The following is a 56,231-nucleotide window of genomic DNA, read 5'->3' on the forward strand; positions in this document are numbered from 1 at the left end:
ACCATCCGACCAGACCGGCCAACAGCAACACGATGGCCACGGTGGCCAGTGTCTTCAACCAGGCAGAGCGGATGTGGCGGGGCATTGCGGTCTCGTCGTGGGTTGCGGCGGTTCACGCAGGTGAACCGAGGGTTATAGCAGAGTTGCCGACGCCGGCACCGTGGGGTGCACGGCGCCGGCACGACGAGGCTCAGGTTGCGGTGGAGAAGCGGTAACCGGCACCGCGCACGGTCTGCACCATGTTCTCGGCGTTGAACGGTTCCAGCGTCTTGCGCAGTCGTCGGATATGCACGTCGATGGTGCGTTCTTCCACATACACGCTGCCGCCCCACACGTGGTCCAGCAGCTGCGCACGGGTGTACACGCGCTCAGGATGGGTCATGAAGAAGTGCAGCAGGCGGTATTCGGTCGGGCCGATCGGCACCGGCTGGTCGTTGGCGAACACGCGATGGGCGGCGCCGTCGATGCGGATCGAGCCCACGGCCACGCTGCCGTCCTCGTCATCGTCGCGGGCGCGGCGCATGACCGCGCGGATGCGAGCCAGCAATTCGCGCGCCGAGAACGGCTTGACCACGTAGTCGTCCACACCGGCTTCGAGGCCGCCGACACGGTCGTTCTCTTCGCCGCGCGCGGTCAGCATGATGATCGGCACTTCGCGGGTCAGGGTTTCCTTGCGCCAGCGCCGTGCCAGGTCCAGGCCGCTGGTGCCGGGCAGCATCCAGTCCAGCAGGATCAGGTCGGGGACGCGGTCGGCGATGGCGGTCTGGGCCTCGCGGGCGTCACCGGCGTGGACAGGTTCGTAATCGCCCTTGCGAAGGGCGAAGGCGACCATTTCGCGGATCGCGGGCTCGTCATCGACGATCAGGATGCGTTTCTGCACGAGGGCACCGTAGGGCTCAGTTACTGGAGTGGTGCCAGTAGACTACGGTTTGATGACATGTTTGTGACTACCTGGCCGGCATCTGGCATTCCTGCCATCTGCCGGTCATGCCGTACTCAGCGGCGGTCCAGGTCCGGGTCCTGTACACCCTGCCGGCGCAGCTCGAGCACGGTGGGCGTGATCGACTCGATCCGCGCATCCACCCGGGCCCGACCGACGTAGTCCAGGGCGGGGTTGCGCTTGAGTGCCTGCAGCTGCATCAGGGCCTGTTCCGGGCGCCCGCCCAGGAACGCCGCCTCGGCATAGGCCTCGCTGGCGCGGACACTGTCACCGGCCAGTTCACTGGCGCGGGCGTAGCGCTGCTGGAAGACCGGATCGTTACCGCTTTGCGACAGCAGCGGACGCAGCATCGCCTGCGCGCGCTGACCTGCGGCCTGGCCACCCTGCTCGTTCAGGATTTCGGCATAGGTCAAGGCCACCGGCCGGCTGTTGGGGTGCTCATGCAGCAGCTGCTCGAAGCGTGCATTGGCCTGGGTGGATTGGCCGGTGCGCGATTCCGCCTCGGCCAGGGCCAGGGCGACCCACAGGCTGTCCGGGTGGGTCTTCAGCAGGTCGGTCAACGTCTGTCGGGCCTCGCTGGCACCGCTGCGGCCACCGCGCATCGTGGCCAGTGCCTGGCCGTAACGCTGGGCATCGTCCAGGCCATCCTTCTGCCGCCGCGCAAGATCGGCGTACTCGCGTTGCAGTTCGGCCGGGCTGTCGGCGCTGAGTACGCGCAGGCGTTCACGGGCCCAGTTGAAATCGCCACTGGCGCCGCGGCTGAGCTGTCCGATCGGAACCCGCAGCACGCTGCTGGGCAGCAGCGGGTTGATGCCACGCAGCAGCGGATCGCCCAGGGTCGGGTCGGCCGGATCCACCCGTTCCCTGCGCTCGCCGCTGGGCGTGCGCGTGGTCAGCAGCACCGTGTCCTTCTTCATCTGTTCGGCGCGGGCCTTGGCCTCGCTGATGCGGGTGGTGTTGACCGGGTGGGTGCGCAGGAAGTCCGGAACGCTGTAACCGCCGTCGTTGCCGCGCATCGCCGAGGACATGCGCTCGAAGAAGCCGGCCATCGCATCCACGTCGTAGCCGCTGCGTGACAGCGTGCGGATGCCCAGCCGGTCGGCCTCGGATTCATTGGAGCGGGTGTAGTCGATCTGCCGTTGCTGCATCAGGCCCATGCCCGAGCTGATCGCAGCCATGGTGGCGTTGCCCGAGGAGGAGCTGTTGCTGGCCTGGGCGGCAACCACCGCCGCCAGCATGCCCAGCAGGATCGGAATCTGGTCGCGCTGGGCACGCTCCACCCCGCGCAGCACGTGCTGCTGGGTGACGTGGGCGATTTCGTGCGACAGCACCGCCGCCACCTCATCCTCGCGTTCGGCCGTCAGCACCAGGCCGGCATTGACGCCGATGTAACCGCCGAGGGTGGCGAAGGCATTGATCTGGCGGTCCTTCATCACGAAGAACGTGTAGGGCTGACGCGGCTGGTCGCTGTTGGAACCGAGGCGGGTGCCCATGGTCTGCAGCCAGTCGTTGACCAGCGGATCGTCCAGCAGGTAGCCGTAGTTGCGCAGCTCGCGCAGCATCATCGCGCCGTACTCGGCCTGGCGGGCCGGGGTCAGCAGTTCGCCCGCCGAGGAACCGATGTCCGGCAGCTTCTCCTGGGCCTGCGCCAGCGGGGCAGCCAGGGCCAGGGTGAGGGCAGCGGTGAGCAGCAGGGGTCGCAAGCGGTCGATCCTCGGGCAGAGTCTGCCCAGCGTGGCAGGGCAGGGGGCAACCATTCGTTAATCAATCCACAGTGTTGCGGGCGTGGCGTGGAAATTCCAGCGCACCGGTACCATATATGGACCGTCGATCCATCGTGGAGTTTCCCGTGACAGCCCAGTCCGCCGGCGCTACCCCCGCCATCACCATCTATTCCACCGCCGTCTGCCCTTACTGCGTGGCCGCCAAGAACTTCCTCAAGAGCAAGGGCCAGCAATGGACCGAGGTCCGCATCGACCTGGATCCGGTCGAGCGCGAGAAGATGATGGCCAAGACCCGCCGTACCAGCGTCCCGCAGATCTTCGTGGGCGACGTCCATGTCGGCGGCTACGACGACATGATGGCCCTGCACCGTGAAGGCAAGCTCGAGCCGCTGCTGGCCGGGCAGGGCAAGGCATGAGCGCGGCCGACGACGGCAGCAAGGACCGGATCGCCGAGTTCACCGATTTCCGCAAGCGCATGAATGAACGCATCCTGGGCGAGCCGAACCAGGTGGTGCGCCGCTTCTTCGCGCTGGACACGCAGACCTACCAGGCCGGTGCGCTGGACGTGAAGACCAAGGAGCTGCTGGGCCTGGTGGCCTCGATGGTGCTGCGCTGCGACGACTGCATCAGCTACCACGTGGCCCAGTGCAAGGACGCCGGGGTGACCCGTGAGGAATTCTTCGAAACCTTCTCGGTGGGCCTGGTGGTCGGCGGCTCGATCGTGATCCCGCACCTGCGCCGCGCCGTGGACTTCCTCGACCAGCTGGAAGGTGGCGCCGCCGCCCCGGAAGCGCACGAGCACTGAGGTAGCGCCGGGCCATGCCCGGCGGGCACCTGTACGAAAGGCCGCCGGGCACGGCCCGGCGCTACCGATGACGTACATCGGGGCCTTCCCCGCGATCCAACAGCCCAGGAGCCCCCTTGTTGTTCAAGGGGGCGCGCCAAAGGCGTGGGGATAAGGTGGGATGCGCGGGCAATTCTGCCTGAGCCGGGACTGGGACCATGGTCTATTTGGGACCTCGGCCCCGGCTCAGGCATAATTGCGGGTGAAACTTCCTTTGCGCCGGCGTTTCCGGGCACGTCCGGACGGCGTTTTTCCCCCTGTTCGGAACATCGATCAATGACGCAGAAAATTACGGTCATCCGCGGCGACGGCATTGGCCCGGAAATCATGGACGCCACCCTGTTCGTGCTCGACCAGCTCAAGACTGGCCTGGAGTACGAAGACGCCGACGCCGGCCTGGTGGCCCTGGAGAAGCACGGCGATCTGATGCCGGCGGTGACCCTGGAATCGATCGCGCGCAACAAGGTCGCGCTGAAGAGCCCGCTGACCACGCCGGTCGGTGGTGGCTTCACCTCGATCAACGTCAGCCTGCGCCGTCACTTCGACCTGTACGCCAACGTGCGTCCGGCCCACACCTTCCCGAATACCAAGTCGCGTTTCGACAACGTCGACCTGATCACTGTTCGTGAGAACACCGAAGGTGCGTACCTGGCCGAAGGCCAGGAAGTGTCGGCCGACGGCGAGACCGCTTTCTCCGGCACCCGCATCACCCGCAAGGGCTCCGAGCGCATCGTGCGTTACGCCTTCGAGCTGGCCCGCAGCACCGGCCGCAAGAAGGTCACCGCCGTGCACAAGGCCAACATCATCAAGTCGACCTCGGGCCTGTTCCTGGCCGTGGCACGCGAAGTGGCGGCCAAGTACCCGGACATCGAGTTCCAGGAAATGATCGTCGACAACTGCTGCATGCAGCTGGTGATGCGTCCGGAACAGTTCGACATCATCGTCACCACCAACCTGTTCGGCGACATCATTTCCGACCTGTGTGCCGGTCTGGTCGGCGGCCTGGGCCTGGCCCCGGGTGCCAACATCGGTGAGAACGCGGCGATCTTCGAAGCCGTGCACGGCACCGCGCCGGACATCGCCGGCCAGGGCAAGGCCAATCCGTGCGCGCTGCTGCTGGCAGCGGCACAGATGCTGGACCATGTCGGTCAGCCGGAAAACGCCGAGCGCCTGCGCAAGGCCATCGTGGCCACGCTGGAAGCCAAGGATTCGCTGACCGGCGACCTCGGCGGCACCGGCAACACGATGGGCTTCGCCAAGGCGATCGCCAGCCGCCTGTAAGCGACGGCTCGACCTCGGTCGGATCCACAGCGGGGCGCCTTCGGGCGCCCCGCTGCGTTTCACCACCTCCACAAAAACTGATCTGTGCACGTTTCGCACAGATCGTGTGCTCGGATGCGGCTGGTTCGTGCGTTCAACGCTCCTCATCCTGTGCCGACTTTCCCTCGCACAGGAGCTTGACCATGAACCTCGCTGCTTTCGGCCTGGCCAGCCTGATCGGCATGGCCGCCACCACCCCGGCGGCCGCCGCCGGGTCGTCCCATCCCACCATCCGACATATGGCCGGCGCCCCGGCTGCCACCTCGCTCGACGCAGCGAAGACGGCCGTGCTGGTGATCGACTTCCAGAACGAGTATTTCGATGCCAGCGCCTCAGCCGGTTTCGCCGGTGGTCGCATGGTCATTCCCGATGGCGTGGCGGCCCTGCGGCAGACGCGGCGCGTGGTCGACTTCGCTGATGCCAACGGCATCCGCGTGATCCATGTGCAGCACGTGCTGCCGGCTGGCGCGCCGCTGTTCGCCGAGGGCAGCGTCAACGCGGCGTTCCACCGTGACATGCGGCCGCGCAAGGGCGAGACCGTGGTGCAGAAGGACAACGTCAGCGTGTTCGCCGGTGCCTCGGCAGCGGTGCTGGACAAGGCGCTGAAGGACGCCGGTATCGACACCCTGATCGTCACCGGCCTGCAGACCCATGCCTGCGTTGCCGGTGCTGCACGTGATGCCGCTGCGGCGCCGCGCGGCTATCGGGTGATCGTGGCCTCCGATGCCTCTGCCAGCCGTGATCTGGATCTGGCCAATGGCGGGAGCATCGGCCATCGCGCATTGCATGAAGCGTCGCTGGCGCAGATCGAGGATGCCTTTGGCGATGTCATGAGCACCTCGGCGATCCTGGCCCTGCCGGTGCGCAAGGCCGGCGGCGACGCTTGATAAGCTGGCGGGGTCCGCAGCCAGCGGGCCCCGCCGACTGGAGTCACCTCCCGATGGATCATTTCGCCGCCCTGCGAGCTTTGCGCGCGATCGTCGATGCAGGCAGTTTCACTGCCGCCGCCGAGCGGCTGGATACTACTCATTCGGCGATGTCGCGGCAGTTGCGTCAACTTGAAGAGCACCTGCAGGTGCGGCTGCTGGATCGCAACAGCCGGCGGTTGTCGCTGACCGAGGCCGGGCGCGACTACTACCGCGAGGCGGTGGCGCTGCTTGACCGGCTGGAGGCTGCCGATGACCGCGCGCGGGCCGGCCAGGCCCAGCCCAGCGGGCGCGTGCGGGTCAGCGTGCCGCAGGTGGTCGCCAGCCAGGAATTGCCGCATTGGCTGCCTGGCTTCCTGGCGCGCTATCCGCAGGTGGCGCTGGAACTGTCGGCCGACGATCAGCTGGTCGATGTGGTCGGCGGTGGCTTCGATCTGGCCCTGCGCATCGCACCATCCTTGCCAGACAGCCAACTGGTCGCCCGTGAACTGGCGCGATGCCCGCGCATCCTGGTTGCGGCTCCGGCCTACCTCGCCCGGCATGGGCTGCCTCGACAGGTGGCCGATCTGCAGAACCACACGTTGTTGGCATTCAACCCGGTTGCTGCGATCACGCCGTGGCAGCTGCACGGGCCGCGCGCTGCCATCGTCAGCGTGGAAGCCGGTCAACGACTACGCGTGGACGCCACGCCGGCACTGTATGCGGCCGTGCTGGCCGGCATGGGCATCAGTCTGTTCACCGCGCTCACCGTGCAGGAAGACCTGCGCGCTGGCCGGTTGATCCGCGTGCTGCCCAGCTGGCACGGTGGCACGCGCTGCTATTTCGCGCTGTATCCGCATGCGCGTGCGCTGGCGCCGAAGGTGCGCGCGCTGGTCGATCATCTTGCCGCGCATTACGCTGCAGCGTCGGGTGCGGCAGGGTAGTCGCACGGCAGCGGTGAGGAGTGGGGATGGAGTCGGTGTATCTGCTGGTCGCGCTGGGTGCGATCGTCGCGGGGTTCGTACAGGGCCTGTCGGGTTTCGCGTTCGGCATGGTCGCGATGTCGTTCTGGGCGTGGGGGCTGGATCCCCGGCTTGCGGCGACGCTGTCGGTGTTCGGCGCGCTGGTCGGCCAGTTGCTGGCGGTGTTCACCGTGCGCCGTGGCTTCAACCTGCGCCTGCTGCTGCCGTTCGTGCTCGGCGGGTTGGCGGGCATTCCGCTGGGCGTGCTGGTGCTGCCACAGCTGGACATGGTCTGGTTCAAGGCGCTGCTGGGAGGATTCCTCGCGCTGTGGTGCCCGGTGATGCTGATGGCGCGTTCGTTGCCACCGGTCACCGTGGGTGGTCGGGTTGGCGACGCATTGGCCGGCATGGCTGGCGGCGTGCTCAGTGGCATCGGCGGCTTCGCCGGGCCGGTGCCGACGCTGTGGAGCACGCTGCGTGGCTTCGGCAAGGACGAGCAGCGCGCGGTCATCCAGAACTTCAACCTGGCGATGCTGGCGGTGACCATGGCCACCTATGTCGGTACCGGCATGGTCACCCGGCAGATGCTGCCGTACTTCGCCATCGTCGCGCCGGCGATGCTGGTGCCAACGCTGCTGGGGGCGAGGCTGTATGTCGGTATCAGTGAAGCGCGTTTCCGGCAGATCGTGCTGGGGCTGTTGACGGCCTCCGGCGTTGCCATGCTGGCCTCGTCGTTGCCGTTGCTGCTGTCCCGTGGGGCGGCGGGATGAGGCCTCAGGCGGGCCGCAGCATGCGGAAGCGTTGCTCGGCAGTGATCCGGAAATAGTCGGCCGGTCCGCCGCCGCGCAGGATGGTGTCGCTTGCTGCAGTGTCGTAGATGCCGTCGACGAGCAACCGCGTATCGATATGCACGGCGACCACTTCTCCCAGTACCAGCCAGCCATTGGTGTCGTTACCGGCCGCATCACGCAGGCGCACGATCTGCGTGCAGCGGCACTCCATGCTTACCGGGCTCTGCGCCACGCGCGGCGGTGCAACCTGCTCCGATGGCAGTGGTGTCAGCCCCGCCAATGCGAACTCGTCCACTTCGGGCGCGACTGCGCGGCAGCTTTCGTTCATTGCCTGGGCCAGATCGAATGTGGCGAGGTTCCAGACAAACTCGCCGGTGGCTTCGATGTTGCGCAGCGAATCCTTGCGCCCCTGGCTGCTGAAACCAATGATCGGCGGCGTGTAGTTGAAGGCGTTGAAGAAGCTGTAGGGCGCCAGGTTCACATTGCTGTCGGCGTCACGACTGGAGATCCAGCCAATGGGGCGCGGGCCGATGATGGCGTTGAACGGATCATGTGGCAGGCGATGGCCGTCGGCCGGGCGATAGCTGTGGAAGCGGGGAGGGAGGGTGTCTGCCATGGGTGTGTTTCCGGGGGAGTCGAGCGTGCTCGACGCTACAAAAAAGGCCGCGATCCCGACGGATCGCGGCCTTGTCGTTTACGGCATGACCAGGATCAGCGTTGCTGGATCTTCGACAGCAGGCGCAGGAACTCCACATACAGCCAGACCAGGGTCACCATCAGGCCGAATGCGCCATACCATTCCATGTACTTCGGTGCGCGCTGGGCTGCGCCGGTTTCGATGAAATCGAAGTCCAGCACAAGGTTCAGCGCAGCAACCACCACCACGAACAGGCTGAAGGCGATGCCCCAGCCGCTTGAGGAATGGATCAGCGGCACCTGGATGTTGAAGAACGACAACACGAACGAAGCCAGGTACAGCAGGGCGATGCCGCCTGTGGCAGCGACCACGCCGAGCTTGAAGTTCTCGGTGGCCTTGATCACGCCGCTGCGGTAGGCAATCAGCAATGCGAACAGGGTGCCGAAGGTCAGCAGCACAGCCTGGAAAACGATACCCGGGAAGCGCAGTTCGAACAGCGCGGAAATCGCACCCAGGAACAGGCCTTCGATCAGCGCATACATCGGCGCGGTGACCGGCGACCACTCCTTCTTGAAGATGGTGATCAGGGCCAGCACCAGGCCGCCGATCGCGCCGCCCATGGCGTACAGCTTGGCGCCGGCCATCACCTGGCCATAGTCGTCCACGCTCTGGTTCCAGGCGAAGGCGGCGGTCAGCACGGTCAACAGCAGCAGGAGGCCGGTCTTGTTGACGGTGCCGTTGATGGTCATGGCCTGGTCGGGGCTGGTCACCACCGAGCCACTGGCCAGATCGAGGAAGGTCGACTCGGAAAGAGCCGGGTTGCCGCTGCGCATGCGAGGTCTCCGTGCGAAAAGGGGGGGCGATTCGGCCATCCGGCCGATGGCTGCGAGCATAGCCGATGGCCGCGTAAGCTGTGGTCATGGCGGGGTGGGGCAGGGATTGCGCGTTGACAGTTCGCACGACGCTTGGCCACAATGGTCAGCTCCCCGGGTCCACGCCCGAGGGGATTGCAACACCGGGGTATAGCGCAGTCTGGTAGCGCGCCTGCTTTGGGAGCAGGATGTCGGGGGTTCGAATCCCTCTACCCCGACCAGTCCACGTCACGTCGGATTGGACGCCGTTCCGGTTCGGGCGCCCGTAGCTCAACTGGATAGAGCACCGGCCTTCTAAGCCGGCGGTTACAGGTTCGATTCCTGTCGGGCGCGCCATTGGTGCGGCACCGGAACGTAGCTGGCGGATGTGAAGAAGTGCTTGCAAAACCCTGGCGACTCCACCAGAATGTCGGACTCGCTTCGGCGGACCGGAACTTCGGTGACAGTCCTCGGGCAACGTATCAAGCGTCAACGTCGGCAGTATCGACGGTGAAGCGAAAGTTTCAGTGGTGGCTGTAGCTCAGTTGGTTAGAGTACCGGATTGTGATTCCGGTGGTCGGGGGTTCGAATCCCCTCAGCCACCCCACTGATTCAACCGCGTCGGCAGCGCCGAAACGGTATTGCAATAAACAGAGTGCACGCTACAATGTGCGTCTGAGTTTCAAGGGCTGTTAGCTCAGTTGGTAGAGCAGTTGACTCTTAATCAATAGGTCCAAGGTTCGAATCCTTGACAGCCCACCAAGACAGAAGCCATCGGGTCCGCCCGGTGGCTTTTTTCTTCAGATGTAACCCTTCGCGATGGATCGCCGGTTGCAGTGCTTGTTTCAACCAGGTTGAAGAAAGTACTTGCAACGCCCTCGCGGATCGGGTCATAATTTGCCCCCCGATTTCGGGCTGTTAGCTCAGTTGGTAGAGCAGTTGACTCTTAATCAATAGGTCCAAGGTTCGAATCCTTGACAGCCCACCAGACGAAAGCCACTTGGTCCGCCAAGTGGCTTTTTTCTTTATGTTTCCGCTGGCGTGGAGCCGGCTGGAGGATAGCCCCCTTGAGTCAAGGGGGCGCGGCGAAGCCGGGGGATGTGGGTGTTGGTGAGAGGGGCCCGCGCGATGCGCAGCAGCGCGTGGGGCGGCAGCGCGAATGCGCAGCCGCGTCCCCAAGGTTCGAATCCTTGACAGCCCACCAGACGAAAGCCACTTGGTCCGCCAAGTGGCTTTTTTCTTGCCTTCGACAGCATTGGTAGGTCCGCGCCCTGCGTGGATGAAGGCTGTACGAAGCGCGCAATCCACGCATGGCGTGGATCTACTGAAGCACGGCTGAAAACAGCGTCAAATGCGTCATCGGCATGTTCAATGCTGTGAGCTGCTTCTCACCGGTTGCCATCGGCATCGCTCCCAATGGGTGTTCCGCGCCGAAGGCGCATGCATGAGGAATGCTTTGATGGCTATTAACAGGACTGTGGGTCTGATGCTGTCCGGCTTGGCGGTGATCGTGCTGTCAGGTTGCAGGGCGGACGACGCCGCCACTGCCGGGGCAGCGCAGGATCACGCGCAGACGGTGGAGCGCGCTGCGGATGTCGAGCATGTGCCCGCGCAACCGGTCGACACGGCGATGGCAATGCGTCCGGCCCAGGCAATGGGGGAGGGGGGACCTGCGGAGACGGTTGAAATGAAGCGCTCTGAAGACGGCGCGACGCTTGAGGCCCGCCAGCGCGATGCTGCGGTGGGCAGCGACGGTGCGGCGTCGGGGCAGGTACAGCCCGCGCATTGATCCGGTGGCCCGGCTCGGCACCCGCCGCCCGGGCCGCTTTCTCCATCAAATGGCGTATTCAGTTTTGTGGAAGCCTTCCGCTTTCCGCCCCCGCCTGCAACAATGAACGCCTGAGCCGGCCACGCGAAAGTGGCGGAATTGGTAGACGCCCTGGATTTAGGTTCCAGTGCCGCAAGGCGTGGGGGTTCGAGTCCCCCCTTTCGCACCAGGCCGGCCCGTCCCACGCCCAGTCGGGCATTCCGCGTCAACCCCTGCGCCCCGCCATGCTGGCGGCGCCGCCCGAATTGGGCGAAACTAAAGGGCTGCGGCAAGCAGGCGCGTCATCGACGTCGTGTCCTTACAACCGTTTCATCCATCATCGAGCCGGGGGCCAGGGCGCCACCGGTGGCAGGAGTCAACATGCAAGCTTCGATCGAAACCATCGGCAACCTGGAACGCCGCCTGAGCTTCTCGCTGCCGGAAGACCGTCTGCAGAGCCACATCAACGGCCGCCTGGGCGAAATCGCCCGCACCACCCGCATCAAGGGTTTCCGTCCGGGCAAAGTGCCGGCCAAGGTGATCGAGCAGCGCTTCGGCGCGCAGGTCCGTGGCGAGGCGCTGGACGGCCTGCTGCGCGAAACCTTCGACGCCGCCGTGCGCGAGCACGACCTGCGCATCGTCGGCAGCCCGCGCATCGACAAGGGTGACGAGGGCGAGTTCTCCTTCGTGGCCACCGTCGAAGTGGTGCCGGACTTCGGTGACATCGACGTCAGCAAGCTGACCGTCGTGCGCCACACCGCCGAGATCACCGATGCCGACATCGACCAGATGATCGAGAACCTGCAGACCCAGCGTCGCAGCTGGTCGCCGGTCACCCGTGCCGCGCAGGACGGCGACCTGGTCGCACTGGAAACCTGGTCGCAGGCCGGTGACGAGCGCCTGCCGGCGGAAGGCACCGAGAAGGGCAGCATCGTGCTCGGTCAGGGCATGATGTTCGAGACCATCGAGCAGGGCCTGGTCGGCATGACCAAGGACGAAGAGAAGACCCTGGACGTCGAGTTCCCGGCTGACTGGCGCGTGCCGGCGCTGGCGGGCAAGACCGTGCAGGTCACCGTCAAGGTCACCGACATCTCCGAGCCGGTCGTGCCGGCGGTCGATGAAGCCTTCATCAAGAGCTTCGGCGTGAAGGGCGGCGACGTCGAGCAGTTCCGCAGCGACATCCGTGCGAACCTCGAGCGCGAGCTGAAGGGCGCGCTGATGAACCGCCTGCGTCGTGAAGTCGGCGAGCAGCTGATCGCGGCCTACGCTTCGGTGGAAATGCCGCCGCGCCTGGTCGAGAACGAAGCCCGCGCCATGCTGGCCCAGCAGGTCGAGCAGATCCGCCGCAGCGGCCGCAACCCGGGCGAGATCCCGGCCGACGCCCACGAAGGCTTCAAGGACGCTGCTGCCAAGCGCGTGCTGGTCGGCCTGGTGGTCGGCGAAGTGGCCCGCAGCAATGACCTGCGCCTGGAGCCGAAGCGTCTGAATGAAACGATGCGTCTGATCGCCTCGACCTACGAAGAGCCGGAGCAGGTCATTGAGATGTACCGCAACGACCCCCAGCTGATGTCTGGCCTGCAGAACCGCGTGATGGAAGAGCAGGTGATCGACTGGATCGCCGAGCGCGCCCAGCACACTGAAGAAAAGCTGTCGTTCCAGGACGCGATCCGCCAGTAATCCCTGGCGGATTGCCGGATACCCCGCGCCAGCCCTGGCGCGGGGTTGTTTCCCCCCAAGATAGGTACCTCACGAAATGGACAACCGAACCAAAGCCCTGAACATGGTTCCCATGGTGGTCGAGCAGACCAGCCGCGGCGAGCGTGCCTACGACATCTATTCGCGCCTGTTGAAGGAGCGCCTGATCTTCCTGGTTGGCCCGATCGACGATCACATGGCCAACGTGGTGGTGGCGCAGCTGCTGTTCCTGGAAGCGGAAAACCCGGAAAAGGACATCAGCATCTACATCAACTCGCCGGGTGGCGTGGTCACCGCCGGTATGGCGATCTACGACACCATGCAGTACATCAAGCCGGACGTGAGCACCATCTGCGTCGGCCAGGCCGCCTCGATGGGCGCGCTGCTGCTGGCTTCCGGTGCGGCGGGCAAGCGCTATGCGCTGCCGAACTCGCGGGTGATGATCCACCAGCCGCTGGGCGGCTTCCAGGGCCAGGCCACCGACATCGACATCCACGCTCGCGAGATCCTGACCCTGCGTGCGCGCCTGAACGAAGTGCTGGCCAAGCACACCGGGCAGTCGCTGGAGACCATCGCGCGTGATACCGAGCGCGACAACTTCAAGAGCGCGGTCGATGCGGTCGCCTACGGCCTGGTCGACCAGGTCCTGGAGCGTCGTCCGGAAGAGTCGATCCAGGCCGGCTGACCGGCACTCACGGGGCCATGGCAGGCCCCGTTCCTGCAGGGTCGGGTGGACTGATGTCCCTCCGGCCCTGTGTTATTCTCGAATCGAACCCCCGTTCAGCGGGTGGCGTAACTGGGTAAGCGAAGCATGAGCGAAGACCGCCAAGGTCGTTCCACGGACACCGGCAAGATCCTCTACTGCTCTTTCTGCGGCAAGAGCCAGCATGAAGTGCGCAAGCTGATTGCCGGTCCGAGCGTGTTCATCTGTGATGAGTGCGTGGAGCTGTGCAACGACATCATCCGTGAAGAGCTTGAGGAAAAGGCGCAGTCGGCACGCAGTTCGCTGCCCAAGCCGCGCGAGATCCTCGAGGTGCTCGACCAGTACGTGATCGGCCAGAACCGCGCGAAGCGGACGTTGGCCGTGGCCGTGTACAACCACTACAAGCGCATCGAGAGCCGCCAGAAGAACGACGAAGTCGAGCTGGCGAAGTCGAACATCCTGCTGGTCGGTCCGACCGGTTCGGGCAAGACCCTGCTGGCCGAGACCCTGGCCCGCCTGCTCAACGTGCCGTTCACCATGGCCGACGCCACCACGCTGACCGAAGCCGGTTACGTGGGCGAGGACGTGGAGAACATCATCCAGAAGCTGCTGCAGAAGTGCGACTACGACGTCGAGAAGGCACAGCAGGGCATCGTCTACATCGATGAAATCGACAAGATCTCGCGCAAGAGCGAGAACCCGTCGATCACCCGCGATGTGTCCGGCGAAGGCGTGCAGCAGGCCCTGTTGAAGCTGATCGAAGGCACCGTGGCCAGCGTTCCGCCGCAGGGTGGCCGCAAGCACCCGCAGCAGGAATTCCTGCAGGTGGACACCAAGAACATCCTGTTCATCTGCGGCGGCGCGTTCGCTGGTCTGGACAAGGTGATCCAGCAGCGTTCCAACGACTCCGGCGGCATTGGCTTCGGTGCCAAGGTGAAGAGCAGCGAGCGCAAGCAGGAAGTGGGCAAGGTGCTGGCCGAAGTCGAGCCGGAAGACCTGATCAAGTTCGGCCTGATTCCCGAGTTCGTGGGCCGCTTGCCGGTGGTCGCGACCCTGGAGGAGCTGGACGAGCCGGCCCTGATCCGCATCCTGACCGAGCCGAAGAACGCCATCACCAAGCAGTTCAAGAAACTGTTCGAGATGGAAAACGTCGAACTGGAGTTCCGTCCGGACGCGTTGTCGGCCATCGCCAAGAAGGCGCTCAAGCGCAAGACCGGTGCCCGTGGCCTGCGTACCATCGTCGAATCGGTCCTGCTGGACACCATGTACGACCTGCCGTCGCAGGAAAACGTCAGCAAGGTTGTCGTGGATGAATCGGTGATCGAGCACAAGTCCGAGCCGTACCTGATCTACCAGACCCCGCCGGCCCCTGAACAGAAGGCCGCTGGCGCTGAATGATTCTTTCAACTTGTTGAATAGAAAGAATTTTCTCGGAACGTCTTGCATCTGAAAGCCGATGGCCCCATAACGGGGCCATCGGCTTTTTTTGTCTCCGGAAGATGCCCTCCCGGAGACGGTTTTCCCCTTCCCTGGAGCCCCCATGGCCCGTTCCCCAAGTGAGACCCTCGACCTGCCGGTCCTGCCGCTGCGCGACGTAGTGGTATTCCCGCACATGGTCATCCCGCTGTTCGTCGGCCGCGACAAGTCCATGCATGCGCTGGAACAGGCAATGGAAGCGGACAAGCGCATCCTGCTGCTGGCGCAGAAGTCGGCCGAGACCGATGACCCGCAGGCCGCCGACCTCTACCAGGTCGGCACCCTGGCGCAGGTGCTGCAGCTGCTGAAGCTGCCCGACGGCACCATCAAGGTGCTGGTCGAAGGCCTGTCACGCGTGCAGGTGACCAGCGTCAGCGAGCGCGATGGATCGCTGCACGGCCAGGCCGTCGAAATCGACGCCACCGATGCACGCGAGCCGCGCGAGATCGAGGCCATCGCCCGCTCGCTGATGTCGCTGTTCGAGCAGTACGTCAAGACCAACCGCAAGCTGCCGCCGGAGCTGCTGCAGACCCTGGCCGGCATCGATGAGCCGACCCGCCTGGCCGACACCATCGCCGCGCATATCAGCGTGCGGTTGTCGGACAAGCAGCGCCTGCTGGAAACGCTGGCCGTGGGCGAACGCCTGGAGATGCTGGTCGGTCTGGTCGACGGCGAGATCGACGTGCAGCAGATGGAAAAGCGCATCCGCGGCCGCGTGAAGTCGCAGATGGAAAAGAGCCAGCGCGAGTACTACCTCAACGAACAGATGAAGGCCATCCAGAAGGAGCTGGGCGACCTTGACGACGCGCCGGGCGAACTGGAAGAGCTGGCGCGCAAGATTGCCGAAGCGGGCATGCCCAAGCCGGTGGAAACCAAGGCGCGCAACGAGCTCAACAAGCTCAAGCAGATGTCGCCGATGTCCGCCGAAGCAGCGGTCGTGCGCAACTACCTGGAGTGGTTGCTGGGCGTGCCGTGGAAGAAGCGCAGCAAGGTGCGCAAGGACCTCAAGGCCGCGCAGGACACCCTCGATGCCGATCACTACGGCCTGGAGAAGGTCAAGGAACGCATCCTTGAATACCTGGCGGTGCAGTCGCGTGTGAAGCAGATGAAGGGCCCGATCCTGTGCCTGGTCGGACCGCCGGGCGTGGGCAAGACCTCGCTGGGCCAGTCCATCGCCAAGGCCACCAACCGCAAGTTCGTGCGCATGTCGCTGGGCGGCGTGCGCGACGAAGCCGAGATCCGTGGCCACCGTCGTACCTATGTCGGTTCGATGCCGGGCCGCATCGTGCAGAACCTCAACAAGGTCGGCAGCAAGAACCCGCTGTTCGTGCTGGACGAGATCGACAAGATGTCGATGGACTTCCGCGGCGATCCGTCTTCGGCGCTGCTGGAAGTGCTCGACCCCGAGCAGAACAACGCATTCAACGACCACTACCTGGAAGTGGACCTGGACCTGTCCGAAGTGATGTTCGTGGCCACCTCGAACTCGCTCAACATTCCGGGTCCGCTGCTGGACCGCATGGAAGTGATCCGCATCCCCGGTTACACCGAGGATGAGAAGCTCAACATCGCCACCCGTTACCTGGCTCCCAAGCAGATCAAGGCCAATGGCCTGAAGCCGGAAGAGCTGGAGATCGGCAGCGATGCGATCCAGGACATCGTGCGCTACTACACGCGCGAATCCGGCGTGCGCAACCTGGAACGCGAAATCGCCAAGATCTGCCGCAAGGTGGTGAAGGAGATCGCGCTGGGTGGACCGCAGCCGGTGGCGAAGGCGAAGAAGGGCGCGCGCAAGTCCAAGGCGCTGGTGAGCGTGTCGAGCAAGAACCTGGACAAGTACCTGGGCGTGCGTCGCTTCGACTTCGGCCGTGCCGAAGAAGAGAACGAGATCGGCCTGGTCACCGGCCTGGCGTGGACCGAAGTCGGTGGCGATCTGCTGCAGATCGAATCGACGCTGGTACCGGGCAAGGGCCAGCTGATCCTGACCGGCCAGCTCGGCAACGTGATGAAGGAATCGGCGTCGGCGGCGTTGTCGGTGGTGCGTTCGCGTGCCGAACGCTTCGGCATCGATGCGGACTTCCTGCAGAAGCACGACGTGCATCTGCATGTGCCCGATGGTGCGACACCGAAGGATGGCCCCAGCGCCGGTGCGGCAATGGTGACCTCGCTGGTGTCGATGCTGACCAAGGTGGCTGTGCGCGCCGATGTGGCGATGACCGGCGAAATCACCCTGCGTGGTCGCGTCACTGCGATCGGCGGCCTGAAGGAGAAGTTGCTGGCTGCCCTGCGCGGCGGAATCCGCACGGTGATCATCCCTGATGAGAACCGCAAGGATCTTGCCGACATTCCAGCCAACGTCACCCGCGATCTGGAGATCGTGCCGGTGAAGTACATCGATGAAGTGCTCGATCTGGCGCTGGAACGTCCGCTGGCACCCAAGAAGACGCGCAAGAGTGCGCAGCGCGTCACGGTGCGCAGCAAGGCCAAACCGAGTGGAAACGCGCGCGTCAAGCATTGATGCGTCCTGTCGAAATGCTTGAAACCCGCGTCGTTGCTGGCTTTCCAGCTTGCGTGGGGGTAGGGCCGCTGGTATAAAAGCAGCACTCGCGAATGAGTGATCGCAGTCAGCGCTCACTGAATTCGGCGAACCGTTTCCACATGGCAACCGCATGCAGACGTCGTGCGGTTGCTTCCCTGTCGAATACGCGGAACCCACCGCCAAAGGAGTTGTAAAGAATGAACAAGACCGAATTGATCGATGCCGTTGCTGAAGCTGCCGACCTGACCAAGGCCGAGTCCAGCCGCGCTGTCGATGCCGTCGTTGCTGCCGTCACCAAGGCGCTGAAGGACGGCGATGCGGTCACCCTGGTTGGCTTCGGTACCTTCCAGGTCCGCGACCGTGCTGCCCGCACCGGCCGCAACCCGAAGACCGGCGACACCATCAAGATCGCTGCTTCGAAGAATCCGTCGTTCAAGGCTGGTAAGGCCCTGAAGGATGCTGTAAACTAAGCGGCTCGCTGGGGTGCTTAGCTCAGCGGTAGAGCGTCTCCTTTACACGGAGAGGGTCGGGGGTTCGAAACCCTCAGCACCCACCACAGCACCGCGGTAAGTTTGAAATGTGGAGCGGTAGTTCAGCTGGTTAGAATGCTGGCCTGTCACGCCGGAGGTCGCGGGTTCGAGTCCCGTCCGCTCCGCCATTTTCAACGAGGCCCCCGGCCGAAAAGCTGGGGGCCTTGTTTTCTCTCCAACCACCCGGTTGCCGAGAAAACAAAGAGGTCTGCAATACGGAGCGGTAGTTCAGCTGGTTAGAATGCTGGCCTGTCACGCCGGAGGTCGCGGGTTCGAGTCCCGTCCGCTCCGCCATTGCAAAACTCTTAAATCCTCGTGAAAAAACTTTGAAAAAAGTGTTCAGCGGGGTAGGTTTTCAGGAAGTCTTCGGATATACTGAGCGCCTGCAAAGTTTCAAGCGCGGAGCGGTAGTTCAGCTGGTTAGAATGCTGGCCTGTCACGCCGGAGGTCGCGGGTTCGAGTCCCGTCCGCTCCGCCAACTCTAAGAGCCCTCGACGCAAGTCGGGGGCTTTTTCTTTGCGTCGTTTTCATCGTTTGATGCGCGCGATCGTGTCGATCGCCTGGCCAGGATGGCGGCAGGCCCCGTCGGCACTGCTTTTGGTCCACGCCGCGAAGCGGGTTACACTGCCGGGCTCGCCAATCAAGCCTTGTGATTCCTCACCATGCTGCAGAAACTCCGCGACAAGACCTCAGGCTGGATCGTTACCGTGATCCTGGGGCTGCTGATGATTCCGTTCCTGTTCGTCATCGACAACAGCTACCTCGGTGGCGTCGGCGCACAGAACGTCGCCAAGGTTTCGGCACCGCCGACCTGGTGGCGCTCGGCACCGTCCTGGTGGCCGGTGCGCATGATGTGGCAGCACCATGAGATCAGCGCACAGGATTTCCGCACCCGTTTCGAGCAGGAACGCATGCGCGAACGCCAGCAGCAGGGCGAGAACTTCGACCCGCGCGCGTTCGAAAGCACCGAGAACAAGCTGGCCGTGCTCGATCAGTTGATCGACGAGCAGGTCGTGCGCCTGGTCGGTGAGCAGGCCGGTGTCGTGATTGGCGACGGCGCTGTGCGCGAATACATCACCACCATCCCGGGCTTCCTGGGCGCCGATGGCAAGTTCAGCGAGAGCAATTACCGTCTGGCCCTGGCCGGTGGCAATCCGCCGCGCACGCCGACCCAGTTCCAGGAACTGGTACGTGAGAGCCTGCAGCAGTCGGTGATCCCGTCGGGCCTGCAGAACTCCGGCTTTGTCACCCAGGCCGAGACCGAGCGTCTGTTGAAGCTGCTGGGCGAAACCCGCGATGTGGAACTGGCCGCGCTGCCGGAAGTTCCGGTTGATACCGCGCCGGTGACCGACGCGCAGATCAAGCAGTGGTACGACAGCCATGGCAAGGATTTCCGCCAGGCCGAATCGGTGTCGCTGGAATACGTCGAGCTCAATGGTGCGAACCTGCCGGCGCCGACCGCGGCCGACGAGGCGACCCTGCGCAAGCGCTATGAAGACGAGAAGGCCAAGTTCACCACGCCGGAACAGCGCCAGGCGGCGCATATCCTGATCACCGGCGACGGTGCTGAAGCCAAGGCCGCCAAGTTGGCTATCGAAGCAAAGGCGGCAGGTGCCGACTTTGCCGCGCTGGCCAAGGCGAACTCGGAAGATCCCGGTTCCAAGGCGCAGGGCGGTGACCTCGGTTGGGTGGAACGCGGCGCGATGGTCAAGCCGTTTGAAGACGCACTGTTTGGCGCCAAGGCCGGTGAAGTGATCGGCCCGGTCAAGACCGACTTCGGCTTCCACATCATCAAGGTCGCTGCGGTTCGTGGCGGCCAGGGCAAGTCGTTTGAAGAAGTGCGTGACACCCTGGCAGCCGAGCAGCTGAAGGCCGACGGTGAGCGTGGCTTCAATGATCTGGCAGGCCGCCTGGTCGATGCCATCAACAAGAGCCCGAGCGACCTGGCCGCAGCCGCCAAGGACGTCGGCCTGCCGATGCAGACGCTGGGCCCGATCACCCGCACCACCGCCACCGGCATTGCCGCTGATCCGGCCGTGCTGCGTGCTGCCTTCTCCGACGTCCTGGTGCAGGACGGTACCGCCAGCGATCCGATCGCCCTGGGTGGCAGCAGCAACCACAGCGTGGTGATCCGTGTTGCCGCGCATACCCCGGAGCAGGCGATGCCGCTGGACAAGGCGCGTGAGCAGGTGATCGCCGCGATCCGTGCGGACCGTCAGCGCCAGGCCGGTGACAAGGCCGCTGATGCCCTGCTGGCCAAGCTGAAGGCGGGCGCGACCCTGCAGTCGCTGGCTGCCAGCGAGAAGCTGCAGCTGAGCCCGATGCCGGGCCTGCCGCGCAGCCAGCCGGTGCCGACCCCGGAGATCAACCGCGCGATCTTCAGCGCGCCGGTGCCGGCCGAAGGCAAGCCGAGCTACGGCAAGATCGACGTCAACGGCCATGCACTGGTCTTCGCGGTGAACAAGGTCAACCCGGGCGACATCAAGGAAGTGACCGCCGAGCAGCAGAAGCAGCTGAAGGACCAGCTGAGCCAGATCGACGGCATGGCTGCTGCCAAGGCGTACATCGACGCGATGCGCAAGAGCTTCCTGGTGCAGACCACCGAAGCGAACCTGTAAGCCTCTGGCGAGCAGGAACGAAAAAGGCCCGGCATTGCCGGGCCTTTTTTTGTTGTCGCAACCACGATCAAACCGTGACCTGCGCGATGAGTGCCGACCAAGGTCGGCCGCTACCAGAAGCGAAGCGACCTGCTCCTGCCCCTGCTCTTCATCTTCTAATCCGTGGGTGCCGCCAGAATTTGTCCGCGGCCGGGCAGGTGGGCTGCGCAGGGGCGTGAGCCGCATGGATGCGGCGACCGAGCTTACAGGGATGTACTTGCAGCGGCCCCTGCGCAGCCCGCCTGCCCGGCCGCATACGAGCGATCCGGGCACCTGCGAGGGGCTCCGCCGTTGGCCGTGAACCGCGCGGCAGCGCCGCGCCGACCTCAGTCTTCGACGCGCAGTACCGCGCCTGGCTTCAGCACGCTGCTGCCGCTCAAGCCGTTCAGCGACAACAGTGCCTTCACCGGCATGCCGTAGCGACGGGCGATGGTCCAGGCCGATTCGCCGTTGCGCACGGTGTGGCGACGGTTGCGCGGGCGATCAGCAGCCGACGCGACCACCTTAGCCACCTGCGGGCTCGGCGCAGCGCTGGCGGTGCTGGCCAGTGCGGTGGCAACGGCCGTGCTGGCGATGTCGGCAACGTTCGCGTTGGACGCTGAGACCGGGGCCAGTACGCGTGCCGTGCCCGACGGGCGGTTGCCGGCGGCCAGTGCCGGATTCAAGCGGGCGATCTTCGCCGGGTCCAGGGCGCGCTGGGCGGCCCACTGCTGGACGCTGGTGCCTGCCGGCAGGGTGTGGTCCTTCAGCACCGGTACGGTGCGGTCCAGCGAGGCCATCACGCCCGGCTGGTCTTCCACGTCTTCCAGCACGCAGGCCAGGGCATGCAGCTTCTCGACGTAGGCGTGGGTGACCGGCGACAGACCGGGCAGGCCGGCCGGCTTGGCGTTCTGCGCGTTCATGCCGGCCTTGCGCATGGACTGCAGCACGCGGTACTCGCCGGCGTTGTAGGCCATGGTGGCCAGGCGCCAGTCGCCACCGAACATGCCATGCAGGGTCTTCAGGTAGCGCACGGCGGCCTGGGTGGACTCCACTGCAGACAGCCGGCCGTCGTAGTTGTTGCTCATCGGCACGCGATGGTTGCGTGCGGTAGTGGCGATGAACTGCCACAGGCCGGTCGGGCCGCTGCCGTTGCGGGCATTGGGCCGGTAGCCGCTTTCGACGAAGGGAATCAGGGCGAATTCGGTGGGCAGGTTGGCTTTGCGCAGCTCTTCGACCACATAGCCGAACAGCACCAGCGCGTCATCATCCTGGTTGGCCAGCCGCGAAGGGGCGTGGGCGAACTGCTTCTGCCAGCGCGGGCTGGTGGCCTCGGCGTCACAGGTGGGTTCGGCCAGGCCGTCGCGGAAGCTGGAGAAGATCTCCTGGCCGTTGCGGACCGATGCGGCCGGCAGCGTTGACGGATCCAGCGGCAGGGCCGAGGCGGCGGTCAGGTTCTGGCTGATGCCGGCGCCCAGCGATTGTGCGCCGGCAGTTCCGGCCAACCCCAGGACAAGGCCCAGGGCCAGCGGCAGACTTCGGCGACTCATGCGCGGAAGCCGTCTTTCCAGTGCCGGAGACCGGCCATGACGTCGACGTCGTCCACGACCTCGCGCCCCAGGTGCGCCGACACGGCCGCGCGGATGGGCGCAGTGTGGGTACGCAGGAACGGATTACAGGCAATTTCATCGGCCAGGGATACTGGCAGGGTGGAACGGTCATCGCGGCGCATGGCCAAAGCCTCCTCTTGGCGCTGCAACAAGGCAGCGTTGGCGGGGTCGACATGCCGCGCGAAGACGGCATTTGACACGGTGTACTCGTGAGCGCAACACAGCAGCAGTTGCGCGGGCAGGGCACCCAGCTTGCGCATCGATGCCAGCAGCTGGGACGGCGTACCTTCGAACAGGCGTCCACAGCCCAGGCTGAACAACGAATCTCCGCTGAAAAGCTGTTCAGCGGTGTGAAACGCGATGTGGCTGCGGGTGTGCCCGGGGACGGATAGTACGTGGAACATCTGGCCCAGTGCCTGAACACGTTCACCTTCGCCGACCCGCTCGGTGGCCATCGGGATGCGCTCTTCGACCGGTGCGACCACGCGCACGCCAGGGAAACGCGCCTGCAGCGCCGGCACGCCACCGATGTGATCGTCGTGATGATGGGTGAGCAGGATGGTGTCCACGCGCACGCCTTGGGCAGCCAGCGCCAGTACCGGCGCAGCGTCGCCGGGATCGACGACCACGGCAGCACCGTCGTCGGCGATCAGCATCCAGATGTAATTGTCCGCAAATGCGGGCAGGGCAGTCAGTCGCATAGAATTGGACCATGCCCGCGCTGCAGAGCACCCGTCAAGCGAGCCAGGCCCCGTGGTTCGACAGCGAACCGGCGGAGGCCTTGCGCGTGCTCGAACGGCAACTGCTGCTGCCGCAGCTGTCGCTGCTGCCGGCCCGGCCCTGGTTGTGGATCGCCCCCAGCGCCGCTTGGCTGGCAGATGCGCAGCTGGGCGGGCGCGGCCTGCGCCTGCATCGCCAGGGCAGTGGTTACGCCGGCGATACCCGCTGCGCACTGCCGTTGCCGCTGCCCAACGAGAGCGTCAACGCCATCGTGCTGCAGCATGTGACCGTCGGTGATGCTGACCATCTGCTGGACGAATGCGAACGCGTGTTGATGCCCGGCGGCCATCTGTGGCTGACCAGCCTCAATCCGTTCAGCCCGTTCCGCACCCGATGGCGCCAGCACGGGCTGGCGGTGCGCACGCCGCAGCGGATCCGCCAGCTACTTGAGCGCCATGGGCTGGAATGCGAGGACACGCGCTACCTGGGGCCGATGTGGCAGGGGGCCGGCAGCCGCCGTCGCGGCGGCTGGGCCCCCCTGCGCGCGGCCTGCCTGTTCCACGCTGAAAAACGCACGCTGGCCCTGCCCGGGCCGACCCCGTTGCCCGTGCGCTGGCACGGCACCGTTGCTACCTGATCTGGAGTTGTATTGAAAACCATCGAAATCCACACCGACGGTTCCTGCCTCGGCAATCCCGGCCCCGGCGGCTGGGCGGCGCTGCTGCGCTACAAGGGGCACGAGCGCGAACTGAGCGGTGGTGAAGCGCATACCACCAACAATCGGATGGAGCTGATGGCGGCCATTTCCGGCCTGGAGTCGCTGACCGAGCCCTGCGAGATCGTCCTCTACACCGATTCGCAGTACGTACGGCAGGGCCTGACCCAGTGGCTGCCGGGCTGGATCCGCAAGAACTGGAAGACCGCCGGCGGTGATCCGGTGAAGAACCGTGAACTGTGGGAGCGCCTGCAGGCCGCCACGCTGCGGCACCAGATCGATTGGCGCTGGGTGAAAGGACACTCCGGCGACCCGGACAATGAACGCGTGGATACCCTGGCCCGCAACGCCGCGATCCAGATCCGCGACGGCAGCCCGGTAAACTGAGCCCATGCGTCAGATCATCCTTGATACCGAAACCACCGGCCTGGAGTGGAAGAAGGGCAACCGCGTCGTCGAAATCGGCTGCGTCGAGTTGTTCAAGCGCCGCCCGACCGGCAACACCTATCACCAGTACCTGAAGCCCGACTGCGAATTCGAACAGGGCGCGCAGGAAGTCACCGGCCTGACCCTGGAATTCCTGGCAGACAAGCCGGAGTTTGCGCAGGTCGTGGAGGAGTTCCTGGCCTTCATCGATGGCGCCGAGCTGATCATCCACAACGCCGCGTTCGATCTGGGCTTCCTCGACAACGAGCTGTCCCTGCTCGGCGAGCAGTACGGGAAGATCACCGATCGCTGCACGGTGATCGATACCCTGGCGCTGGCGCGCGAGCGTTTCCCGGGGCAGCGCAACTCGCTGGATGCGCTGTGCAAGCGGCTGGGCGTGGACAACTCGCACCGCGCCCTGCATGGCGGTCTGCTGGATGCGCAGATCCTGGGCGATGTGTACATCGCACTGACCTCGGGCCAGGAGGAGATCGGCTTCGGGCTGGGCGATGATGATGCCGGTGGCGCTGCGGCGCTGCAGGCGTTCGATGCATCCAAGCTGCTGCCGCGCCCGCGCGTGGTGGCTACGCCGTCGGAACAGGAAGCGCATGCGGCGCGTCTGGAGCGGCTGCGCAAGAAGGCCGGCCACGCGTTGTGGGACGGCCCGAAGGTGGAAGAGGCTGCGAGCGCGTAGGCGACCGCGGCAGCTACGCATGGCGGGGGTGACAGGTGCGAAATGCAGCCACGCATGGCGTGGCTCTACTGTAGATCCACGCCATGCGTGGATGGCGCTGGTCAGTGGCAGCGCACCAGGATCACCGTGATGTTGTCCGATGACGCGCCAGCGCAATCGCGCTGCCGCCCCACAATTTGCGTTGCAAATCGTGGGCCCCGTCTCACCAGCATCCATACCCCCGCCGCTTCGCGGCCGCCCCCTGACTCAGGGGGCTTCCCTCCAGCCGGCTTCAGTGGCAGCGCACCAGGATCACGGTGATGTTGTCCGAGCCGCCGCCGTCGAGGGCGGTGGCGACCAGGCTGTCCACGCATTCCTGCGCGCTGGCATCGTCGAAGGCGAGGGTGCGGGCGATGCCGCGATCATCCACTTCCTCGGTCAGGCCATCACTGCACAGCAGCAACTGCATGCCCGGGCGCAGCTCGCCGCTGGTGGTTGCCACGTTCAGGTGTGCCGGGTCGGTGACGCCCAGTGCCTGGGTGACCACGTTGCGGTGCGGATGGGCGCGCGCCTGCTCGGCGGTCAGGTTGCCCTGCGCGACCAGTTCCTGCACCACGCTGTGGTCCTGGCTGAGCTGGGCAAGCTGGCCATCGCGCCACAGATAGGCGCGGCTGTCGCCGACCCAGGCCACTTCGTAGCGGTTGCCCTGCACCCGTGCAGCGACCACGGTGGTGCCCATCGGCAGGCTGTCGTTGCGCCGGCGCGAGGCACGGATGATCTCTTCGTCGGCCGTGCGGATCGCCTGCGCCAACGGCGCGCCACGGCGGATCTCGCGGACGATGGTCTCGCGCGCCAGTGCGCTGGCCACTTCGCCGCAGGCGTGCCCGCCCATGCCGTCGGCCACCAGCCACAGGGCCAGCTCGCCGTCACCGTAATAGGTGTCCTCGTTGAGCTCGCGGCGCAGGCCGGGGTGGGTGAGATGTCCGAATTCGATCATGGTGGCTGCTGGGGACGGGGTAATGCCGGGGAGAACGGCATCATCACGGCCAAGCGGACATCCGGCAAGCCATGCAGTCAGGAAAATTTCACTTCGCGGGCCACAATGACTTGTCGTCAGCCGCGCTTCCTCGTATGATGCGCGTCCCCGGTTCGCCGGGGAACATCTGGAGAGGTGGCAGAGCGGTTGAATGTACCTGACTCGAAATCAGGCAGGCGTTTATAGCGCCTCGGGGGTTCGAATCCCCCCCTCTCCGCCAGATAAAAAGAAAAGGGCTGCCGAAAGGCAGCCCTTTTCTTTTTATCTGGCGCGGGGATGCGAAGTGCGCTTTGCGCGCTTCGCCCCATGCGTTGCTGCGCAACGAATGAGCCCCTCCCTTTGCCGGCCTCTCCCCGCGGATGCTTCAGTAGATCCACGCCATGCGTGGATGCCGTTCGCATGCCGCGGGTTACCATGTGCGCATCATTTGCTGGAGCGCCCCCATGACCGCTGAAATCCTCGTCCCCGTTTCATTCGGCGAGCTGCTGGACAAGATCTCGATCCTGCAGATCAAGTCCGAGCGCATCAGTGACGAAGGCAAGCTGGCCAACGTACGCAAGGAGCTGTCCGCGCTGGAAACCACCTGGATGGCGCACCCGGCGGCAGTGAAGGACATCGCCAAGCTGCGTGCCGAGCTGAAGGCGGTCAACGAGCAGCTGTGGGAGATCGAGGACGACATCCGCCTGAAGGACAAGGCGCAGGCCTTCGATCAGGGGTTCATCGACCTGGCGCGCAGCGTGTACCTGCGCAACGACGAACGCGCGCGGATCAAGAAGGCGATCAACCTGGCGCTGGGCTCGGCCTATGTGGAAGAGAAGTCCTACCAGGACTACACGCAGCGCGCGTAATCCCAGGCAGCCCGATGCAATGGATCCAAGCCATGCGTGGATGCAGCCGCCGGGCTGCGGGACGGTGCGGACCAAGGTCCGCACCAATCAGATCCCGCTCAGCCGTTCGGTCCGTCACTCAGCCCAGGTGGTCGGCCACGTAGCGCTCGAACGCAGCAATGCCGTCCTCGACGGTGATCAGTTCCATCACGTCGTCGAATTCGATCTTGGTGCCCCACTTGAGGTCGGCGGCCTGCTTGCCCAGGTACTTGCGCGCCGCGTCGTCGTAGCGGTCCGCGCAGTAGCGGCGGTCCGAGTACGGGCCGCTGCGGTTCGGGTTGCTGGCCGCATGCAGGCCCAGCACCTTGGCGCCCATGGCATTGGCGATGTGCATCGGACCGGAGTCCGGCGTCATCACCAGGTTGGCGCGGGCCAGCAATGCCGGCAACTGCTTCAGCGTGTCCTTGCCGACCAGATCCAGCGCCGGAACATCCAACTGGGCCAGGATGGCGTCGGCCATGCTGCGCTCCAGTTCGCTGCGACCACCGCACAGCACGATCCGCCAACCGCGCGTGACGGCATGGTTGGCGACCTCGGCATAGCGGTCGGCGTACCAGTTGCGGCGCACGTGGCTGGAGCAGGGCGAGATCATCAGCACCGGCCTGCCATCGTCCTGCCATTGCGCAGCGGCCCAGTCATAGGCGGCCTGCGGCACGGCCAGATCCCAGCTGACGTCGGTCTGGCGCAGGCCCAGCGGCTCGCAGAAGCTGCCGATGGCATCGAGCACATGGATGCCCGGGCGATCAGCGATGCGTTCGTTGATGAAGAGGCCGTGCAGGTCCTTGGAGCGGCTGCGGTCGTAACCGATGCGGCGCTCGGCGGGAATGAAGGCGGACAGCACGTTCGCGCGGAACGCCACCTGCATCTGCAGCAGCGCCTCGAAACGTCCGGGCGGCAGCTGCTTGCGCAGTTCCTTCACCCCGGCCATGCCGGTCTTCTTGTCGTAGGCATGGAAGGTGACGCCCGGCAGGCCATCAAGCAGCTTCTGCCCGACCTTGTCGATGATCCAGTGGATCGGCGTGTCCGGGCGCGCGGCCTGCAGGGTGCGCACCAGCGGCACTACGTGGGTCACATCGCCAAGAGCGGACAGGCGCAGAAGACACAAGGAGGAGGACGCTGATGCCATGTGTTGTTAGACTCAAAGGAATGGTCGCATTCGACGCCAATGAAGCGCTGACGCCATGCCGCGAGGGTCGCGGCATCGGGGCCATTCTGTTCGACCGCGAGCGGCTGCGGCAAGCCGACATCGGTCTGTTCTCGCCACAGCACTGGGCCGGCAAGGCCCGGCCGGTGGGTGAGGGCGGCCGCGGCAGTGCCTGGTTCGTGGATGCGCCGTTCGGTCCCAGCGTGCTGCGGCACTACCTGCGCGGGGGGCTGGCGGCCCGGATCAGCCACGACCAGTACATCTGGCGGGGGGCGGACCGGACCCGCAGTTTTGCCGAATTCCGGCTGATGCGCGCACTGCGCGAGAAGAAACTGCCGGTGCCCAGGCCGATTGCCGCCTTCTACATGCGTGAGGGCCTGCGCTACCGCGCCGCGATCCTGATGGAACGGATCGAAGGGGTACGCTCACTGGCCGACCGCGCACTGGTGGCCGGGCGCGGTGCGCCGTGGGAGGAAACCGGGCGGATGATCGCGCGCTTCCACCGTGCCGGCCTGGACCATGCCGATCTCAATGCGCACAACATCCTGTTCGACGGCAACGGCCATGGCTGGCTGATCGACTTCGATCGCGGGGTCATCCGCATCCCGGCCACGGCCTGGCGCGAGCGCAATCTCAAGCGCCTGCTGCGCTCGCTGATCAAACTGCGCGGCGAGCGCAGCGTGGAAGACGTGGAAAAAGACTACGCGCGCCTGCGCCGCGCCTATGACATGGCCTGGAACCGGGGCACCTGATGGACTGGTCGTTGCGTTTCCTCGGCGTCGGCAATGCGTCGGCGGTCGAGCTGGGTTCGCCGATGTCGGTGATCGAGCGTGATGGCCGGCCGTGGCTGACCATCGACTGTGGTGGTGAAGGCCTGACCGCGTTCAAGGCGCACTACGGGCATATGCCGCAGGCGCTGTTCGTCACCCATGTACACCTGGACCACGTGGCGGGTTTCGAACGGTTGTTCGTGGACACCTTCTTCAGCGCGCAGCGGCGCGGCAAGGTGCGCCTGTACGTGCCGGCCACGGTGGTGCCGCTGCTGCACAAGCGCATCGGCGATTACCCGAACGTGCTGGCCGAGGGCGGCGCCAACTTCTGGGATGCCTTCCAGCTGATCGTGGTGGGCGATGCGTTCTGGCACGAGGGCGTGCGCCTGGAAGTGTTCCCGGTGCGCCACCACTGGCCGGAGACGGCCTATGGCCTGCGCCTGCAGGGCGCGCTGACCTGGAGCGGCGATACCCGGCCGATTCCGGAAATGCTGGCGCGCTTTGCCAATGACAATGAGCTGATCGCCCACGACTGCGGGTTGCACGGCAATCCTTCGCATACCGGGGTGGATGACCTGGAACGCGAGTACAGCGCCGAGCTGCAGGCACGGATGATGCTGTACCACTACGCCAGCGTGGCCGATGGCCAGGCCCTGGCCGCGCGTGGGCACCGGGTAGCACAGCCCGGCCAGTGCGTTGTGCTGGCCCCGCCGACCGCCCCGCACGTACTGGCGCAGGATCCGCCGTGAGCAGCGCTGGCCACGCCGCAACGCCGGCGTTGGCTGCCGAGCTGGAGCGACTGGAACGTGCACTGCATTGCCCGCAGGTGCGCGCAGATCATCAGCGTCTGGCGGCATTGCTGGATGAGGATTTCAGCGAGATCGGCAGCTCCGGCCAGTGCTACGGCCGTGAGGCCGCGCTGGAAGAGATCCCGCTGGAGCGTGCGCAGGTGGTGATCGAGTCGGACCAGTACGCCGTGTGGATGCTGGCAGAGGGGCTGGCCCAGGTGCGTTACCGCAGTCGCTATCACGTCGATGGCCAGCCGCAGCGCTGGGTGCTGCGCAGCTCGCTGTGGCGTCTGCATCCAACGGGCTGGCGGGTGGCGTTCCATCAGGGGACGCCGGAGGCGCGGTAGCGCCGGGCCATGCCCGGCGAAGCGCGCCAGCCAAGGTTGGCATCCATCAGGGGCGGGGTATCGCCTGAAAAGGCGGTGGCCCCGCCGGCTGACCTCGGCGCCCGCGTCGATCGATACCGTTGCTGCCTTCCGGCCCTGGCGGAGTTTTCGACCTAGCGTCGCGAGGGGCCGACGGGGCCACCATAGAGACGTTGGCCGCCCGGAGGCGGCCGATTCACGGATCAGGGGAAGCAGCGCGTCGTGCGCCGGAGACCACAGCCGGACTGCGCATCAGTTGACCGATGGCAGAGGCGCATTCTAGCGCAGGCATGGGTGCTGATGCCAGCTTCACGCGCTGAATCCGATGTAACCCGTTGCCTGCGGCATCGGCCCGGGGCTGCTGCCGTTGCTAGAATCCGGCCGCAGGAGGAACGACCTCCCCCACATCGGGATTCAATGACCAGGACGGCCTGGCCCTACCAAAGGAGGGCTGTCATGGCCTGGATCTATCTGTTGTTTGCCGGCCTGCTGGAAATCGTCTGGGCCGCGTCGATGAAGCAGTCTGAAGGCTTCACCAAACTCACCCCCACCGTCATCACCATCGTCGGCATGATCGCCAGCTTCTGGCTGCTGGCCGTCGCCATGCGCAGTCTGCCGCTGGGCACCGCTTATACGATCTGGACCGGCATCGGCGCGGTCGGCGCCTTCGTGGTCGGGATCGTGTTCCTGGGCGAGCAGGTCAGCCCGATGCGGATTGGCGCAGCGGTGCTTATCGTCGCCGGCCTGGTGCTGATGAAACTCTCCAGCAGCTGAGGCTGGTAAATGGTGCGACGGGGATAAGGATATTCCCGTTTGGCCGGAACAAGAGAATATGCATATTCGGCAAAGTCGTGACGACTGCCGTGATTATTTGACGGCCATCATGAAAATAACGTGCCGGATTCACGTGGTGCTGGCGGTGGCGGCCGCACAGTGCGCCCATTCGTCAAGCGAAACCGGGGAATTTTCGCGATGACGGACGTGCAGGGGCACGCAGCTCCTGCAGTGCTCTGACGTGAAAGTGTGATTGTTTTCCAAGGTTGATACCGCAGGTCTTGTTCCCAAGGTGGGGCAGGGCGGGACGACATCACCTCAAAAAAACCTGCCTGCTGTGCCACCGGTCATTTCATGGAGATTTACCGATGAACCGCATTTACCGTCTGGTTTTCAATCGTGCCCTCGGCGTAATGCAGGTTGCTTCGGAGGTCGCCCAGAATCCCGGCGGAAGTGCCGCCACCTCGGCAAGGTTGCCGCGATTGCGGACGCACCAGTTGGCGGTGGCCTTAGCCGCCACGCTGGCCAGTGGTTCGGCGTTCGCGGCGTGCAACACGGTGGGCGCAGTCGTTACCTGCGACCCCGGCACTACGGTCAACAACTACACCAACGCTACCTCCGGCATCACGCTGAACGTCCTGGCGGGGGCCACGCTGCGCACGCCCCCGATTATCGGTGGCGGCAACGCGGCGACGTTGAGCGGCGACAACGTGACGGTCAACAACAGTGGCACGATCGATCCGAGCTCGATCATCCTCGCCTCGCCCGGCCTGGTCGTCGGCAATGGTTCGGCCAACAACAGCGCGATCTCCGTCAACAACAATACCGGCGGGCAGATCAAGGGTGTCGTCAATCTCGCAACGTTGCTGGGCTTCGGTGGGCAGGCCCTGGTGGCGCAGAACGTCAACGGCACCACCACCATCAATAACGCCGGCCTGATCAGCACGTCGTTGATCGGCGTTGGCAGTGTGTCCGACGCGACCACGGTGGTGACCTATGGTGGCGCGGCAGCCAATGTGACCAACAGCGGCACCATCGACGGGCGCGTCGGCCTGGGCGCCTCTGGCGGCAATACATTCCTCAATGCGGGCACTGTCAACGGCAGCGTGCACCTGGGTGATTCGACCGGCGGCAATACCTTCACGGCCGTTGCCGGTTCCAGCGTCTCCGCAAGCGGCGGCGTTGCGGGCGCGGGTACGCTGACCGGCATCACCGGCGTAAAGGTTGCGGCAGCAGGCACGGTCAACGCAGGTGCCGGTACCGGTGCGGCCAACAACACGCTGGTACTGCAGGACAACGCCGGCAACAACGGTCCGGTATCCAGCATCGGCTGGAGCAACTATCTGGGCTTCCAGAAGCTGACCGTCAACAGCGGCACCTGGAATCTGCAGGGACCGTGGTCGGGAACAGGGGCTATCACCCTCGGCGGTGGCCAGGTGAACTTCGACAGCAACACGTCGTTCGGTTCCGGGCTGTTCACCGTCAACGGCGGCGCGATCGCCGCCAGTGGTGCGGGCCTGTCGCTGGGCAACAACTTCGCCCTGAATGCCGGGCTGACTCTGGGTGGTACCCAAGGCTTCGGTTTGAGTGGCGTGCTGTCCGGGGCCGGTGGCCTCACCGTGACCAATGCCGGTGTGGTGAGCCTGGGCGGCGCGAATCTGTTCTTCGGCGGCGTCAACCTCAACGCCGGTAGCTTGCTGCTGGGCAATGCGGGCGCACTGGGCAGCGGCAACCTGACGGTAGGCGGTACCGCATCGCTGGATACCAGCGGTGCCTTCAACCTCGCCAACAACATCGTCGTCAACGGTGGTGGCAATCTGAATCTGCTGGGCAGCAATGCGCTTTCCCTGAACGGATCGCTGTCGGGTGCGGGCAACCTGATCAAGAGCGGTGCGGGCACGCTGACCTTGGGGGGCGCGAATTCGCTGACCGGTGGTTTCTCGATCACCGGGGGGGCGCTGGCGCTCGGTGCGGGCGGCAATCTGTCGTCCACCGGTGCGTTGACGCTGGCCACCGGTACGACGCTGGACCTCACCGTTGCAGCCAACCAGACCGTGGGTTCGCTGGCAGGGCTCGGCGGCACGGTGAGCCTGGGCACCCGCACATTGACCCTCGGCGGGCTTGGCAATACCTCCTTCGCTGGCAACTTCACCGGCACCACGGGCGGCTTGATCAAGGTGGGTACCGGCGTGCAGACCCTGTTGGGCAGCAACGCGCTTACCGGCGGCGTGGCCCTCAACGGCGGCGGGCTGCTGCTGGGCAACAGCAACGCGTTGGGCACAGGTACGTTGAGCGTCGGTGCTGAAGTCACTCTGGATGGCACAACCGCGCTTTCGTTGGGCAACGACGTCTCGCTTGGCACCGGAGGTTCGCTGGCGCTGCTGGGCGGGCAGCCGTTGGTATTCAACGGTGTGATTTCCGGCGGCGGCAGCCTGGTCAAGAACGGCGCCGCACTGCTCACGTTGAATGGCGCCAACACATTCGGCGGCGGTGTGGTCGTCAATGGCGGCAACCTGCTGCTGGGCAACAACACGGCACTGGGTACCGGCCTGCTGGACATCAACAATGCCGCCACGCTGGATGCAAGCGCGGCGTTGAACCTGACCAACAACATCAACCTTGCCACGGGTGGTTCGCTGAACGTGCTGGGCGGCCAGCCGCTGACGCTGGGCGGCGTCCTGGGTGGCAATGGCGGCCTGATAAAGAGCGGCGCTTCGACCCTGACGCTGACCGGCGCCAATACCTTCACCGGCGGCCTGAACGTTGCTGCCGGTACGGTGGCGCTGGGCAGCGGCGGCGGCCTGGCCGCGACCGGTGCGGTCAGCCTGTCGGGGGCCGGGGCGGCGCTGGATCTTTCCCTGGGGGGCAATCAGACCATCGGTGCACTGTCCGGCGTGGCAGGTAGCACCGTGGCCCTGGGTGCCAACACGCTCGCCTTTGGCAGCGCGACCAACCAGACCTTTGCCGGTGTGATCAGTGGCGTCGGCGGAGGCCTGGTAAAGAACGGCAGTGGCGTACAGACATTGACCGGTGCAAACACCTTTACCGGCGGCGTCGCACTCAATGCCGGCGGGCTGCTGCTGGGCAACAGCGGCGCGCTGGGAACCGGTGCGCTAAGCATCACCGGTGCTGCGACGCTGGACGGCACTACCGCGCTCAACCTGGGCAATCTCGTCAACCTTGGTGCGGAGCTGACGTTGGGGGGCAGCAACAACATCACCTTGGCCGGCGACATCTCCGGCGTCGGCAGCCTGACCAAGAACGGCGCCTCGCTGCTGACCTTGAACGGCGCCAATGGCTTCAGCGGAGGTCTGAACCTCAATGCCGGCAGCGTGGTGCTGGGCAGCAGTGCAGCGGCAGGGACCGGCGCGCTGAACATCGGTGGCAACGTGTCGCTGGACGGATCGACCGCGCTGAACCTGACCAACAACGTTGCATTGGCTACCGGTGCGATCCTCACGCTCCCCGGCAGCCAGAACGTCACCCTGGGCGGCGTGGTGTCCGGCGACGGTGGCCTGGTGAAGAACGGCGCCACGGTGTTGACGCTCAATGGTGCCAATACTTTCGGTGGCGGCCTGAGCCTGGCCGGCGGCGGCCTGCTGCTGGGCAACAGTGGAGCGCTGGGAACCGGCGCGCTGAACGTTGCTGCGAACGCCAGCCTGGATGGCATCGTTGCGCTTGATCTGACCAATGCGGTCAACCTTGGCGCAGGCTCGGCACTGACGCTGATCGGCAGCAACGCACTGACGTTCGGTGGTGTGGTGTCCGGTACCGGCGGTCTGGTCAAGAACGGCGCCGGTACATTGACTCTCGGCAACGCCAACGGCTTCAGTGGTGGCCTGGCGTTGAACGGTGGCAACCTGCAGCTGGGCAATGCCGGCGCTCTGGGAACGGGCGCGCTCAACGTCGGCGGCAATGCAACGCTGGATACTGCAGCAGCCTACACCGTAGGCAACGCGATCAACCTGGCTTCGGGTACCACGCTTGCCCTGCAGGGCAGCAATGCGCTGACGCTCGGCGGTGTGGTGGCCGGCAATGGTGCACTGGTCAAGAACGGTGCGGCCTCGTTGACCCTGACCAATGCGAACACCTACGTCGGCGGTACCACGATCAACGCTGGAACCCTGGCACTTGGCGCGGGCGGCAGCCTGGCTCTCGGTGGTGACGTCACCCTCGGCGGTGCTGGCGCCGGCTTCGACATATCGGCGGCAACCGGCAGCCAGACCATCGGTGCGCTGAATGGCGTGCTCGGTACGACGGTCGCACTGGGCGGAAATTCACTGACCTTCGGCACCGCCACCAATGCGGTGTTCGACGGCGTGATCAGCGGAGGCGGTGGTCTGGTCAAGGTGGGCGCAGGGGTGCAGACCCTGTCCGGCGTCAACACCTTCGGCGGCGGTGTCAGCCTCAATGCCGGTGGCCTGGTGATCGGCAATGACGCGGCGCTGGGCAGCGGTGCGCTGACCGTGGGTGGTGCGGCAACGCTCGACACCAGCCTGGCAGCGACGCTGGTCAACAACATCACGCTCAACGCCGGCTTGACGGTGCTGGGCAGCAACGCGCTGACGCTCAACGGGGTGATCTCCGGCGCTGGTAGCCTGACCAAGAACGGTGCTGCCACGCTCACCCTCAATGGCGTGAACACCTATACCGGCGGCACCAACGTCAATGCCGGCACGCTGGCACTGGGGGCAGGTGCAAGCCTGGCCGCCAGCGGCATCGTCAACCTGGCCACCGGCGCTACGCTGGATCTCTCTGCGGGCAGCGGCAACCAGACCTTCGGCACCCTGACCGGCAATGGCATGGTCAACCTGGGCGCGAACTCGATCACTGTCGGCGGACCGACCAACGGTGTCTTCAGCGGCTCCATCGCCGGTACCGGTGGCCTGATCAAGGAGGGTACCGGCACTGAAACACTGACCGGTGCCAACACCTTCACCGGTGGCACGCTGATCAATGCGGGCACGCTGGCGATCGGTGCCGGTGGCAGCCTGGCGGCAACCGGCGCGGTTACGCTTTCCGCGCCGGGTACCGGCTTCGACATCTCGGCCGCTGGCAACCAGGCGATCGGTGCGCTCAACGGCGTCGCTGGCAGCACCGTGGCGCTGGGTGGCAACACGCTGACCTTCGGCGGCACCGACAACGGCACCTTCGATGGCCTGATCGGTGGCACCGGTGGGCTGGTCAAGAACGGTACGGGCATCCAGACGCTGGGCGGTGCCAACACCTTCGGTGGCGGCGTGGCACTCAATGGCGGTGGCCTGGTGGTCGGCAACAATGGTGCGCTGGGTACCGGCGCGCTGACCGTGGGCGCCAACGCGTCGCTGGACAGCAGCATCGCCGCGAACCTCGGCAACGACATCGGCCTGCTGGCGGGCGCTACGCTCAACCTGCTCGGCAGCAATGCATTGACGCTGGGTGGGGCGATCTCCGGCGACGGTGGCCTGATCAAGAACGGCGCGGCAACGGTGACCCTGACCGGCAGCAATACCTTCACCGGTGGCACCGTCATCAACAGCGGCACGCTGGCGATCGGTGCGGGCGGAAGCCTGTCACCGACCGGTGCGGTGAACCTTGCCGGTACCGGCACATTCGATATCTCTGCCGGCGGCAACCAGGGCATCGGTTCGCTGGCGGGCGTGGCCGGCAGCACGGTGTCGCTGGGCGGCAACAGCCTGACCCTGGGAGGCACCACCGACGCGACCTTCAACGGTGGCCTGACCGGCAGCGGTGGACTGGTCAAGAATGGCAGCGGCGTGCAGACGCTCAACGGTGCCAGCACCTTCGGTGGCGGCGTCACCCTCAATGCCGGCGGACTGGTGGTGGGCAACAACGCGGCGTTGGGTACGGGCGCGCTCACTGTCGGCGGCGCTTCCACGCTTGATTCCAGCAGCGCGGTGACCTTGGCCAACAACATGGTGCTCAACGCCGGCCTGACCGTACTGGGCAGCAACGATCTCACGCTCAACGGCGACCTGTCGGGCACCGGCAGCCTGACCAAGGACGGCGTGGCTACTCTCACGTTGAACGGCACCAACACCTATACCGGCGGGACCAACATCAATGCGGGTACGCTCGCGCTTGGTGCCGGTGCCAGCCTCAACGCAGGCGGCATCGTCAATCTCGCCACGGGTGCCACCTTCGATCTTTCAGCGGGCAGTGGCACGCAGGTATTCGGTACGCTGATCGGCAACGGTACGGTCAACCTTGGCGCGAACACGCTGACCATCGGCGATGCCACCAATGGTGTGTTCAGTGGTTCGATCGGCGGTACCGGTGGCCTGATCAAGGCCGGCACCGGTACCGAAACACTGACCGGCGCCAACACGTTCACTGGCGGCACCACCATCAACGCCGGCACGCTGGCGATCGGTGCCGGTGGCAGCCTGGCGGCAACAGGCGCGGTGAACCTGGCCAACGCCGGTACCGGTTTTGATATCTCCAGCGGTGGCAACCAGGCCATCGGTACGTTGTCCGGCGTTGCCGGCAGCACGATCAGCCTTGGCGGCAACACACTGACCACCAACGCAGCGGGCAACAGCACGTTTGCCGGCGACATCAGCGGCACCGGTGGCCTGGTCAAGAACGGTGCGGGCGTGCTCGGCCTGACTGGCAGCAACACCTTCGGTGGGGGAGTGGCGCTCAATGCCGGTGGTCTGTCGCTGGGCAGCAATGGTGCCCTGGGTACCGGCGCGCTGACCGTCGGCGGTGATGCCACGCTGGATGGCAGTGTGCCGCTGACCCTGGGCAACAACGTGCAGCTGGCAAGCGGCACGCTGACCCTGCTGGGCGGTACGCCGCTGACGCTGGACGGCGATATCGCCGGCGCCGGCAACCTGCTGAAGGATGGCGCAGCGACGGTGACCCTGGGCGGTGCCAGCAGCTACACCGGTACCACGACGATCAACAGCGGCACCCTGGCCGTCGCCGCCGGTGGCAGCCTGTCCTCGGCCAGCACGGTGAATCTGGCCGGCGCCGGAACGCTGGATATCAGTGCGGCCGGCAACCAGGGCATCGGTGGCCTGGCCGGTGTTGCCAGCGGCAACGTGGTGCTGGGCGGTTCCACGCTGACCACCGGCGGCAGCAATGCCAGCACCACCTTCGGCGGCACCATCGGTGGAAGCGGTGGGCTGGTGCAGACCGGCACCGGCACGTTGACCCTGACCGGCAACAACACCTACACCGGTGGCACCACCATCAACGGTGGCAGCACGTTGCAGATCGGCAATGGCGGCGCGACCGGTGCGATTGTTGGCGACGTGACCAACAACGGCGCGCTGGTGGTCAACCTGTCGGCCAACACGACACTCGGTGGGACTCTCAGCGGCAGCGGTGGCCTGACCCAGGCCGGCAGCGGCACGCTGACCCTGACCGGCAACAACACCTATACCGGCGGCACCACCATCAACAGCGGTGGCAGCCTGCAGGTGGGCAACGGTGGTGCCACGGGGGCGATCATCGGCGACGTTGGCAACAACGGCAGCCTGGTGTTCAACGTCGGTGGCAACACCACGCTCGGTGGCGTGGTCAGTGGCAGCGGCGGGCTGACCCAGGCCGGAGCCGGCACGCTGACCTTGACCGGCAACAACACCTACACCGGCGGTACCACCATCAACACCGGCGCTACGCTGCAGGTCGGCAATGGCGGTGCCAGCGGTGCGATCGCCGGCAACGTCAACAACAACGGCAGCCTGGTGTTGAACGTCGGCGGCAACACCACGCTTGGCGGCGTGGTCAGTGGCAGCGGCGGGTTGACCCAGGCGGGCAGCGGCACGCTGACCCTTACCGGCAACAACACCTATACCGGCGGCACCACGATCAACGCTGGTGGCACCGTGCAGATCGGCAACGGCGGCGCCGGCGGCGCGATCACCGGCAACATCACCAACAACGGTGGCCTGGTGGTCAACACAGGCGGCACCACGACACTGGGTGGCAGCATCAGTGGCACGGGCAGCATCGTGCAGGCCGGCCCGGGCCCGCTCAACCTGGGCGGCAACAGTGGCGGATTCACCGGTACCGGCCAGGTCACCGGCGGTGGCCTGAATGTCACCGGCACCATCGGTGGCCAATGGACCATCGGCAGCGGCACCACGTTGTCGGGTACCGGCACCATCGGTGGTAGCGCTGGCGGCGTGACCGTGAGCAATGGCGGCGTGCTGTCGCCGGGCAACGGCCCAGGCAATGGCAGCAGTGGCGGCAACGGTGCGGGCACGATCACCGTGGGTGGCAACCTGACTCTGGCACCGGGCAGCACGCTGTCGGTCGACCTGGGCGCTACCGGCAGTGACGTGGTGCAGGTGGGCGGCAGCGCGAACATCGGCGGTGCATCGGTGGTGGTCAATGCCATCGACCCGAACACCAGCTACCAGCAGGGCCAGCAGTACACGATCATCAACGCAGGCGGCGGCGTCAGCGGGCAGTTCGTGCCGCCAACCACCACCTCTGCGTTCCTCTCACTGAGCCCGGTGTACACACCGAATGCTGCGCAGCTGAAGATCGATGTGAAGCAGACGGCGGCCTTCGTTACGGCTGCGCAGACCCGCAACCAGCTGGGCGTGGCATCGGCGCTGGACAGCCTGCCGCAGTCCGGCGCGGCGCTGGGCCTGTACAACACGCTGCTGGCCTACGACACCGCCACCGCGCGCAACGCCTTCAACCAGCTCTCCGGTGAAGTGCATGCGGCCAGCCGTGCAGTGCTGCTGTATGACAACTACCTGGAAGAGGGCATCCGCCAGCGTCTGGGCAGCGAGCTGCCGACGGTGCGTGGCGAGCGCGCTTCGGCATGGCTGGCCGGTAGCGGCAAGGTGTTCAAGCAGGACGGTGATGGCAACGGTGACGAGATCCGTGCCAACCGCAATGCACTGATGGCCGGCGTCGACTGGAAGCTCGGCGAGCACGTGGTGCTGGGTGCGGCGGCAGGCAGCGAGCGGCTGGACACGCGTCTGTACGATCGCCAGTCGCGTGCACGCCTGCGTGGCAATACCTATGGGCTGTATGCGCAGGGCGAGTGGAACAACGGGTTTGCGGTCGGTGGCAGCGTGTCGCGCGGTGATTACCGCACGCGCACCACGCGTGAAGTGCCGCTGCTGGCACAGACGCTGCACAGCCGCCAGGATTCGGATGTCACCATCGCCCAGATCGAAGGCAGCTGGACCTGGACCCATGGCAGGACGCAGCTGCAGCCGTACGTGCAGTTCACCAAGCACTGGGTGGACAGCGATCGCGCGGTGGAGCAGGGCGGCAGCGCAGCACTGGTACTGGAAGGCGGCAAGGACACGCTCAACGTCAGCACCGTCGGCGTACGCGGCCGCTGGGATGTGGGCAGCGGCGAGCGCTATCCGGCACAGTTGACGGTCGGGCTGGGCTGGCAGCACGCGTCCGGTGACACCGACGTGGCCAGCCGGCAGAGTTTCGCCGTCGGTGGCAATGCGTTCGATGCCTACAGTGCCGTGATGGCGCGCAATGCGCTGGTCAGCCAGGTCGGCGTAGCGGTTGGCCTGGGACGCAGCAGCCAGCTGTCGCTGTTCGTGCAGGGCCAGCATGGTGACGGTCGCAACGATATCGGCGGCCAGTTGAACCTGCGCGTCGGGTTCTGAGCTGGTTTGCCAACGGTAGATCCACGCTATGCGTGGATCCGTCGGGAGCGGGGGCTACAGCACCCGCTCCATTTCCACGGCGTCGATCCCGGCGCCGTGGCCGTCGGCCACCACGCGTACCACCTGGAAGCCGAGGCCGGCATAGAAGCCCTGCGTATGCTGGCTGGTGCTGAGCGTGATGCGCTGGATCGACGGGTCTGCTGCTGCCTGGTGCAAGCGGGCCACTGCCAGCGCGCGTCCCAGACCCTGTCTGTGGCGACCTCGTTCAACCATGCCCCAGCAGAAGCTGGCACCGCCTTCGCCGCCGTTCCAGAGGCCGCCACAGGCCACCACCTGGCCCTCGACTTCGATCACCTGGAATGCGCACTGCGCGGCGTGTTCATGCAGGAAGCGCTCGAAGTCTCCTCGCTCCTGGGGGGCGAAATAGGTGGGCACGTTGCTGTCGAAGATCGACAGGCAGGCGGTGATGTCTGTGGGGCGGTAGAGGCGGGGTGTCATGAAGGAACGTCATCGTGGTGGCGCACTCATTGTGCGCGACGTCCGCATCATTGATGTCCGAACATGGCGAGCCCGGAAACCGGTTCGGGCGCAGACTGCAGGTCCCCGTCATCAGGAGGTTCCATGTCGAATGCTCATGCCAGTTTCGTAAAACTCCACCAAGGCGCCGATCTTTACGTGCTGCCCAACGTATGGGATGCCGGTGGCGCCCGCCTGGTCCAGCAGCAGGGGGCTCTCGCGGTGGGAACATCGAGTGCTGCGATGGCGTGGTCCTGCGGTCATGCCGATGGCGGTGCGCTGCCTGATACCGCGCTGCTGCAGCGGGTTTCCGAAATCGTTGGTGTGACCTCGTTGCCGGTCACGGTCGATATCGAGGACGGCTACAGCGATGCCCCCGACGTGGTCGCTGCGAGGGTGCTGCGCCTGGTGGAAGCGGGTGCGGTCGGGATCAACATCGAAGACGGCGCTGGCAGCCCTGAGGTGCTGGTGGCGAAGATCAGCGCCATCCGTTCTGCGCTTGGCGGGCGATCACTGTTCATCAATGCGCGCACCGATGTGTATCTGCGCGGACTGGCCGAAGGCGATGAGGCGGTCAGGATGAGCATCGATCGGCTGCAGGCCTATGCGCGCGCCGGTGCCGACGGCGGCTTCGTGCCGGGGCTGCGCGCGCTGGACGAGGCTGCGGCGGTTGCCGGTGCCGTGCCGCTGCCTCTCAACCTGATGTGGCTGCCGGGGATGGCGTCGTTTGCTGAGCAGTCGCAGGCAGGCGTGCGGCGGCTGAGCGCAGGGCCCGCGTTGTTCATGCACGCATGGACGGCGATGGCTGCGGCGACCACGGATTTTCTCGGCGACGCGATGGCGATGCCGGAGGGGGCGCCGGGGTATACAGCCTTGAACCAGCTGTTCAGCGAAAGGTGAGGGCGCTGGGGACGGGGGCAGCGGGAGGCTGGGGCATGGGCGGGTAGTCGACTCGACCGGGCCGAGACATCCACGCATGGCGTGGATCTACTGCCGTATCTGGAGGAACAAGCCCCTCTGTTGAGGGGCTGCCCCGACAGGGGCAGGGAGAGGCAGGCAAAGGGAGGGGCCCGGACGTTGCGCAGCAACGTCTGGGGCGAAGCGCGCGCAGCGCACTTCGCGTCCCCAGCCAGATAAACCAGAGAGTCCGCTGTCCGGTTCTACTCCTGCAGAACAGTCAAAGCCCTGCCTGAGCGGTTCCATCGGACATCCACGCATGGCGTGGATCTACTGCCGTATCTGGAGGAACAAGCCCCTCTGTTGAGGGGCTGCCCCGACAGGGGCGGGGAGAGGCAGGCAAAGGGAGGGGCCCGGACGTTGCGCAGCAACGTCTGGGGCGAAGCGCGCGCAGCGCACTTCGCGTCCCCAGCCAGATAAATAAAAAAGGCCACCCGAAGGGCAGCCTTTTTTATTTATCTGGCGGAGAGAGGGGGATTGCTGGGTGCATCCCTGCACCCAGCCCTTCCGCGCTGCGCGCTGCAGGGCCAGCCTTCGGCTGTCCGGTTCTGCTCCTGCAGAACCGTCGAACCCCGGCGGGGCTTCTCTCGCCCGATGCTCTCCACCAGACAAATAAAAAAGCCGCCCAGAGGGCGGCTTCTTCATTTATCTGGCGGAGAGAGGGGGATTCGAACCCCCGAAGCGCGGTTTAGACGCTTACACACTTTCCAGGCGTGCTCCTTCAACCACTCGGACACCTCTCCGGATCCCTGCCATCGGCAAACGCCTCAGCAGGGGCGCAAATTCTAGCGGGCGCAGCGGCAGGACACAAGCACTGGTTTGCAGGGCGAGAGGGCTGGACAGGCGTGGCACAATGGAACATCCGATGGAAGACGGTGGCCTGATGTCCTATCTCGTCCTTGCCCGCAAGTGGCGTCCGAAGCGTTTTGCCGAGCTGGTGGGCCAGGAACACGTGGTCCGTGCGCTCAGCAATGCGCTGGACAGCGGCCGGGTCCACCATGCGTTCCTGTTTACCGGTACCCGCGGCGTGGGCAAGACCACGATCGCGCGCATCTTCGCCAAATCGCTGAACTGCGAGCAGGGCACCAGTGCCGATCCCTGCGGCCAGTGTGCGGCCTGCCTGGACATCGACGCCGGTCGTTACATCGACCTGCTGGAAATCGATGCCGCGTCCAATACCGGCGTGGACGATGTGCGCGAGGTGATCGAGAACGCGCAGTACATGCCCTCGCGTGGCAAGTACAAGGTGTACCTGATCGACGAAGTGCACATGCTGTCCAAAGCCGCGTTCAATGCGCTGCTGAAGACGCTGGAAGAGCCGCCGGAACATGTGAAGTTCCTGCTGGCCACCACCGACCCGCAGAAGCTGCCGGTCACCGTGCTCAGCCGCTGCCTGCAGTTCAACCTCAAGCGCCTGGACGAAGATCAGATCCAGGGGCAGATGACCCGCATCCTCGCCGCCGAGGAGATCGAGTCTGACCCGACCGCCATCGTGCAGCTGGCCAAGGCCGCCGACGGCAGCCTGCGTGATGGCCTGTCGCTGCTCGACCAGGCCATCGCCTACGCCGGCGGTGCGCTGCGCGAGGACGTGGTGCGCACCATGCTGGGTACGGTCGACCGTACCCAGGTGGCGGCCATGCTCGATGCCTTGGCCGAGGGCGATGGCCCGCGTCTGCTGCAGGTGGTGGCGGCGCTTGCCGAGTTCTCGCCGGACTGGAGCGGCGTGCTTGATGCGCTGGCCGAGGGCCTGCACCGCATCCAGGTGCAGCAGCTGGTGCCGGGCGCGTCCGCCGCTGCCGAAGGACTGGATGCCAGCGTATTCGCCGAGCGCCTGCGCCCGGAAGTGGTCCAGCTCTGGTATCAGATGGCCTTGAACGGTCGTCGTGATCTGCCATTGGCGCCCAGCCCGCGCGCCGGCTTTGAAATGGCCGTGCTGCGCATGCTGGCGTTCCGCCCTGCGGCTGCCGTGCCGTCGGTGCCGCGTACCCCGGAATCCTCCGGTGGCAGCGCACCGACCGGTACGGGCCAGACCGGGGGCGGCGTTGCGGGCAGCCACGAAGGAGCTGCTCCGGCCGCTGCTGCTGCTGCGCAGGGAGCCGTCGCCGTCACCCAGGCCGCTGCAGCACCGGTGCCGGCGGAGGCAACCGCACAGACCCCGACCCCGGCGCCACAGCGCGAACCCGATCCTGAGCCCGAGCCGACCCCGGAACCGGATCCGACGCCTGAACCTGAACCGGTTCCGGTCGAGGAACCCGGGTCGCCGCCGCCGATGAAGGTGCAGCTGGCTCCCGAGGCGGCCACGCCCAAGGCGCCCGCCGAGGCAGACGACCTGCCGCCGTGGGCGACCGACGAGGACACCGCCCGCGATGAGGCGCTGGCCGCCGAAATGGCGACGCCCGACGCGGCCATGGTCGCCCCGTGGCACGAGCCGCCAGCGCCGGCGCCGCAGCCGGTTGCAGAGGCTGTCGCGGTGCCGGAGCGTCAGTTCCGTGCGGAGGGCATCCCGATCGCCCCGGCCGTCGCGGCTGTCGCTTCCGACCGCTCCGCGGTGGGCAGCGTCAGCGATCTGGCCTGCGCCGAGGACTGGCTCGACCTGATTGCCAACAGTGGCCTGAGCGGTCCATCGCGACAGCTTGCGGCCAATGCGGCCTTCATCAGTTGCCAGCATGGGGTCTTGAAACTGGGCCTTTCGCCCGGATTTGAATACCTGCGCTCCGAGCGCGCGCTGGCAGCGCTGGGCGAGGTGCTGGAAAAGTCCCTTGGCCACGCGCTGAAGATCGTGGTCGAAACCGTGGAAACCGAGCAGGTCCCGGCCGAGACCCTGCACCAGCGCGCCGACCGCCAGCGTGGCGAGCGGCAGCAGGCTGCCGAGGCCATTTTCATGGACGATCCGGAAGTCCAGCTGCTGATCCAGCAGCACGGCGCCCGGGTTGTTTCCGATTCCATCCGTTCTTTTGACGAGTAAGACGACATGCGCGGCAATATCGCCCAACTGATGCAGCAGGCCCAGAAGATGCAGGAAAACCTGCAGAAGGCCCAGGAAGAAATCGCCAAGATCGAAGTGACCGGCAGCGCCGGTGGCGGCATGGTCAGCGTCACCCTGACCGGTGCCAAGGAGTGCCGCAAGGTGCGCATCGATCCGTCGCTGGCCAGCGATCCGGAAATGCTGGAAGACCTGATCGCCGCCGCCTTCAACGATGCGTCCAACAAGATCGACGCCGAGTCGAAGTCGAAGATGGGTTCGGCCACCGCCGGCATGCAGCTGCCGCCGGGCATGAAGATGCCGTTCTGATGTGCCGCGTGGCATCCGCACCGCCGGGTGCCACGCACTGTGTAGCGTCGAGCGTGCTCGACTGCCCGCAATTTCCAGTCGAGCACGCTCGGCTCTACAGAACACACCGCCGTGTCCGCACCGCTGCTTGAACAACTGATCGATGCACTGCGGGTGTTGCCTGGCGTTGGCCAGAAGACGGCCCAGCGCATGGCCTATCACCTGCTCGAGCGCGAGCGCGAAGGTGGCAAACGCCTTGCCGGGACACTGGCAGAGGCGGTCGAACGCATCGGTCATTGTGCGCAGTGCCGCGACTTCAGCGAAACCGAGCTGTGCCCGACCTGCGCCAATGGCAGCCGCGAGCGCAGCCAGTTGTGCGTGGTGGAATCACCGGCTGACCGTCTGGCGATCGAGAATGCCACCGGCTATCGCGGCGTCTACTTCGTGCTGCAGGGGCGCCTGTCGCCGCTGGATGGCATCGGTCCGCGCGAGCTGGGTCTGGAGCAGCTGGAACAGCGTCTGGCCGAAGCGGAAGTGCAGGAGCTGATCATCGCCACCAGCGCCACTGTCGAAGGCGAAGCCACCGCGCACTACCTCGCGCAGTTGGCGCGTGCCCGCCAGGTGCGGCCGAGTCGACTGGCCCAGGGCCTGCCCCTCGGCGGTGAGCTGGAGTACGTCGATCGCGGCACGCTGTCGCACGCGTTCGGCACCCGCAGCGAAGTGCGCGACTGAGTCGATGCCGGGCATGCCCCGGCGTTACCGGCCTACAATGCGGTGACACCCCGCCGAGGCCGACCATGAGCAGCGAAACCCTCTTCAGCAAGATCATCCGTCGCGAGATCCCGGCCACCATCGTCTATGAAGACGAGGACGTGCTGGCGTTCAAGGACATCGCGCCGCAGGCGCCGGTGCACGTGCTGTTCATTCCGAAGAACGAGGTCATTCCGACCCTGGATGACCTGCAGCCGTCGCAGGCGCACTTGATCGGCAAGCTGGCCCTGGCCGCCGCCGAGTACGCGCGGCAGGAAGGCTTCGCGCAGGACGGCTACCGCATCGTGATGAACTGCCGCGAAGATGCCGGGCAGACCGTGTTCCATATCCACATGCATCTGCTGGCTGGCGCGCCGCTGGGTCATTTCGGCACGCCGGGGCACTGACGCGGTCATCCACGCATGGCGTGGATCTACAGCGCACGCCAACAGCAGTAGATCCACGCCATGCGTGGATGAAAAAGGCCGCCCCATGGGCGGCCTTGTGCATCATGCGTACCGGGCCTGGACTACCACCAGCCCCAGCCGCGGTAACCGCCCCAGTACGGGCCATACGGGCCCGGGCCCCACGGTCCGTAGGGGTAGGGCACCACATCGACCTGGCGCTGCTCCGGCCACAGGTAGATCACGTCGGCCGCCAGCTTCGGCAGTCGGTAGTCGTAATCACCAATACGGGTGTTGGCGTAGCCATCGATCTTGCCGATGAAGGTCACGTCGCGGCCGGCTTCGAACACGGCCGGATCGTAGAAGCCGGCACGGCAGGCAATGAAGCGGCCGTCGCTGGCATCGGAGGAGGTCGTGTTCGGACGGCCGCTACCGTTGAGCGGGCGCGAGATGATCTGGAAACAGGTCTCGCCCTGGGCGGGCTTGGTTTCGATGATCCGGCCACCCCAGCGCACCGGCGTGCCGACCTGCTGGGTGGCAACCGAGTCGCGCGGGGAAACCAGGCTGAACTGTCCCTGCAGCGGCTTGGGAGCCGTGGCGCAGGCCGACAGGGCCAGGGCGGCCACGGCGGTGAGGAGGAACTTGGTATTCATGGGGAGGCTCCGGAAGTCGGGCGATGCCTGCGCAGGTCCCGCAATAATGGGGCGAGCTCGGTACAAGTGCCAGCGTAGCGTGCATCAGCGAAACGCTGGCTGAGTGTGATGAGGCCCGGGTCGGGTCGTTGCGCGTTGACCCGGCGCGCCCAGTGCAGGGCGGGTTCGTGCGGTTCGCGGCCCAGCCCAAGCCGCGCATAGCGCTGCCCCAGCCGGTGCCAGGCGCGCAGCAGCGGGTCGCGCTCGCGTTCGCCACGGGCCAGCAGCCACGCCATCCACGCCAGCGCCAGCAACGCGGCCATCACGAAGCCGGCCAGCAGCTGTCCCGGCTGCAGATCGTCCAGCCCGAACGGTTGCAGCAGTTGCTGCTGGCGGCGCGCGTCGAAGGACAGGACCAGTTCGTTCCAGCCCCTGCGCATCCAGTCGCGGACCTGGCCCAACTGCAGCCAGCGCTGCTGTAGGCCGGTATCGGCCCCGGCCTGCAGACGATCGTCGAGCGTGTCCAGGATGCGCTCGGGTGCTACTGCCGCTGTCGGGTCGATGCGCACCCAGCCGCGTTGCGGCAGCCACACCTCGGCCCAGGCGTGGGCGTCCATCCGCCGCAGTACCCAGTAGTCGCCGATCCGGTTGCGCGTGCCACCGGCGAACCCGGTGACCACCCGCGCCGGAATGCCGGCATTGCGCATCAGCACCACGAAGGCAGAGCTGAAATGCTGGCAGTAGCCGGCCTTGTAGTCGAACAGGAATGCATCGACGGGATCGCGGCCGGCGGCCGGTGTCTCCAGCGTGTACGAGAAGTCCGCGGTTATCCACGCGAGGGCGCGACGGACCACGGCGGCGTCATCGTTTCCTGCGTCCTGCCGCCACTGTCGGGCCAGGGTTGCCGTGCGGGGGTTGAAGCCTTCCGGCAACTGCAGCGCAGCGCGGCGCTGATACGACGACAAACTGGCATCAAAGCGCAGCGGCGGGGCCGAGTGCAGGCGCCACCGGCTCAACGCGGACAAGGTGCGGTCGCTGCTCAGGCTCAGGGCTGCATCAAGCCGGCTGCCTTCCGGTGCGGCGGTCGGGAGATCCAGCGCGACCAGCTGGCGACGGTCGGTGGGCTCGTAGTCGATCTGGTAATCCCAGCCCTCCGTGCCGTGCTCGACCACTGCAGGCAGCAAACGCTCGGTACGGCGGTCGCGTTTCCAGACATGCCCATCGAACTGCGTCAGTACCGGCCCGCGCCAGTAGCGCTGTGCCGGTTCCGGAACCGCGCCGAAGAACTGCGCCCGCAGGGCCGGGGTGTCATCGGCCATCAGATCCAGCCACTTGTCCGGCTCCATCGTGTCCGACAGGCCGGGTGTGCCGACGGCGCGATCGGGAATGCCCCACAGCGGCGTGGCCAATCGTGGGAACAGCCAGAAGCAGGCCAGCGCCAGCGGCAGGCCGATCAGCAGCAGCCGACCGACGTCGCGAAGCTGCGCGGACAGCGGGGGTGGCGTACTGCGGCCTTCACCCTGTGCCAGTCGCTGCAGCGCAATCAGGGTGCTGATGCCGGCCAGCACGGCGAGCACGGTGGTCAGCGGCCCCTGGTCGAGCAGGAAGGCAGCGAACGGTGAAAACAGGGCAAAGCCGAGCAGGCTGCGTGCATCGCGCAGGGTGCGCAGCTCGCTGGACTTGATCGCCAGCATCGCCGCCAGCAGTGCACAACCGGTATCCCGGCCCGGGCGCACCGCCCCCATCTGCCAGACGATGGCGGCCAGCATGCCCAGCACCAGCAGTACGCGCACCGGCATCGGCAGCATGCCGCGCTGCGACAGTGCTGCAGTGACCAGTGCTGCCACGGCGATCAACGCGGCCAGCGTGGTGGGCAGCTGCAGCAGCAGCGGCAACAGGGCCAGTGCGGCGCTGGCCAGCGTCCACGTGCGGGAGTTGCGGTCCAGCAGCAGGGCAGGCTCAGTCATGAGGAAGCAACGCCAGCGCGCGCAGGCACAGATGGTGGTGGCTGGCACCCTGGCCGGGGCCGATCGGTGGGTGCATCGGCAGCAGCAGCGTGTAGCGGCGGCCTTCGCGCTCGGCGCTGTCCACCCAGCGTGCCAGCCGCGCGATGCGGGCCTCCTGGCCCAACGGTGCCAGCGCGCGCCAGTCCAGCACCACTTCGATGCCTATCGGCTTCTCGTATTCGCGTACCAGCAGCGTGTCGCGGCGCGCGGAGTGTTTCCAGGCAATGCTGCGCGGTGGATCTCCAGCGCGATACGGGCGCAGCTGATGCAGTTCCTCGCCGTTGGCGTGGGCGCGGGTGTGCAGTGGATCGCTGCCCTGCTGTGGCAACGGCGGCGCCTTCGCTTCGGCCAGCGGGTAGACCAGCAGGGGTTCTTCCGGCCACACCCATGACCACGCCCTGACCAGGCCAAGCGGTTGTGTGGTGGACAGGCGGATACGCGGCAGTTCCAGCCAACCACGGCGTTCGCTGGGCACTTCCAGCTCTGCTTCACCGCGGCCGTGTGCGGGCAGGTCGAGCCACGCCTCGCTGTCGCCCAGCTGCAGGTGCAGGCCATGGCGCGCTCGCGGGTCGCGCAGCGACAGGTCCACGCGCAGGCGCAACGGTTGCCCGGCCGGCAGCGGTTCGGCGGAGATCGCGTCGATCTGCACACCCGACAGCTGCAGGTGCGCGGCGATGGCGCTGGCGATCGCTGCCGCGGCCAGCAGCAGCGCCAGCAACAGCGCAGGGTTGTTGTTGTAGTTCAGCGCGCCCAGCAGCATCGCGACCAGCAGGCAGGCCACAAACAGGCCGAAGCGGGTCGGCAGCACGTAGATGCGCCGTCGGTCCAGCCGTTGCGGCAACGACTCCGGCGTGCGTGGGCGTGCCAGCTGCAACAGTCGCCGGGCATGCGATGCCATCTTCAATCGACCGCGACGGTCTGCAGGATCGCGCGAGCCAGCGCTGGCCCCGAGCTCGACTCGGCTTCACCCACCAGGCGATGGCCAGCCACCGCTACGAACAGCGTCTGCACGTCTTCGGGTACCACGTGGCCACGGCCGAGCAACAGCGCATGTGCCTTGGCCGCGCGCAGCAGGGCCAGGCCGGCGCGTGGCGACAATCCCACGCGCACGCCGGCGTGCTGGCGGCTGCGGGTCAGCAGTGCCTGCACGTAGTCCACCAGCGCGTCGCTGACATGCACCTGGCCGACCGCCTCGCGCAGTGCGCGTACCTGGGTGTCGTCCAGCTGGGGCAGCGCGCGGGCGATCAGGTCACGACGATCGCTGCCACGCAGCAGCTCACGTTCCGCCTGCGCGCTGGGGTAGCCCATCGCCAGCCTCAGCAGGAAACGGTCCAGTTGCGAATCGGGCAGCGGGAACGTGCCTGACAGATCCACCGGGTTCTGCGTGGCGATCACGAAGAATGGATCGGGCAGGGCATGGGTTTGGCCGTCGAGGGTGACCTGCTGCTCGGCCATCGCTTCCAGCAGTGCGCTCTGCGTGCGCGGCGGCGCCCGGTTGATCTCGTCGGCCAGCAGCACGTGGGTGAAGACCGGCCCGGGGTGGAACTGGAACTGGCGGCTGCCGGCGTCGTAGACCGATACGCCGAGTACGTCAGCCGGCAGCAGGTCGGAGGTGAACTGCACGCGCTGGAAGCTCAGCCCCAGGCTGCTGGCCAGGGCATGGGCCAATGTGGTCTTGCCGAGACCGGGCAGGTCTTCGATCAGCAGGTGGCCGCCAGAGAGCAGGGCCACAAAGGCCAGTCGAACCTCCTGCACCTTGCCCAGCACCAGTGCATTGACCTGGTCCTGCGCGTTGCGCAGGGACTGACGCAGTTGATCGGTTAGCATGCTGGGCATGGGGGACGAAGCTGTCATGGTCGTCTCAAGTTCGGTAACCGGTCGATTCTATCCATAGAGCAATGCAGGGCGAACAACGCGCACGTACGATTTTTCTCTGGTTATGGACGCTCGTCACAGCGGCCAAGCTGGTCGTGGCCGCACGCCTGCCGTTGTTCGTCGATGAGGCGTTCTACTGGCAGGAAGGCCAGCACCTGGCTGCGGCCTATTCGGATCTGCCAGGGCTGACGGCCTGGCTGACCCGGTTGGGTGTGGAGCTTGGCGGTCAGCACGTGCTGGCGCTGCGCCTGCCATTCCTGGCCATCGGTGCACTGCTGCCGCTGCTGGTATCGCGCATTGCGGCGCGCTGGTTCGGCAACGTTGCAGGTTGGCAGGCCGGCAGCTTGACGCTGTTGATGCCGTTGTCGGCCACGCTGGGTCTGCTGGCCGTACCCGATGTGCCGATGGCACTGGCGGCAGTGCTGTGCCTGGATGCCGGCGCACGCCTGCTGCGCAACGTAGATGCATCCTCGGCGGTGAAGCTGGCGCTGGGCCTGCTGATCGGCGCGCTCAGCCACTATCGCTTCATCGGTGTGATCGGCGTCGGCTTCGTTGCCCTGCTGGCGCTGCCGCAGGGCCGGCGCATGCTGGCCGATCCGCGCGTCTGGGTGGCCCTGGCCGTTGGCGTACTGGCATGGCTGCCGCTGCTGGCCTGGAATGCCGACAATCACGATGCCGGTCTGAAGTTCCAGGTGGTCGAGCGTCATCCGTGGGCGTTCGAGTGGCGCGGACTGTGGTTCCTGGTGATCCAGCCGATGCTGGTGACGCCCATCCTGTGCATCGCGATGTGGAAGGTGGCGCTGGCGGGTACCCGCAGTGGCGGCGGTGCGCGCGTGCAGTGGCGTTATTTCGGTCTGGTCGGCGGTGTGTCGACATTGGGCATCTTCGCACTGGGCTTCTTCACCGACGTCGAGCGCATCAGCTTCCATTGGCCGCTGCCGGGCTACCTAGCCCTGCTGGTGGCGGTGCCGGTGATCCTCAACGGCTGGCCGCGCTGGTTGCGGCGTACCGGCTGGTGGCTGGCCGGGCTGGGCATGGTGCTGGCCTTCGGCTATTACCTGATGGCGTCCTCGTCATCGCTGCGCGAGCAGTTGGCCGGCGACAAGTACTACCCGCGCAACTTCGCCGGCTGGCAGCCGCTGGCTGCTGCGGTCCGCGAAGAACTGCAGCAGATGCCTGAAGGCAGCCGCGTACTGGCCGGCAACTTCAAGGTGGGCGCCGAACTGGGCTTCCAGCTGGGCCGCGGTGACATCGAAGTGCTGCCGCATCCGCTCAACGACAAACACGGCCGTACCGCGCAGCTGGCGCAATGGAACCAGGTGCATGAAGGCGAGCGCGACGTGCCGATGCTGCTGGTGCTGTCGCCCAGCGATCAGCGTTTCCGCGATCTGCTCACCCGCTATCACGCCCTCTGCGAACAGGTCGGGCCGCTGCCGCCGCCGCGCGTGGTCAGCAACGATCATGGATTCCAGCGCTTCCTGCTGTTCCGCCTGCCGGTGCAGCGCGCGCAGGGCCCATGTGTAGCCCCCGCACTGGCCTGGCTGGACACCCCTTCCAACGGCGACGTGGTGAGCGGCACGCTGGCGATCAAGGGCTGGGCGTTCAAGGAAGGTGTCGGCCTGTCGCGGGTTGAAGTGCTGGTGGATGGTCGTTCGATCGGCGACGCCAGCTACGGGCGGGTGTTCGATATCCGACATGCCTGGCCAGACAGCACCGACCCGCAACATCCGGCTGTCGGTTTCGATGCAACGCTCGATACGGGTACGTTGTCACCGGGAAAACACTGGCTGGGCCTGCGCCTGCATGGTTGCGATGGCAGCGTGGAGCAGTGGCAGGAACAGCCGTTCGTCGTGGAAAAGCGCTGAGGCATCGTGCCTCGTGTCACGGGCCGGGATCAGGGCACCACGAATCCGGCCCTGCGCAGCAATCCGCACAGTGCGATCAGCGGCAGCCCGATCAGGGCCGTGGGGTCGCGATTGTCGATGGCCTCGAACAGGCTGATGCCCAGGCCTTCGCACTTGAAGCTGCCAGCGCAGTCCAGCGGTTGTTCGATGGCCACGTAGCGGGCGATCTCCGGCGCCTGCAGCGCGCGGAAGCGCACCTGGGTCAGATCCATTGCCGTGAAGGATTCTCCGCCACGGGTGAGACTGATGGCAGTGTGGAAGCGCACCGTCTGCCCGGACATGGCCGCCAGCTGCGCGCACGCCGCCTCGACCGTACCCGGCTTGCCCAGCGGCTGACCGTTCAGGTCCGCCACCTGGTCCGAGCCGATCACCCAGCTGCCGGGATGGCGGGCGGCCACGTCGGCCGCCTTGGCGCTGGCCAGGCGTGCCGCCAGCGCCAGCGGGGCCTCGTTGGCGTGCGGAGTCTCATCCACCTCCGGGCGTGCGCAGTCGAAGGGCAACCCCAACCGTTCCAGCAGGTCGCGGCGGTAGCGGGAGGTGGAGGCCAGGACCAGGGCAGGCATGCGGGAATTCCGGGGGCGGGGCGCGGCAGTCTGGCCCGGCACAGCCAGCCACAGCAAGCCTTTCATGGCAGTCATTTGACACGCGACCTGCCGATCCTTAATATTCGGCGGCTTATGTCCGCGAACGTACCCGAAACGCTGGATGCCTGGCGGATGGTCGTAGCGCGAAGGCGCTTCGATGGTCAGGTCTCCCTGGCTGAATTGACTCGCCTGCAGGGGCTTGTCGCAGATACCGAAGGCGAGTGTAATTACTCGCTCGAATTCGGTCGCGACGAGATCTTGCGGGTATCCTATGTGGAACTCAGCATCGATACCGCGTTGCCGCTGACCTGTCAGCGCAGCATGCAGCGTTTCCTGCTGCCGGTGAAGATGACCCAGAGGCTTGGCCTGATCCGCGACGAAGACGAGGAATCGTCCTTGCCGGAGGAATACGAGCCGTTGCTGGTGCCGGAAGATGGCCAGCTGCGTCCGTTGGACCTGGTCGAGGACGAACTGGTGCTGGCGGTGCCGGTGGTACCCCTGTCGCCGTACGGTGAGGCAGTCGACAAGGACTGGGCACCGACCGAAGAAGAAATTGAAAAGGCCAACCCGTTTGCGGCGTTGGCGGCATTGAAGAAACAATAGCAGCCGGTTGTCGTCGGCGGCTGCGGCGAAAGCGAAAAGTGTGCTGGACGCTGGCGTCCTGTGCGACGAAACGACGAAGCAAAACGAACCGAGTTTGGAGCAATCCCATGGCTGTCCAGAAATCCCGTGTTACCCCGTCCCGTCGTGGCCAGCGTCGTTCGCATGACGCCCTGAGCGCCAAGCAGCTGTCGACCGACCCGACCACCGGCGAAGTGCATCTGCGTCACCACATCACTGCTGACGGTTTCTACCGCGGCAAGAAGGTCATCCAGACCAAGTCTTCGGCTGTCCAGGAAGACTGATGTGCCGGAAGGTCGCTGCCCGCTGGGCAGCGGCCTTCGCCTTCTTTCCCGGGCACGCCGGTGAACGGCGGCTCGTGCAACAGGAAACATGATGAGCAAGCGGATCTACTCGAGGATCGCGGGCACCGGTAGCTATTTGCCGGAAAAAGTCCTGACCAACGCCGACCTGGAAAAAATGGTCGAGACCTCGGACGAGTGGATCCAGACGCGCACCGGTATCCGTGAACGGCACATCGCTGCCGAAGGCGAAACCACCAGCGATCTCGGCTACCAGGCCGCGCTGCGTGCGATCGAAGCGGCCGGTATCGACGCGTCGCAGCTCGACATGATCGTGGTCGGCACGACCACCCCTGATCTGATCTTTCCCTCCACCGCGTGCCTGATCCAGGCCAAGCTCGGTGTGAGCGGCTGCCCCGCTTTCGACGTCAACGCGGCCTGTTCGGGCTTCGTGTTCGCGCTCAGCGTGGCCGACAAATTCATCCGTTCCGGTGATGCCCGCCATGTGCTGGTGATCGGCGCGGAAACCCTGACCCGTATCGTTGACTGGGAAGACCGCACCACCTGCGTGCTGTTCGGTGATGGCGCGGGCGCCGTCGTGCTCAAGGCCGACGAAGAAACCGGCATCCTCAGCACCCACCTGCATTCGGATGGCAGCAAGAAAGAGCTGCTGTGGAACCCGGTCGGCGTCTCGGTCGGTTTCGGTGAAGGCAACAACGGTGGCGGCACCATCAACATGAAGGGCAACGACGTGTTCAAGTACGCCGTCAAGGCGCTGGACTCGGTCGTGGACGAAACCCTGGATGCCAATGGCCTGACCAAGTCCGACCTGGACTGGCTGATCCCGCACCAGGCCAACCTGCGCATCATCGAAGCCACCGCCAAGCGGCTGGACATGTCGATGGACCAGGTCGTGGTCACTGTCGACAAGCATGGCAATACCTCGTCCGCCTCGGTGCCGCTGGCGCTGGATGCGGCTGTGCGTTCCGGCAGGGTCGAGCGCGGCCAGCTGCTGCTGCTGGAAGCGTTCGGTGGTGGCTTCACGTGGGGTTCGGCACTGCTGCGCTATTGATAGTGCGAGTTACGACAACGTGAAACCGTCGTTACGGCCCCTCTGGGGCCGTAATGCGTTAAAGGAGACTGTCATGGTTGAGCCCATCGTCATCGAAGGGCAGCGCGCCTGGCTGAAGCAGTACGGCGAAGGAAGCCGAGCAGTGGCCCTGGGCCTGCTCAATTTTGTTGCCCGCCGGTTCCATCTCGACGCCCTGCGCCCGCCGCCGCACCGCGGTGGCGACGCCGCGCGCGAAACCGAGGCCCGCCGGCTGGCGGAACTGCAGGCGCAGGGCGTGAACGTGCCCGCGGTGATCGGCAGCGGCCATGCCGCGCTGGTGATCGGCGACAACGGCAGCTCGTTCAATACCTGCCTGCGCGAAGCTGACGATCCCGGCCGCGATCGCCTCGTGGCTGCGGCGATGCAGGCCATTGCCGAAGCGCACGGTCGTGGCGCCTATTTCGGCCAGCCGCTGCCGCGCAACCTCACCTGGGATGGCCAGAACGTCGGTTTCATCGACTTCGAAGAAGATCCGCTGGAAGTCATGGACCTGGCCGAGGCACAGGCGCGCGACTGGCTGATGTTCGGCTATGGCGTTGCCAAGTACTACGCCGACCGCCCCGAATGCCTGCAGGCGATGATGGCCGAGGCGATGAACGGGGTGCAGGCACCGGTGCGTGCGCACGTACACGCCGTCAGTGGCCGCCTGCAGCGCCTGGCGCGGGTGTGCATGAAGCTGGGGCGCTCGGCGCGCGCGCTGGCCCACTCCATTTTCATCACCCACGGTGCCACCACGCTGGGCCTGCTGATGGTGGTCGGCCTGTGCATGGACTGGTTTGCCGACGGCGAGCTGGACATCCTGCAGCTGCTCTGCTGACAGCGGGGCAGCTCGCAGCATCGGGTAGTGCCGGCCGCTGGCCGGCATCACCCGCTGGCCGATCCGGCAGGCCGCCTCCATACGCCGTGCATACGCGCACGTACAGACGACACGGCATGTTCCCCCTTATCATGGCCCGCTTCGATTGCAACAAGCGGATGACCGCGTGACCCTATCCACCCTCGCTTTTGTCTTCCCCGGTCAGGGCTCGCAGTCTGTGGGCATGCTGGCCGAGCTGGCCGAACTGCACCCGCAGGTGCGTGAGGCCTTCACCGAGGCATCCGATGGTGCCGGCGTCGACCTGTGGGCGTTGTCCCAGGGTGGCCCGGAGGAAATGCTCAACCGTACTGAATACACCCAGCCGGCCCTGCTGGCCGCCAGCATCGGCGCGTGGCGCGCCTGGAACGCCGTTGGTGGCCCGCGTCCGTCGGTTCTGGCTGGCCACAGCCTGGGCGAGTACACCGCTCTGGTCGCCGCTGGCGCCCTCAGCCTGCACGACGGTGCGCACCTGGTGCGGCTGCGCGGGCAGCTGATGCAGGAAGCCGCTCCGGCCGGTGTCGGCGCGATGGCCGCCGTGCTCGGCGCCGAAGACCAGCTGGTGCTGGACGTCTGCGCGGAAGCCGCCGGCAGCCAGG

At 65.9% G+C, this 56,231-nt stretch carries 48 protein-coding genes, 12 tRNA genes and 1 other RNA gene (2 of these 61 cut by a window edge); 44 read left to right on the top strand and 17 right to left on the bottom strand.

The genetic code is table 11. From position 1 onward, the window contains the following. The 3 genes from phoR to CR156_RS23335 all read right to left on the bottom strand — a co-directional run. Positions 1-85, bottom strand: the 5' end (the start) of a protein-coding gene (gene phoR / locus CR156_RS01530) for a phosphate regulon sensor histidine kinase PhoR (protein ID WP_089239075.1). The gene continues 1,247 nt to the left of window position 1, outside the view; the window shows 85 of its 1,332 coding nt (coding positions 1-85); the start codon lies at positions 83-85; its stop codon lies beyond the left edge, outside the window. A 105-nt stretch (positions 86-190) separates the two neighbouring features. Next, positions 191-880, bottom strand: coding sequence for a phosphate regulon transcriptional regulator PhoB (gene phoB / locus CR156_RS01535; RefSeq protein WP_089239076.1), 690 nt, complete (start codon positions 878-880; stop codon positions 191-193). Positions 881-996: 116 nt separating this feature from the next. Further along, complete coding sequence (locus tag CR156_RS23335; RefSeq protein ID WP_100551670.1) at positions 997-2,643, bottom strand: M48 family metalloprotease; 1,647 nt, start codon at positions 2,641-2,643, stop codon at positions 997-999. Positions 2,644-2,789: 146 nt separating this feature from the next. Between CR156_RS23335 and grxC the strand changes: the two genes are divergently transcribed. From grxC to CR156_RS01570, 6 genes are all read left to right on the top strand, one after another. Next, positions 2,790-3,080, top strand: coding sequence for a glutaredoxin 3 (gene grxC, locus CR156_RS01545; protein WP_100554053.1), 291 nt, complete (start codon positions 2,790-2,792; stop codon positions 3,078-3,080). Then, a complete protein-coding gene (locus tag CR156_RS01550) occupies positions 3,077-3,469 on the top strand; it encodes a carboxymuconolactone decarboxylase family protein (protein ID WP_046986956.1) in 393 nt (130 codons plus the stop codon). The genes grxC and CR156_RS01550 overlap by 4 nt, the downstream gene beginning before the upstream one ends. Before the next feature lie 315 nt (positions 3,470-3,784). Next, the gene (locus CR156_RS01555) at positions 3,785-4,789 is read left to right on the top strand and encodes an isocitrate dehydrogenase (RefSeq protein WP_089239080.1); all 1,005 of its coding nucleotides are present in this window, start codon (positions 3,785-3,787) and stop codon (positions 4,787-4,789) included. A gap of 182 nt (positions 4,790-4,971) precedes the next feature. Continuing rightward, the gene (locus tag CR156_RS01560; RefSeq protein ID WP_100551671.1) at positions 4,972-5,715 is read left to right on the top strand and encodes a cysteine hydrolase family protein; all 744 of its coding nucleotides are present in this window, start codon (positions 4,972-4,974) and stop codon (positions 5,713-5,715) included. Between the two features lie 53 nt (positions 5,716-5,768). Then, positions 5,769-6,677, top strand: coding sequence for a LysR family transcriptional regulator (locus CR156_RS01565; protein ID WP_100551672.1), 909 nt, complete (start codon positions 5,769-5,771; stop codon positions 6,675-6,677). Positions 6,678-6,703: 26 nt separating this feature from the next. Further along, positions 6,704-7,465: a sulfite exporter TauE/SafE family protein gene (locus CR156_RS01570; protein ID WP_100551673.1), complete on the top strand. Its 762-nt coding sequence runs from the start codon at positions 6,704-6,706 to the stop codon at positions 7,463-7,465. A 4-nt stretch (positions 7,466-7,469) separates the two neighbouring features. On the opposite strand, the gene CR156_RS01575 is transcribed toward CR156_RS01570, so the two are convergent. Next, positions 7,470-8,102 (bottom strand): flavin reductase family protein, encoded by a 633-nt coding sequence (locus CR156_RS01575; protein ID WP_100551674.1) that lies wholly within the window; start codon positions 8,100-8,102, stop codon positions 7,470-7,472. A 95-nt stretch (positions 8,103-8,197) separates the two neighbouring features. Further along, complete coding sequence (locus tag CR156_RS01580) at positions 8,198-8,956, bottom strand: Bax inhibitor-1/YccA family protein (RefSeq protein WP_100551675.1); 759 nt, start codon at positions 8,954-8,956, stop codon at positions 8,198-8,200. A gap of 183 nt (positions 8,957-9,139) precedes the next feature. Here CR156_RS01580 and CR156_RS01585 point away from each other — a divergent pair. The 17 genes from CR156_RS01585 (at position 9,140) to CR156_RS01665 (ending at position 20,342) form a co-directional block, all read left to right on the top strand. Beyond that, positions 9,140-9,216 (top strand) — tRNA-Pro (locus CR156_RS01585). Between the two features lie 38 nt (positions 9,217-9,254). Beyond that, a tRNA-Arg gene (locus CR156_RS01590) sits at positions 9,255-9,331 on the top strand. Between the two features lie 173 nt (positions 9,332-9,504). Next, a tRNA-His gene (locus tag CR156_RS01595) sits at positions 9,505-9,581 on the top strand. 79 nt (positions 9,582-9,660) lie between these two features. Further along, positions 9,661-9,736: transfer RNA gene (locus CR156_RS01600), tRNA-Lys, on the top strand. Between the two features lie 150 nt (positions 9,737-9,886). Beyond that, positions 9,887-9,962: transfer RNA gene (locus tag CR156_RS01605), tRNA-Lys, on the top strand. A 456-nt stretch (positions 9,963-10,418) separates the two neighbouring features. Continuing rightward, complete coding sequence (locus tag CR156_RS01610; protein ID WP_133120036.1) at positions 10,419-10,763, top strand: hypothetical protein; 345 nt, start codon at positions 10,419-10,421, stop codon at positions 10,761-10,763. Between the two features lie 123 nt (positions 10,764-10,886). Next, a tRNA-Leu gene (locus tag CR156_RS01615) sits at positions 10,887-10,971 on the top strand. 191 nt (positions 10,972-11,162) lie between these two features. Further along, positions 11,163-12,458: a trigger factor gene (tig, locus tag CR156_RS01620; RefSeq protein WP_100551677.1), complete on the top strand. Its 1,296-nt coding sequence runs from the start codon at positions 11,163-11,165 to the stop codon at positions 12,456-12,458. A 76-nt stretch (positions 12,459-12,534) separates the two neighbouring features. Continuing rightward, on the top strand, positions 12,535-13,161 hold the full coding sequence (clpP, locus tag CR156_RS01625; protein ID WP_025878142.1) for an ATP-dependent Clp endopeptidase proteolytic subunit ClpP: 627 nt from the start codon (positions 12,535-12,537) through the stop codon (positions 13,159-13,161). Positions 13,162-13,287: 126 nt separating this feature from the next. Further along, complete coding sequence (gene clpX / locus CR156_RS01630; RefSeq protein WP_089239110.1) at positions 13,288-14,577, top strand: ATP-dependent Clp protease ATP-binding subunit ClpX; 1,290 nt, start codon at positions 13,288-13,290, stop codon at positions 14,575-14,577. A gap of 142 nt (positions 14,578-14,719) precedes the next feature. Next, entirely contained in the window at positions 14,720-17,173 is a 2,454-nt protein-coding gene (gene lon, locus CR156_RS01635; RefSeq protein WP_089239112.1) for an endopeptidase La, read from the top strand. Positions 17,174-17,391: 218 nt separating this feature from the next. Beyond that, entirely contained in the window at positions 17,392-17,664 is a 273-nt protein-coding gene (locus CR156_RS01640) for an HU family DNA-binding protein (protein ID WP_004146343.1), read from the top strand. Positions 17,665-17,675: 11 nt separating this feature from the next. Then, positions 17,676-17,750: transfer RNA gene (locus CR156_RS01645), tRNA-Val, on the top strand. Positions 17,751-17,775: 25 nt separating this feature from the next. Beyond that, positions 17,776-17,852, top strand: a tRNA-Asp gene (locus CR156_RS01650). Between the two features lie 89 nt (positions 17,853-17,941). Next, positions 17,942-18,018 (top strand) — tRNA-Asp (locus CR156_RS01655). Between the two features lie 107 nt (positions 18,019-18,125). Continuing rightward, a tRNA-Asp gene (locus tag CR156_RS01660) sits at positions 18,126-18,202 on the top strand. Between the two features lie 184 nt (positions 18,203-18,386). Beyond that, positions 18,387-20,342, top strand: coding sequence for a peptidyl-prolyl cis-trans isomerase (locus CR156_RS01665; protein WP_100551678.1), 1,956 nt, complete (start codon positions 18,387-18,389; stop codon positions 20,340-20,342). Positions 20,343-20,707: 365 nt separating this feature from the next. Here the strand turns inward: CR156_RS01665 and CR156_RS01670 are convergent, their stop codons facing one another. Next, on the bottom strand, positions 20,708-21,910 hold the full coding sequence (locus CR156_RS01670) for a lytic transglycosylase domain-containing protein (protein WP_100551679.1): 1,203 nt from the start codon (positions 21,908-21,910) through the stop codon (positions 20,708-20,710). After that, on the bottom strand, positions 21,907-22,671 hold the full coding sequence (gloB, locus tag CR156_RS01675; protein ID WP_100551680.1) for a hydroxyacylglutathione hydrolase: 765 nt from the start codon (positions 22,669-22,671) through the stop codon (positions 21,907-21,909). The genes CR156_RS01670 and gloB overlap by 4 nt, the downstream gene beginning before the upstream one ends. 11 nt (positions 22,672-22,682) lie before the next feature. On the opposite strand from gloB, the gene CR156_RS01680 reads away from it, so the two are divergent. The 3 genes from CR156_RS01680 to dnaQ are packed head-to-tail and all read left to right on the top strand — an operon-like array spanning position 22,683 to position 24,525. Continuing rightward, a complete protein-coding gene (locus tag CR156_RS01680) occupies positions 22,683-23,327 on the top strand; it encodes a class I SAM-dependent methyltransferase (RefSeq protein ID WP_100551681.1) in 645 nt (214 codons plus the stop codon). Positions 23,328-23,339: 12 nt separating this feature from the next. Further along, complete coding sequence (gene rnhA, locus CR156_RS01685) at positions 23,340-23,792, top strand: ribonuclease HI (RefSeq protein ID WP_025878155.1); 453 nt, start codon at positions 23,340-23,342, stop codon at positions 23,790-23,792. Positions 23,793-23,796: 4 nt separating this feature from the next. Further along, positions 23,797-24,525, top strand: coding sequence for a DNA polymerase III subunit epsilon (gene dnaQ, locus CR156_RS01690; RefSeq protein ID WP_025878156.1), 729 nt, complete (start codon positions 23,797-23,799; stop codon positions 24,523-24,525). A 271-nt stretch (positions 24,526-24,796) separates the two neighbouring features. Here the strand turns inward: dnaQ and CR156_RS01695 are convergent, their stop codons facing one another. Next, positions 24,797-25,501: a PP2C family protein-serine/threonine phosphatase gene (locus CR156_RS01695; protein ID WP_099819184.1), complete on the bottom strand. Its 705-nt coding sequence runs from the start codon at positions 25,499-25,501 to the stop codon at positions 24,797-24,799. Between the two features lie 168 nt (positions 25,502-25,669). Here CR156_RS01695 and CR156_RS01700 point away from each other — a divergent pair. Next, a tRNA-Ser gene (locus tag CR156_RS01700) sits at positions 25,670-25,760 on the top strand. A gap of 223 nt (positions 25,761-25,983) precedes the next feature. Further along, entirely contained in the window at positions 25,984-26,388 is a 405-nt protein-coding gene (locus tag CR156_RS01705) for a DUF6165 family protein (RefSeq protein WP_032977378.1), read from the top strand. 118 nt (positions 26,389-26,506) lie between these two features. On the opposite strand, the gene CR156_RS01710 is transcribed toward CR156_RS01705, so the two are convergent. Then, positions 26,507-27,553, bottom strand: coding sequence for a glycosyltransferase family 9 protein (locus CR156_RS01710; protein ID WP_100551682.1), 1,047 nt, complete (start codon positions 27,551-27,553; stop codon positions 26,507-26,509). A 20-nt stretch (positions 27,554-27,573) separates the two neighbouring features. Here CR156_RS01710 and CR156_RS01715 point away from each other — a divergent pair, with 20 nt between their 5' ends. From CR156_RS01715 to CR156_RS01725, 3 genes are read left to right on the top strand one after another with little or no spacing between them, the layout of a single operon-like run. Next, a complete protein-coding gene (locus tag CR156_RS01715) occupies positions 27,574-28,323 on the top strand; it encodes a 3-deoxy-D-manno-octulosonic acid kinase (protein ID WP_089239126.1) in 750 nt (249 codons plus the stop codon). Continuing rightward, on the top strand, positions 28,323-29,090 hold the full coding sequence (locus CR156_RS01720; protein ID WP_100551683.1) for an MBL fold metallo-hydrolase: 768 nt from the start codon (positions 28,323-28,325) through the stop codon (positions 29,088-29,090). Before CR156_RS01715 ends, CR156_RS01720 begins: the two co-directional genes overlap by 1 nt. Beyond that, a complete protein-coding gene (locus CR156_RS01725) occupies positions 29,087-29,476 on the top strand; it encodes a nuclear transport factor 2 family protein (protein ID WP_100551684.1) in 390 nt (129 codons plus the stop codon). The genes CR156_RS01720 and CR156_RS01725 overlap by 4 nt, the downstream gene beginning before the upstream one ends. A 78-nt stretch (positions 29,477-29,554) precedes the next feature. Here the strand turns inward: CR156_RS01725 and ffs are convergent. Continuing rightward, positions 29,555-29,651, bottom strand: an RNA gene (ffs, locus tag CR156_RS01730) — signal recognition particle sRNA small type. Between the two features lie 299 nt (positions 29,652-29,950). Between ffs and CR156_RS01735 the strand changes: the two genes are divergently transcribed. Together CR156_RS01735 and CR156_RS01740 are read left to right on the top strand one after the other, a co-directional pair. Next, positions 29,951-30,268 (top strand): DMT family transporter, encoded by a 318-nt coding sequence (locus CR156_RS01735; RefSeq protein ID WP_100551685.1) that lies wholly within the window; start codon positions 29,951-29,953, stop codon positions 30,266-30,268. Positions 30,269-30,636: 368 nt separating this feature from the next. Beyond that, on the top strand, positions 30,637-39,867 hold the full coding sequence (locus CR156_RS01740) for an autotransporter-associated beta strand repeat-containing protein (RefSeq protein ID WP_100551686.1): 9,231 nt from the start codon (positions 30,637-30,639) through the stop codon (positions 39,865-39,867). A 54-nt stretch (positions 39,868-39,921) separates the two neighbouring features. Here CR156_RS01740 and CR156_RS01745 read toward each other — a convergent pair whose 3' ends face one another. Further along, entirely contained in the window at positions 39,922-40,365 is a 444-nt protein-coding gene (locus CR156_RS01745) for a GNAT family N-acetyltransferase (RefSeq protein ID WP_100551687.1), read from the bottom strand. Between the two features lie 63 nt (positions 40,366-40,428). Between CR156_RS01745 and CR156_RS01750 the strand changes: the two genes are divergently transcribed. Next, complete coding sequence (locus tag CR156_RS01750; protein WP_100551688.1) at positions 40,429-41,283, top strand: isocitrate lyase/PEP mutase family protein; 855 nt, start codon at positions 40,429-40,431, stop codon at positions 41,281-41,283. Between the two features lie 707 nt (positions 41,284-41,990). Here the strand turns inward: CR156_RS01750 and CR156_RS01755 are convergent. Further along, positions 41,991-42,083: transfer RNA gene (locus tag CR156_RS01755), tRNA-Ser, on the bottom strand. A 140-nt stretch (positions 42,084-42,223) separates the two neighbouring features. On the opposite strand from CR156_RS01755, the gene dnaX reads away from it, so the two are divergent. The 4 genes from dnaX (at position 42,224) to CR156_RS01775 (ending at position 45,768) form a co-directional block, all read left to right on the top strand. Beyond that, positions 42,224-44,305 (top strand): DNA polymerase III subunit gamma/tau, encoded by a 2,082-nt coding sequence (dnaX, locus tag CR156_RS01760; RefSeq protein WP_165780961.1) that lies wholly within the window; start codon positions 42,224-42,226, stop codon positions 44,303-44,305. A gap of 6 nt (positions 44,306-44,311) precedes the next feature. Next, positions 44,312-44,632, top strand: coding sequence for a YbaB/EbfC family nucleoid-associated protein (locus CR156_RS01765; protein WP_025879376.1), 321 nt, complete (start codon positions 44,312-44,314; stop codon positions 44,630-44,632). A 111-nt stretch (positions 44,633-44,743) separates the two neighbouring features. Then, positions 44,744-45,343 carry a recombination mediator RecR gene (recR, locus tag CR156_RS01770; RefSeq protein ID WP_089239142.1) on the top strand — a complete coding sequence of 200 codons (600 nt, stop codon included), beginning with the start codon at positions 44,744-44,746 and terminating at the stop codon, positions 45,341-45,343. Positions 45,344-45,408: 65 nt separating this feature from the next. Beyond that, positions 45,409-45,768, top strand: coding sequence for a histidine triad nucleotide-binding protein (locus CR156_RS01775; protein ID WP_100551690.1), 360 nt, complete (start codon positions 45,409-45,411; stop codon positions 45,766-45,768). Between the two features lie 122 nt (positions 45,769-45,890). Here CR156_RS01775 and CR156_RS01780 read toward each other — a convergent pair whose 3' ends face one another. The 4 genes from CR156_RS01780 to CR156_RS01795 are packed head-to-tail and all read right to left on the bottom strand — an operon-like array spanning position 45,891 to position 50,257. Continuing rightward, positions 45,891-46,418, bottom strand: a complete 528-nt coding sequence (locus CR156_RS01780; RefSeq protein WP_100551691.1) for a Slp family lipoprotein — start codon at positions 46,416-46,418, stop codon at positions 45,891-45,893. Further along, positions 46,415-48,364 carry a transglutaminase family protein gene (locus tag CR156_RS01785; RefSeq protein ID WP_100551692.1) on the bottom strand — a complete coding sequence of 650 codons (1,950 nt, stop codon included), beginning with the start codon at positions 48,362-48,364 and terminating at the stop codon, positions 46,415-46,417. The genes CR156_RS01780 and CR156_RS01785 overlap by 4 nt, the downstream gene beginning before the upstream one ends. Next, a complete protein-coding gene (locus CR156_RS01790; protein ID WP_100551693.1) occupies positions 48,357-49,301 on the bottom strand; it encodes a DUF58 domain-containing protein in 945 nt (314 codons plus the stop codon). The genes CR156_RS01785 and CR156_RS01790 overlap by 8 nt, the downstream gene beginning before the upstream one ends. Before the next feature lie 2 nt (positions 49,302-49,303). Beyond that, the gene (locus tag CR156_RS01795; RefSeq protein WP_100551694.1) at positions 49,304-50,257 is read right to left on the bottom strand and encodes an AAA family ATPase; all 954 of its coding nucleotides are present in this window, start codon (positions 50,255-50,257) and stop codon (positions 49,304-49,306) included. Positions 50,258-50,301: 44 nt separating this feature from the next. Between CR156_RS01795 and CR156_RS01800 the strand changes: the two genes are divergently transcribed. Next, complete coding sequence (locus CR156_RS01800) at positions 50,302-52,143, top strand: glycosyltransferase family 39 protein (RefSeq protein ID WP_100551695.1); 1,842 nt, start codon at positions 50,302-50,304, stop codon at positions 52,141-52,143. A gap of 29 nt (positions 52,144-52,172) precedes the next feature. On the opposite strand, the gene CR156_RS01805 is transcribed toward CR156_RS01800, so the two are convergent. Further along, complete coding sequence (locus CR156_RS01805; protein WP_100554054.1) at positions 52,173-52,745, bottom strand: Maf family protein; 573 nt, start codon at positions 52,743-52,745, stop codon at positions 52,173-52,175. A 114-nt stretch (positions 52,746-52,859) separates the two neighbouring features. On the opposite strand from CR156_RS01805, the gene CR156_RS01810 reads away from it, so the two are divergent. The 5 genes from CR156_RS01810 to fabD form a co-directional block, all read left to right on the top strand. Then, on the top strand, positions 52,860-53,369 hold the full coding sequence (locus CR156_RS01810; RefSeq protein ID WP_088101178.1) for a YceD family protein: 510 nt from the start codon (positions 52,860-52,862) through the stop codon (positions 53,367-53,369). A gap of 107 nt (positions 53,370-53,476) precedes the next feature. Next, on the top strand, positions 53,477-53,671 hold the full coding sequence (rpmF, locus tag CR156_RS01815) for a 50S ribosomal protein L32 (protein ID WP_025879386.1): 195 nt from the start codon (positions 53,477-53,479) through the stop codon (positions 53,669-53,671). Positions 53,672-53,762: 91 nt separating this feature from the next. Then, a complete protein-coding gene (locus CR156_RS01820) occupies positions 53,763-54,740 on the top strand; it encodes a beta-ketoacyl-ACP synthase III (protein WP_100463418.1) in 978 nt (325 codons plus the stop codon). A 73-nt stretch (positions 54,741-54,813) separates the two neighbouring features. Further along, entirely contained in the window at positions 54,814-55,596 is a 783-nt protein-coding gene (locus CR156_RS01825; RefSeq protein WP_100551696.1) for a BUD32 family EKC/KEOPS complex subunit, read from the top strand. A gap of 166 nt (positions 55,597-55,762) precedes the next feature. Then, on the top strand, positions 55,763-56,231 hold the 5' end (the start) of the coding sequence (fabD, locus tag CR156_RS01830; RefSeq protein ID WP_089239160.1) for an ACP S-malonyltransferase. Its footprint extends 476 nt past the window's final position; only the first 469 of its 945 coding nucleotides appear in the window; the start codon lies at positions 55,763-55,765; its stop codon lies off the right edge, out of view.

The sequence above is a fragment of the Stenotrophomonas lactitubi genome, assembly GCF_002803515.1.
Taxonomy (GTDB): domain Bacteria; phylum Pseudomonadota; class Gammaproteobacteria; order Xanthomonadales; family Xanthomonadaceae; genus Stenotrophomonas; species Stenotrophomonas lactitubi.

Bases quoted from the DNA above. Each gene is read 5' to 3' on its own strand.
- CR156_RS01550 (WP_046986956.1), top strand. From the start codon at position 3,077: ATGAGCGCGGCCGACGACGGCAGCAAGGACCGGATCGCCGAGTTCACC.
- CR156_RS01555 (WP_089239080.1), top strand. From the start codon at position 3,785: ATGACGCAGAAAATTACGGTCATCCGCGGCGACGGCATTGGCCCGGAA.
- CR156_RS01560 (WP_100551671.1), top strand. From the start codon at position 4,972: ATGAACCTCGCTGCTTTCGGCCTGGCCAGCCTGATCGGCATGGCCGCC.
- CR156_RS01565 (WP_100551672.1), top strand. From the start codon at position 5,769: ATGGATCATTTCGCCGCCCTGCGAGCTTTGCGCGCGATCGTCGATGCA.
- CR156_RS01570 (WP_100551673.1), top strand. From the start codon at position 6,704: ATGGAGTCGGTGTATCTGCTGGTCGCGCTGGGTGCGATCGTCGCGGGG.
- CR156_RS01575 (WP_100551674.1), bottom strand. From the start codon at position 8,102: ATGGCAGACACCCTCCCTCCCCGCTTCCACAGCTATCGCCCGGCCGAC.
- CR156_RS01580 (WP_100551675.1), bottom strand. From the start codon at position 8,956: ATGCGCAGCGGCAACCCGGCTCTTTCCGAGTCGACCTTCCTCGATCTG.
- CR156_RS01610 (WP_133120036.1), top strand. From the start codon at position 10,419: ATGAGGAATGCTTTGATGGCTATTAACAGGACTGTGGGTCTGATGCTG.
- tig (WP_100551677.1), top strand. From the start codon at position 11,163: ATGCAAGCTTCGATCGAAACCATCGGCAACCTGGAACGCCGCCTGAGC.
- clpP (WP_025878142.1), top strand. From the start codon at position 12,535: ATGGACAACCGAACCAAAGCCCTGAACATGGTTCCCATGGTGGTCGAG.
- clpX (WP_089239110.1), top strand. From the start codon at position 13,288: ATGAGCGAAGACCGCCAAGGTCGTTCCACGGACACCGGCAAGATCCTC.
- lon (WP_089239112.1), top strand. From the start codon at position 14,720: ATGGCCCGTTCCCCAAGTGAGACCCTCGACCTGCCGGTCCTGCCGCTG.
- CR156_RS01640 (WP_004146343.1), top strand. From the start codon at position 17,392: ATGAACAAGACCGAATTGATCGATGCCGTTGCTGAAGCTGCCGACCTG.
- CR156_RS01665 (WP_100551678.1), top strand. From the start codon at position 18,387: ATGCTGCAGAAACTCCGCGACAAGACCTCAGGCTGGATCGTTACCGTG.
- CR156_RS01670 (WP_100551679.1), bottom strand. From the start codon at position 21,910: ATGAGTCGCCGAAGTCTGCCGCTGGCCCTGGGCCTTGTCCTGGGGTTG.
- gloB (WP_100551680.1), bottom strand. From the start codon at position 22,671: ATGCGACTGACTGCCCTGCCCGCATTTGCGGACAATTACATCTGGATG.
- CR156_RS01680 (WP_100551681.1), top strand. From the start codon at position 22,683: ATGCCCGCGCTGCAGAGCACCCGTCAAGCGAGCCAGGCCCCGTGGTTC.
- dnaQ (WP_025878156.1), top strand. From the start codon at position 23,797: ATGCGTCAGATCATCCTTGATACCGAAACCACCGGCCTGGAGTGGAAG.
- CR156_RS01695 (WP_099819184.1), bottom strand. From the start codon at position 25,501: ATGATCGAATTCGGACATCTCACCCACCCCGGCCTGCGCCGCGAGCTC.
- CR156_RS01705 (WP_032977378.1), top strand. From the start codon at position 25,984: ATGACCGCTGAAATCCTCGTCCCCGTTTCATTCGGCGAGCTGCTGGAC.
- CR156_RS01710 (WP_100551682.1), bottom strand. From the start codon at position 27,553: ATGGCATCAGCGTCCTCCTCCTTGTGTCTTCTGCGCCTGTCCGCTCTT.
- CR156_RS01715 (WP_089239126.1), top strand. From the start codon at position 27,574: ATGGTCGCATTCGACGCCAATGAAGCGCTGACGCCATGCCGCGAGGGT.
- CR156_RS01720 (WP_100551683.1), top strand. From the start codon at position 28,323: ATGGACTGGTCGTTGCGTTTCCTCGGCGTCGGCAATGCGTCGGCGGTC.
- CR156_RS01735 (WP_100551685.1), top strand. From the start codon at position 29,951: ATGGCCTGGATCTATCTGTTGTTTGCCGGCCTGCTGGAAATCGTCTGG.
- CR156_RS01740 (WP_100551686.1), top strand. From the start codon at position 30,637: ATGAACCGCATTTACCGTCTGGTTTTCAATCGTGCCCTCGGCGTAATG.
- CR156_RS01745 (WP_100551687.1), bottom strand. From the start codon at position 40,365: ATGACACCCCGCCTCTACCGCCCCACAGACATCACCGCCTGCCTGTCG.
- CR156_RS01750 (WP_100551688.1), top strand. From the start codon at position 40,429: ATGGCGAGCCCGGAAACCGGTTCGGGCGCAGACTGCAGGTCCCCGTCA.
- dnaX (WP_165780961.1), top strand. From the start codon at position 42,224: ATGTCCTATCTCGTCCTTGCCCGCAAGTGGCGTCCGAAGCGTTTTGCC.
- CR156_RS01765 (WP_025879376.1), top strand. From the start codon at position 44,312: ATGCGCGGCAATATCGCCCAACTGATGCAGCAGGCCCAGAAGATGCAG.
- CR156_RS01775 (WP_100551690.1), top strand. From the start codon at position 45,409: ATGAGCAGCGAAACCCTCTTCAGCAAGATCATCCGTCGCGAGATCCCG.
- CR156_RS01780 (WP_100551691.1), bottom strand. From the start codon at position 46,418: ATGAATACCAAGTTCCTCCTCACCGCCGTGGCCGCCCTGGCCCTGTCG.
- CR156_RS01785 (WP_100551692.1), bottom strand. From the start codon at position 48,364: ATGACTGAGCCTGCCCTGCTGCTGGACCGCAACTCCCGCACGTGGACG.
- CR156_RS01790 (WP_100551693.1), bottom strand. From the start codon at position 49,301: ATGGCATCGCATGCCCGGCGACTGTTGCAGCTGGCACGCCCACGCACG.
- CR156_RS01795 (WP_100551694.1), bottom strand. From the start codon at position 50,257: ATGACAGCTTCGTCCCCCATGCCCAGCATGCTAACCGATCAACTGCGT.
- CR156_RS01800 (WP_100551695.1), top strand. From the start codon at position 50,302: ATGCAGGGCGAACAACGCGCACGTACGATTTTTCTCTGGTTATGGACG.
- CR156_RS01805 (WP_100554054.1), bottom strand. From the start codon at position 52,745: ATGCCTGCCCTGGTCCTGGCCTCCACCTCCCGCTACCGCCGCGACCTG.
- CR156_RS01810 (WP_088101178.1), top strand. From the start codon at position 52,860: ATGTCCGCGAACGTACCCGAAACGCTGGATGCCTGGCGGATGGTCGTA.
- rpmF (WP_025879386.1), top strand. From the start codon at position 53,477: ATGGCTGTCCAGAAATCCCGTGTTACCCCGTCCCGTCGTGGCCAGCGT.
- CR156_RS01820 (WP_100463418.1), top strand. From the start codon at position 53,763: ATGAGCAAGCGGATCTACTCGAGGATCGCGGGCACCGGTAGCTATTTG.
- CR156_RS01825 (WP_100551696.1), top strand. From the start codon at position 54,814: ATGGTTGAGCCCATCGTCATCGAAGGGCAGCGCGCCTGGCTGAAGCAG.